At 35.3% G+C, this 57,671-nt stretch carries 61 protein-coding genes (1 of these 61 running past the window's edge); 16 read left to right on the forward strand and 45 right to left on the reverse strand.

What is annotated here, in order from left to right:
- Positions 1 to 180 precede the first annotated feature (180 nt).
- Positions 181 to 639, reverse strand: a complete 459-nt coding sequence (locus tag BAQ46_RS10675; protein ID WP_000344257.1) for a SprT family protein — start codon at positions 637 to 639, stop codon at positions 181 to 183.
- Positions 640 to 834: 195 nt separating this feature from the next.
- On the opposite strand from BAQ46_RS10675, the gene cmpA reads away from it, so the two are divergent.
- On the forward strand, positions 835 to 951 hold the full coding sequence (cmpA, locus tag BAQ46_RS10680; protein WP_001143642.1) for a cortex morphogenetic protein CmpA: 117 nt from the start codon (positions 835 to 837) through the stop codon (positions 949 to 951).
- A 57-nt stretch (positions 952 to 1,008) separates the two neighbouring features.
- On the opposite strand, the gene BAQ46_RS10685 is transcribed toward cmpA, so the two are convergent.
- The 6 genes from BAQ46_RS10685 to acpS form a co-directional block, all read right to left on the reverse strand.
- The gene (locus BAQ46_RS10685; RefSeq protein WP_071741907.1) at positions 1,009 to 3,177 is read right to left on the reverse strand and encodes a Tex family protein; all 2,169 of its coding nucleotides are present in this window, start codon (positions 3,175 to 3,177) and stop codon (positions 1,009 to 1,011) included.
- A 67-nt stretch (positions 3,178 to 3,244) separates the two neighbouring features.
- Positions 3,245 to 3,595 carry a type II toxin-antitoxin system endoribonuclease NdoA gene (gene ndoA, locus BAQ46_RS10690; RefSeq protein ID WP_000635963.1) on the reverse strand — a complete coding sequence of 117 codons (351 nt, stop codon included), beginning with the start codon at positions 3,593 to 3,595 and terminating at the stop codon, positions 3,245 to 3,247.
- 4 nt (positions 3,596 to 3,599) lie between these two features.
- Positions 3,600 to 3,887, reverse strand: a complete 288-nt coding sequence (locus BAQ46_RS10695) for an antitoxin EndoAI (RefSeq protein ID WP_000004570.1) — start codon at positions 3,885 to 3,887, stop codon at positions 3,600 to 3,602.
- Between the two features lie 299 nt (positions 3,888 to 4,186).
- A complete protein-coding gene (gene alr, locus BAQ46_RS10700) occupies positions 4,187 to 5,356 on the reverse strand; it encodes an alanine racemase (protein WP_000390599.1) in 1,170 nt (389 codons plus the stop codon).
- A 118-nt stretch (positions 5,357 to 5,474) separates the two neighbouring features.
- Positions 5,475 to 6,425 carry a LolA family protein gene (locus BAQ46_RS10705; protein ID WP_025991724.1) on the reverse strand — a complete coding sequence of 317 codons (951 nt, stop codon included), beginning with the start codon at positions 6,423 to 6,425 and terminating at the stop codon, positions 5,475 to 5,477.
- Positions 6,426 to 6,581: 156 nt separating this feature from the next.
- The gene (gene acpS / locus BAQ46_RS10710; protein ID WP_000635038.1) at positions 6,582 to 6,941 is read right to left on the reverse strand and encodes a holo-ACP synthase; all 360 of its coding nucleotides are present in this window, start codon (positions 6,939 to 6,941) and stop codon (positions 6,582 to 6,584) included.
- A 92-nt stretch (positions 6,942 to 7,033) separates the two neighbouring features.
- Here acpS and BAQ46_RS10715 point away from each other — a divergent pair, with 92 nt between their 5' ends.
- On the forward strand, positions 7,034 to 7,606 hold the full coding sequence (locus BAQ46_RS10715; RefSeq protein WP_000906924.1) for a rhomboid family intramembrane serine protease: 573 nt from the start codon (positions 7,034 to 7,036) through the stop codon (positions 7,604 to 7,606).
- On the opposite strand, the gene uvsE is transcribed toward BAQ46_RS10715, so the two are convergent.
- The 13 genes from uvsE to BAQ46_RS10780 all read right to left on the reverse strand — a co-directional run bounded on the left by uvsE (position 7,599) and on the right by BAQ46_RS10780 (position 20,621).
- The gene (gene uvsE / locus BAQ46_RS10720) at positions 7,599 to 8,561 is read right to left on the reverse strand and encodes a UV DNA damage repair endonuclease UvsE (protein WP_000961149.1); all 963 of its coding nucleotides are present in this window, start codon (positions 8,559 to 8,561) and stop codon (positions 7,599 to 7,601) included. The two genes, BAQ46_RS10715 and uvsE, sit on opposite strands and share 8 nt — an antisense overlap.
- 96 nt (positions 8,562 to 8,657) lie before the next feature.
- Positions 8,658 to 10,235 (reverse strand): degradosome RNA helicase CshA, encoded by a 1,578-nt coding sequence (gene cshA / locus BAQ46_RS10725; protein WP_000206582.1) that lies wholly within the window; start codon positions 10,233 to 10,235, stop codon positions 8,658 to 8,660.
- A gap of 305 nt (positions 10,236 to 10,540) precedes the next feature.
- The gene (gene murF, locus BAQ46_RS10730; RefSeq protein WP_071741908.1) at positions 10,541 to 11,917 is read right to left on the reverse strand and encodes a UDP-N-acetylmuramoyl-tripeptide--D-alanyl-D-alanine ligase; all 1,377 of its coding nucleotides are present in this window, start codon (positions 11,915 to 11,917) and stop codon (positions 10,541 to 10,543) included.
- A gap of 61 nt (positions 11,918 to 11,978) precedes the next feature.
- Positions 11,979 to 13,064, reverse strand: coding sequence for a D-alanine--D-alanine ligase (locus BAQ46_RS10735; RefSeq protein ID WP_000161445.1), 1,086 nt, complete (start codon positions 13,062 to 13,064; stop codon positions 11,979 to 11,981).
- 383 nt (positions 13,065 to 13,447) lie between these two features.
- Entirely contained in the window at positions 13,448 to 14,719 is a 1,272-nt protein-coding gene (locus BAQ46_RS10740; protein ID WP_000799737.1) for an MDR family MFS transporter, read from the reverse strand.
- A 108-nt stretch (positions 14,720 to 14,827) separates the two neighbouring features.
- Positions 14,828 to 16,243, reverse strand: coding sequence for a branched-chain amino acid transporter BcaP (gene bcaP / locus BAQ46_RS10745; protein WP_000809368.1), 1,416 nt, complete (start codon positions 16,241 to 16,243; stop codon positions 14,828 to 14,830).
- Between the two features lie 231 nt (positions 16,244 to 16,474).
- A complete protein-coding gene (locus BAQ46_RS10750) occupies positions 16,475 to 17,647 on the reverse strand; it encodes a homogentisate 1,2-dioxygenase (RefSeq protein WP_000499916.1) in 1,173 nt (390 codons plus the stop codon).
- A complete protein-coding gene (locus tag BAQ46_RS10755; protein ID WP_071741909.1) occupies positions 17,613 to 18,569 on the reverse strand; it encodes a fumarylacetoacetate hydrolase family protein in 957 nt (318 codons plus the stop codon). Before BAQ46_RS10755 ends, BAQ46_RS10750 begins: the two co-directional genes overlap by 35 nt.
- Positions 18,570 to 18,635: 66 nt before the next feature.
- Positions 18,636 to 19,754 carry a 4-hydroxyphenylpyruvate dioxygenase gene (gene hppD, locus BAQ46_RS10760; protein ID WP_000810913.1) on the reverse strand — a complete coding sequence of 373 codons (1,119 nt, stop codon included), beginning with the start codon at positions 19,752 to 19,754 and terminating at the stop codon, positions 18,636 to 18,638.
- A 309-nt stretch (positions 19,755 to 20,063) separates the two neighbouring features.
- Positions 20,064 to 20,183 (reverse strand): DUF3948 family protein, encoded by a 120-nt coding sequence (locus BAQ46_RS10765; RefSeq protein ID WP_116777228.1) that lies wholly within the window; start codon positions 20,181 to 20,183, stop codon positions 20,064 to 20,066.
- Between the two features lie 33 nt (positions 20,184 to 20,216).
- Positions 20,217 to 20,324: a DUF3948 family protein gene (locus BAQ46_RS10770; RefSeq protein WP_000664237.1), complete on the reverse strand. Its 108-nt coding sequence runs from the start codon at positions 20,322 to 20,324 to the stop codon at positions 20,217 to 20,219.
- 39 nt (positions 20,325 to 20,363) lie between these two features.
- A complete protein-coding gene (locus BAQ46_RS10775) occupies positions 20,364 to 20,471 on the reverse strand; it encodes a DUF3948 family protein (protein WP_000664237.1) in 108 nt (35 codons plus the stop codon).
- Positions 20,472 to 20,513: 42 nt separating this feature from the next.
- Positions 20,514 to 20,621, reverse strand: a complete 108-nt coding sequence (locus BAQ46_RS10780; RefSeq protein ID WP_000664237.1) for a DUF3948 family protein — start codon at positions 20,619 to 20,621, stop codon at positions 20,514 to 20,516.
- A 450-nt stretch (positions 20,622 to 21,071) separates the two neighbouring features.
- Here BAQ46_RS10780 and BAQ46_RS10790 point away from each other — a divergent pair, with 450 nt between their 5' ends.
- Positions 21,072 to 21,944, forward strand: coding sequence for a Cof-type HAD-IIB family hydrolase (locus BAQ46_RS10790; protein WP_071741911.1), 873 nt, complete (start codon positions 21,072 to 21,074; stop codon positions 21,942 to 21,944).
- Between the two features lie 37 nt (positions 21,945 to 21,981).
- Here the strand turns inward: BAQ46_RS10790 and BAQ46_RS10795 are convergent, their stop codons facing one another.
- The 6 genes from BAQ46_RS10795 to BAQ46_RS10820 form a co-directional block, all read right to left on the reverse strand.
- The gene (locus BAQ46_RS10795; RefSeq protein WP_001294512.1) at positions 21,982 to 22,947 is read right to left on the reverse strand and encodes an ABC transporter ATP-binding protein; all 966 of its coding nucleotides are present in this window, start codon (positions 22,945 to 22,947) and stop codon (positions 21,982 to 21,984) included.
- Entirely contained in the window at positions 22,944 to 23,924 is a 981-nt protein-coding gene (locus BAQ46_RS10800; protein ID WP_000030784.1) for an ABC transporter ATP-binding protein, read from the reverse strand. Before BAQ46_RS10800 ends, BAQ46_RS10795 begins: the two co-directional genes overlap by 4 nt.
- Before the next feature lie 10 nt (positions 23,925 to 23,934).
- Positions 23,935 to 24,858: an oligopeptide ABC transporter permease gene (gene opp4C / locus BAQ46_RS10805; protein ID WP_000447961.1), complete on the reverse strand. Its 924-nt coding sequence runs from the start codon at positions 24,856 to 24,858 to the stop codon at positions 23,935 to 23,937.
- Between the two features lie 12 nt (positions 24,859 to 24,870).
- Positions 24,871 to 25,827 (reverse strand): ABC transporter permease, encoded by a 957-nt coding sequence (locus tag BAQ46_RS10810; RefSeq protein WP_000860690.1) that lies wholly within the window; start codon positions 25,825 to 25,827, stop codon positions 24,871 to 24,873.
- A gap of 108 nt (positions 25,828 to 25,935) precedes the next feature.
- Positions 25,936 to 27,663 (reverse strand): ABC transporter substrate-binding protein, encoded by a 1,728-nt coding sequence (locus tag BAQ46_RS10815; protein ID WP_071741912.1) that lies wholly within the window; start codon positions 27,661 to 27,663, stop codon positions 25,936 to 25,938.
- A 242-nt stretch (positions 27,664 to 27,905) separates the two neighbouring features.
- Positions 27,906 to 29,606 (reverse strand): ABC transporter substrate-binding protein, encoded by a 1,701-nt coding sequence (locus tag BAQ46_RS10820; RefSeq protein ID WP_061536079.1) that lies wholly within the window; start codon positions 29,604 to 29,606, stop codon positions 27,906 to 27,908.
- A 237-nt stretch (positions 29,607 to 29,843) separates the two neighbouring features.
- Here BAQ46_RS10820 and BAQ46_RS10825 point away from each other — a divergent pair, with 237 nt between their 5' ends.
- The gene (locus tag BAQ46_RS10825; protein ID WP_000369262.1) at positions 29,844 to 30,041 is read left to right on the forward strand and encodes a hypothetical protein; all 198 of its coding nucleotides are present in this window, start codon (positions 29,844 to 29,846) and stop codon (positions 30,039 to 30,041) included.
- 11 nt (positions 30,042 to 30,052) lie between these two features.
- Here BAQ46_RS10825 and BAQ46_RS10830 read toward each other — a convergent pair whose 3' ends face one another.
- From BAQ46_RS10830 to BAQ46_RS30330, 7 genes are all read right to left on the reverse strand, one after another.
- Positions 30,053 to 31,198: an ABC transporter permease gene (locus BAQ46_RS10830; protein ID WP_061185326.1), complete on the reverse strand. Its 1,146-nt coding sequence runs from the start codon at positions 31,196 to 31,198 to the stop codon at positions 30,053 to 30,055.
- Between the two features lie 12 nt (positions 31,199 to 31,210).
- The gene (locus BAQ46_RS10835) at positions 31,211 to 32,407 is read right to left on the reverse strand and encodes an ABC transporter permease (protein WP_000834534.1); all 1,197 of its coding nucleotides are present in this window, start codon (positions 32,405 to 32,407) and stop codon (positions 31,211 to 31,213) included.
- A gap of 15 nt (positions 32,408 to 32,422) precedes the next feature.
- On the reverse strand, positions 32,423 to 33,355 hold the full coding sequence (locus tag BAQ46_RS10840) for an ABC transporter ATP-binding protein (protein WP_061185325.1): 933 nt from the start codon (positions 33,353 to 33,355) through the stop codon (positions 32,423 to 32,425).
- Between the two features lie 138 nt (positions 33,356 to 33,493).
- Positions 33,494 to 34,150 carry a response regulator gene (locus BAQ46_RS10845; protein WP_000619343.1) on the reverse strand — a complete coding sequence of 219 codons (657 nt, stop codon included), beginning with the start codon at positions 34,148 to 34,150 and terminating at the stop codon, positions 33,494 to 33,496.
- Positions 34,147 to 35,340: a sensor histidine kinase gene (locus BAQ46_RS10850; protein WP_071741913.1), complete on the reverse strand. Its 1,194-nt coding sequence runs from the start codon at positions 35,338 to 35,340 to the stop codon at positions 34,147 to 34,149. The genes BAQ46_RS10845 and BAQ46_RS10850 overlap by 4 nt, the downstream gene beginning before the upstream one ends.
- A 152-nt stretch (positions 35,341 to 35,492) precedes the next feature.
- Entirely contained in the window at positions 35,493 to 37,373 is a 1,881-nt protein-coding gene (gene abc-f / locus BAQ46_RS10855; protein WP_071741914.1) for a ribosomal protection-like ABC-F family protein, read from the reverse strand.
- Between the two features lie 124 nt (positions 37,374 to 37,497).
- On the reverse strand, positions 37,498 to 37,632 hold the full coding sequence (locus BAQ46_RS30330; RefSeq protein ID WP_000830642.1) for an RAxF-45 family protein: 135 nt from the start codon (positions 37,630 to 37,632) through the stop codon (positions 37,498 to 37,500).
- A gap of 419 nt (positions 37,633 to 38,051) precedes the next feature.
- Between BAQ46_RS30330 and BAQ46_RS10865 the strand changes: the two genes are divergently transcribed.
- Positions 38,052 to 38,180 carry a hypothetical protein gene (locus tag BAQ46_RS10865; protein WP_061130863.1) on the forward strand — a complete coding sequence of 43 codons (129 nt, stop codon included), beginning with the start codon at positions 38,052 to 38,054 and terminating at the stop codon, positions 38,178 to 38,180.
- A 134-nt stretch (positions 38,181 to 38,314) separates the two neighbouring features.
- Complete coding sequence (locus tag BAQ46_RS10870) at positions 38,315 to 39,109, forward strand: DUF4931 domain-containing protein (protein WP_061130862.1); 795 nt, start codon at positions 38,315 to 38,317, stop codon at positions 39,107 to 39,109.
- A gap of 11 nt (positions 39,110 to 39,120) precedes the next feature.
- Here BAQ46_RS10870 and BAQ46_RS10875 read toward each other — a convergent pair whose 3' ends face one another.
- Positions 39,121 to 39,654, reverse strand: coding sequence for a transglycosylase SLT domain-containing protein (locus tag BAQ46_RS10875; RefSeq protein ID WP_000713259.1), 534 nt, complete (start codon positions 39,652 to 39,654; stop codon positions 39,121 to 39,123).
- Positions 39,655 to 39,905: 251 nt separating this feature from the next.
- On the opposite strand from BAQ46_RS10875, the gene BAQ46_RS10880 reads away from it, so the two are divergent.
- Positions 39,906 to 41,555, forward strand: coding sequence for a DUF2334 domain-containing protein (locus tag BAQ46_RS10880; RefSeq protein WP_061130861.1), 1,650 nt, complete (start codon positions 39,906 to 39,908; stop codon positions 41,553 to 41,555).
- 35 nt (positions 41,556 to 41,590) lie between these two features.
- Here the strand turns inward: BAQ46_RS10880 and BAQ46_RS10885 are convergent, their stop codons facing one another.
- From BAQ46_RS10885 to BAQ46_RS10915, 6 genes are all read right to left on the reverse strand, one after another.
- Positions 41,591 to 43,096 carry a DL-endopeptidase inhibitor IseA family protein gene (locus BAQ46_RS10885; RefSeq protein ID WP_071741915.1) on the reverse strand — a complete coding sequence of 502 codons (1,506 nt, stop codon included), beginning with the start codon at positions 43,094 to 43,096 and terminating at the stop codon, positions 41,591 to 41,593.
- A gap of 127 nt (positions 43,097 to 43,223) precedes the next feature.
- A complete protein-coding gene (locus BAQ46_RS10890) occupies positions 43,224 to 44,006 on the reverse strand; it encodes a TatD family hydrolase (RefSeq protein WP_000871072.1) in 783 nt (260 codons plus the stop codon).
- Between the two features lie 744 nt (positions 44,007 to 44,750).
- The gene (locus BAQ46_RS10900; protein ID WP_000728419.1) at positions 44,751 to 45,107 is read right to left on the reverse strand and encodes a YxeA family protein; all 357 of its coding nucleotides are present in this window, start codon (positions 45,105 to 45,107) and stop codon (positions 44,751 to 44,753) included.
- A 139-nt stretch (positions 45,108 to 45,246) separates the two neighbouring features.
- The gene (locus tag BAQ46_RS10905; protein WP_071741916.1) at positions 45,247 to 46,083 is read right to left on the reverse strand and encodes a YitT family protein; all 837 of its coding nucleotides are present in this window, start codon (positions 46,081 to 46,083) and stop codon (positions 45,247 to 45,249) included.
- Positions 46,084 to 46,201: 118 nt separating this feature from the next.
- A complete protein-coding gene (locus BAQ46_RS10910) occupies positions 46,202 to 46,531 on the reverse strand; it encodes a PH domain-containing protein (protein WP_071741917.1) in 330 nt (109 codons plus the stop codon).
- A 148-nt stretch (positions 46,532 to 46,679) separates the two neighbouring features.
- Positions 46,680 to 47,657 carry a LacI family DNA-binding transcriptional regulator gene (locus BAQ46_RS10915; RefSeq protein WP_001273914.1) on the reverse strand — a complete coding sequence of 326 codons (978 nt, stop codon included), beginning with the start codon at positions 47,655 to 47,657 and terminating at the stop codon, positions 46,680 to 46,682.
- 305 nt (positions 47,658 to 47,962) lie between these two features.
- Between BAQ46_RS10915 and BAQ46_RS10925 the strand changes: the two genes are divergently transcribed.
- Positions 47,963 to 48,058 carry a DUF3948 family protein gene (locus tag BAQ46_RS10925; RefSeq protein WP_001060001.1) on the forward strand — a complete coding sequence of 32 codons (96 nt, stop codon included), beginning with the start codon at positions 47,963 to 47,965 and terminating at the stop codon, positions 48,056 to 48,058.
- A 73-nt stretch (positions 48,059 to 48,131) separates the two neighbouring features.
- Here the strand turns inward: BAQ46_RS10925 and BAQ46_RS10930 are convergent, their stop codons facing one another.
- On the reverse strand, positions 48,132 to 48,737 hold the full coding sequence (locus tag BAQ46_RS10930) for a lysophospholipid acyltransferase family protein (RefSeq protein WP_000277774.1): 606 nt from the start codon (positions 48,735 to 48,737) through the stop codon (positions 48,132 to 48,134).
- A gap of 337 nt (positions 48,738 to 49,074) precedes the next feature.
- Here BAQ46_RS10930 and BAQ46_RS10940 point away from each other — a divergent pair, with 337 nt between their 5' ends.
- Positions 49,075 to 49,170: a DUF3948 family protein gene (locus BAQ46_RS10940; protein WP_001060007.1), complete on the forward strand. Its 96-nt coding sequence runs from the start codon at positions 49,075 to 49,077 to the stop codon at positions 49,168 to 49,170.
- 60 nt (positions 49,171 to 49,230) lie between these two features.
- On the opposite strand, the gene BAQ46_RS10945 is transcribed toward BAQ46_RS10940, so the two are convergent.
- Together BAQ46_RS10945 and BAQ46_RS10950 are read right to left on the reverse strand one after the other, a co-directional pair.
- Positions 49,231 to 49,371: a YrzO family protein gene (locus BAQ46_RS10945; protein WP_000894066.1), complete on the reverse strand. Its 141-nt coding sequence runs from the start codon at positions 49,369 to 49,371 to the stop codon at positions 49,231 to 49,233.
- A gap of 21 nt (positions 49,372 to 49,392) precedes the next feature.
- The gene (locus BAQ46_RS10950) at positions 49,393 to 50,361 is read right to left on the reverse strand and encodes a DMT family transporter (RefSeq protein ID WP_001225438.1); all 969 of its coding nucleotides are present in this window, start codon (positions 50,359 to 50,361) and stop codon (positions 49,393 to 49,395) included.
- A gap of 127 nt (positions 50,362 to 50,488) precedes the next feature.
- On the opposite strand from BAQ46_RS10950, the gene BAQ46_RS10955 reads away from it, so the two are divergent.
- Complete coding sequence (locus BAQ46_RS10955) at positions 50,489 to 51,355, forward strand: LysR family transcriptional regulator (RefSeq protein ID WP_071741918.1); 867 nt, start codon at positions 50,489 to 50,491, stop codon at positions 51,353 to 51,355.
- A gap of 255 nt (positions 51,356 to 51,610) precedes the next feature.
- Complete coding sequence (locus tag BAQ46_RS10965) at positions 51,611 to 51,712, forward strand: DUF3948 family protein (protein WP_001060016.1); 102 nt, start codon at positions 51,611 to 51,613, stop codon at positions 51,710 to 51,712.
- A gap of 65 nt (positions 51,713 to 51,777) precedes the next feature.
- On the opposite strand, the gene BAQ46_RS10970 is transcribed toward BAQ46_RS10965, so the two are convergent.
- Positions 51,778 to 52,725 carry a helix-turn-helix transcriptional regulator gene (locus tag BAQ46_RS10970; protein WP_076868298.1) on the reverse strand — a complete coding sequence of 316 codons (948 nt, stop codon included), beginning with the start codon at positions 52,723 to 52,725 and terminating at the stop codon, positions 51,778 to 51,780.
- Between the two features lie 133 nt (positions 52,726 to 52,858).
- Here BAQ46_RS10970 and modA point away from each other — a divergent pair, with 133 nt between their 5' ends.
- The 3 genes from modA (at position 52,859) to BAQ46_RS10985 (ending at position 55,498) form a co-directional block, all read left to right on the forward strand.
- Positions 52,859 to 53,665 (forward strand): molybdate ABC transporter substrate-binding protein, encoded by an 807-nt coding sequence (gene modA / locus BAQ46_RS10975; RefSeq protein ID WP_001032220.1) that lies wholly within the window; start codon positions 52,859 to 52,861, stop codon positions 53,663 to 53,665.
- 5 nt (positions 53,666 to 53,670) lie between these two features.
- Positions 53,671 to 54,345, forward strand: a complete 675-nt coding sequence (gene modB / locus BAQ46_RS10980; protein ID WP_001996525.1) for a molybdate ABC transporter permease subunit — start codon at positions 53,671 to 53,673, stop codon at positions 54,343 to 54,345.
- Between the two features lie 301 nt (positions 54,346 to 54,646).
- On the forward strand, positions 54,647 to 55,498 hold the full coding sequence (locus BAQ46_RS10985) for a GRP family sugar transporter (RefSeq protein WP_000353544.1): 852 nt from the start codon (positions 54,647 to 54,649) through the stop codon (positions 55,496 to 55,498).
- A 67-nt stretch (positions 55,499 to 55,565) separates the two neighbouring features.
- Here the strand turns inward: BAQ46_RS10985 and pnuC are convergent, their stop codons facing one another.
- Positions 55,566 to 56,216: a nicotinamide riboside transporter PnuC gene (gene pnuC, locus BAQ46_RS10990; protein WP_071741920.1), complete on the reverse strand. Its 651-nt coding sequence runs from the start codon at positions 56,214 to 56,216 to the stop codon at positions 55,566 to 55,568.
- A gap of 187 nt (positions 56,217 to 56,403) precedes the next feature.
- On the opposite strand from pnuC, the gene proC reads away from it, so the two are divergent.
- Positions 56,404 to 57,207, forward strand: a complete 804-nt coding sequence (gene proC, locus BAQ46_RS11000; protein ID WP_071741921.1) for a pyrroline-5-carboxylate reductase — start codon at positions 56,404 to 56,406, stop codon at positions 57,205 to 57,207.
- A 1-nt stretch (position 57,208) separates the two neighbouring features.
- Positions 57,209 to 57,671: the 5' portion of an aldo/keto reductase gene (locus BAQ46_RS11005; RefSeq protein ID WP_000060176.1), read on the forward strand. 371 nt of this gene lie beyond the right edge of the window; only the first 463 of its 834 coding nucleotides appear in the window; the start codon lies at positions 57,209 to 57,211; its stop codon lies off the right edge, out of view.

A 57,671-nucleotide genomic window follows, 5' to 3' on the forward strand; every position in this document is an offset into this window, starting at 1 on the left:
AGGTAGGACTCGAACCTACGACCGATCGGTTAACAGCCGATAGCTCTACCACTGAGCTACTGCGGAATAATAAAGACAATTTGTATCTTATAAAAATTCTCATCACAAGTCAAGAAGTTTTTTCACAACATCTTGTACAAACGTGACATGTTTATAATATACTGGATTGCGGTTTCACTGTCAAGATGTTTTCTTTATTAGAATTAGTTTCCCTTTACACTTTCCGCAGACATATCTTTTTGTATTAATTTGACGTCTTCTTACATATTGAAGCAAACATTCCATACATTCATACATATAAGTCTTTTTTTCCTTCTCTCCATTCATCATTTGTTTACAAAAGCGCGGTGCATCAACTGCCTTTAATAATTCTCGAAAATCCTTATCCCGATGCTTATACCCTCTCCCTGTAATATGTAAATGATAATGACAAAGTTCATGTTTAACGATCCCAACTAATTCTTCTTTCCCATACATTTCGTAATATCGATAATTCAGTTCAATATTGTGTGTATTCAATAGATAACGTCCACCAGTTGTACGCAACCTACTATTAAACATTGCCTTATGTAAAAACGGCATCCCGAAATATTGTAGCGATACTTTTTCCACTAGCCGCTGTATTTCTTGCTCATCCATTTTCATTCCTCCTAAACAAAAAAATATTTTTACACTTTTCTCCTCTCTTATACATATATTAAATAGTACATATACCCATCCTCATTCAAGAAGCGTGGTTTCTAAAAACATAGCAAAAATAGAAATCCACTCACCAACCTCTCATCAATAGTACTTTACATTTATGAGAGTAGGATTAAACAAGGAGGGATTCCTATGCCTACATGGCTCAAAAAACAAATGCAACGCGCATATTTTGAAAAAAACCGGTATCAAATTAAATTACTAAATGAATGCTGGTTTTATTATAGCAAAATACATCAAAGTTCCTAATCCATTACACGTTTTATCCTATAAAAAAAGAGCAGTTTCATCTGCTCTCTTCTCTTACTATTCAATCGGCAACATAGATAATGCAACGCGACCTTTTTTCGTATCAATATCATCTACCCATACTTTGACGATTTGTCCGACAGATACAACATCTAACGGATGCTTCACGTATTGTTTGCTTAGTTTAGAAATATGTACTAAACCATCTTGTTTCACACCTACATCAACAAAAGCACCAAAATCAACAACGTTACGAACTGTTCCTTCCAGTTCCATACCACGTTTTAAATCTTCTAATTTCAAAATCCCTTTTTTCAGAAGTGGTTTAGGCAACTCATCCCTCATGTCTCGCTCTGGACTAATGAGAGCATCTATAATATCGACTAATGTCGGCTCTCCTACTCCCGTTTCTTGGGACAACTTAGAAATCTCCACTTCTTCTAAACTCTTTTGTAATTGCGGTTGCCCTACGTCATCTTTCGATAATCCTAGACTCTTCAATAACAATTCAACATTTTTATATTGTTCTGGATGAATACCTGTACGGTCTAACGGATTTGCCCCTTCTAATATACGTAAGAAACCTATACATTGTTCATATGTCTTCGCACCTAAACGTGGTATTTTCTTTAAGTCTGTTCGTTTTGTAAATTTCCCTTCTTCTTCACGCTTTGCTACAATATTTTTCGCAACAGTTTTTGATAAACCCGAAACATATTGCAACAACGCAACTGAAGCTGTATTTACATTCACACCGACTTGGTTAACTGCTGTCTCTACTACAAACGTTAATGATTCATTTAATCTTTTTTGAGACACATCATGTTGATATTGTCCAACCCCAACTGATTTCGGATCAATCTTTACAAGTTCAGCAAGTGGATCTTGCAGACGTCTACCGATAGAAACCGCACTTCTTTCTTCAACCTGTAAATCTGGGAATTCCTCACGGGCTAAATCAGAAGCCGAATACACACTCGCACCAGCTTCGTTCACAATAATATAGAAGACTTCTCGTTTCACATGTTGTAATACATCAACTATAAATTCTTCTGATTCTCTAGAAGCTGTACCATTCCCAATCGCAATCATTTCAACCTGATATTTATCTATAATAGAAAGAACTTTCGCTTTTGCATCTTCATATTTACGCACTGGTGGATGCGGATAAATAACATCAATATATAGAACTTTCCCCGTATCGTCTACGATAGCTAATTTACAACCCGTTCTATATGCAGGGTCTACAGCTAACACAACCTTTCCTTTCATTGGAGGTTGTAATAACAAATTACGTAAGTTCTCAGAAAAAATATGTATTGCTTGTTCCTCAGCTGTTTCTGTTAATTCTTTTCGAATCTCCCTTTCAATAGAGGATTGAATTAATCGTTTATAACCATCCTCAATTGCTAACTTTACATACTGTGCACTTTTTGAATCGTTATCACGAATTACTTTCTTATATAAGAAAGTAACTATCTCATCTACTGGCGGAACAACAGAAACTCTCAATATATCTTCTTTCTCACCGCGATTCATCGCTAATACACGATGCGGCACGACTTTCTGCAACGGTTCTTCATAATCGTAATACATTTCATATATATTTTTTTCATCTTTCTCTTCATCTTTTACAGCCGAAGACATAACACCTTTTCTAAAAGTAACATTCCGAATCCAACTACGATATGCTGCTTCATCTGAAACGATTTCTGCAATAATGTCTTGAGCACCTTGTAATGCCTCTTCTGCAGATTGCACTTCTTTCTCGGCATTTATAAACTCCATTGCCTTCTGATTCGGATCTTCTTTTGTATATAACAATAACCATTCAGCTAATGGCTCTAGTCCTTTTTCTTTTGCAATCGTTGCTTTCGTTCTTCTCTTCTCTTTATATGGACGATATAAATCTTCTACTTCTTGCAACTTTGTAGCTTTCACAATTTGCTGACGTAATTCTCCTGTCAGTTTCCCCTTCTCATCAATAAGACGAAGAACCTCTTCTTTTCTATCTTCAAGCTGCATTATATATTGCCATCTCTCTAAAATTGTACGAATTTGCACTTCATCTAAAGAGCCTGTCCATTCTTTTCGGTAACGAGCAATAAATGGAACTGTGTTACCTTCTTCTGTTAATTGAATAACATGACGAACTTGCTTTTCGGTAAAGCCTAATTCCTTCACTAACATTTTCATTAACGCTTGTCGATTATCTACCATTTCCATATACAACCGTAACCTCCTCTATAATAAAAAAAGTTGCCCTTCAAAGAGAGCAACTTAAACTGCCGATTTAAAAATCTATTAGTCCTAAACTAATTTGTAGCGCTTCATCTACACGAATCATCATCACTTCATCTAAGTGAGTGATTTTGTCCGTTAAGCGCTGCTTATCGATTGTTCGAATCTGCTCAAGTAAAATAACAGAATCTCTCTCAAAACCGTACTTTTTCGCATCAATTTCCACATGAGTGGGTAATTTCGCTTTTTGAATCTGTGCAGTAATAGCCGCTACAATCACCGTTGGACTAAAACGATTTCCGATGTCATTTTGAATGACAAGAACCGGACGAACGCCTCCTTGCTCAGAACCAACAACTGGGGAAAGGTCTGCAAAATACACGTCGCCGCGTTTTACAATCAAAATATTACCCCCCGCTAACTAAGCGTTCTACTGTATGAGCTGCTTCATACTCTGCTAAGAAAGCTTCAGATGCAATACCAAGATTAATTTTTCCCATTTCAATGTACCCACGTCGCATTGATTCATGTTGGTAGCGTTTCTTCGTCTTATGTTGACGCAATAACAGTTGTGTTGCCTGGCAAATTAGTTCATGGCGATTCTTATTCTCTTGTTTTCCAATTCCGTCCAATTCCGTTACCATTTGCTTTGGCAACCGAACCACGATTTCAGTAGTTACACTTGATTCGGACACAAAAATACACCTCCACCGTCAACTACACACCCAAATATATATATGACACCTATTGTAATAATACCATTGTATGGAGCCTGTTGCAAAGACTTCCTTATTCCTTGCTTATGTTTTCCAATTCACAAACAAAACATTCATATTCTTTTATTTTTTATCTCATTACAACAAGAAACGGAAGAGTTTCCACGTTAAATTATGTTAAAAGTAATGATAAGTAAAAAGCTTCTCGTCAAAAAACGAACTTATTCTTAGCCAACGAAAAGTCCTCTCACATGACAAGAAGCAAATCATACTACCTTCTATATATCATTCAAATAATTGATTACTTCCACAACTTTACCGTTCCGTATAAATATTCTCGGCACACGGAAACTAATCGTTGTAATAATTTCATAATTAATAGTACCTGAATATTCCGCAACCTCTGTAGCGCTAATATATTCATCTCCTTGCCTTCCAATGAGTGTAACTTTCGTACCAAGAGGCACTTTACAAGGAAGGTGAATCATGAATTGATCCATTGTTACTCGCCCTACAATCGGTACCCTTTTACCATTTACAAGCACTTCAAATCCTTGTAATCTTCTAAGCCAGCCATCTGCATAACCAATTGCAACGGTCGCAATCCATTCTTCCGTCTTCGTTCGATAAGTGACGTTATAACTAATTCCATCCCCTTTAATCACCTCTTTAATATGAGCAACTTTCGTATGCAATGATAGCGCTGGTTCTAATTTAAACGGTAAAAAAGGGCGTATTTCTACAGATGGAGATAACCCATACATCGCAATACCAATTCGTACTGCATTAAATGTAATCCCTTGAAAACGTAGCGTTGCAGCACTATTAGCTGTATGAACAAACTTAGGATCCACTCCGAATTCTTTCAACCAACTTAACTGCTCCAAAAATGTGTTATATTGCTTATCAAAGTAAGAAGTCTCCACCTCATCTGCCGTTGCAAAATGCGTATAAACTCCTTCCAATTCTAAGAATGGTGCACCTTCTAAGCTTTTTAAAAATCCTTTTAATTCTTTACGTTCACGTATTCCAATTCTCCCCATACCACTATCGAAATTAATATGGTATTTCATCGTAGACGAACCATCCCAAAGTTTGATTGCTTCATCTACCCATTCCTTTTGAAAAACAGTTAATGCTACATCATTTTCAGCAGCTACATTTATATCACGAGGAGGAGAAGGACCTAACACTAAAATCGGCGCAGTAATACCAGCTCTTCGAAGCACTAAAGCTTCATCTAAGAACGCAACTGCTAACCTTGTCGCCCCCGCTTCTAATGCTGTTTTAGCCACCGGTACATAATCGTGCCCATATGCATTCCCTTTAACAACGGCAAAAATTTCTACATCACTCGGGATAAATTCTTTAATATGTGTAACGTTGTTATAAATGGCATCTAAATCCACTTCCACCCAAGTGTCACGGTAAAATGGCGCTTCTTCCATAAACACACTTCCTTATACACGATATGCGAAGCTTATTCTTTTATATGCTTCTTTTATGAAATCCACCCTTCAAACTAAGAAAAGACGTGGTGCACATATATCACCACGTCTAAGAAGTTTACTTCACTTGCTTCTCTGTAACTGAACGAGCAACCATTAACAGCTCCTTCGGCTCTAAACCTTTAGACACGAGCATATATTCTACTCCGTTATGCGACCACGTTAAAGAGTCTTTCGTCAATGCTCCAATTGTAAAGCCAAGATCAACCAATTCCCCGCTCACACTTATCGCTGACGAAGCCTCTGCAACTTTTGCCTTTTCTTGTATTAAAGTAAAGGATTTCTTACTTCCAGTGTATGTGAGTATCGCACGCTTGCCACTGTCTGTCTTCAACTCTTTTTCATCTTTTAAAGTCATACCTTGCGGCGTATCACGCGGATACAAAATAGCAAATGGTTTGTCTTCTTTCGCTGTCGTTTGAACATCTACTTGCGCTCTAGACATATTTTGTTTCGTATCAAATGCACCTTTATCAAATTTCGCATCAAATTTCACTTTAGAGAAATCTACTTTCACAAGAACATTTTGATCATTATCCATTAACTTCACCGAAACTGGTGTTAAATCACTTTTCTTCAATGTAATCTCTTGTCTCGGCAACATGTTTTGATGCTGATAGTTTGTTTTTGTTTTAAAGATATAATACTTATCTGTTTTTTCAAAAGTAAGGTTTTTCTTATCCTGCAAAATATCCCTCACAAGAGATTCGTATAAATAAGCCTGGCTACTATTTTGCGGCCAATCACTTTGGAAACGGAAACTCTTATTAAGCGCTGGCGTTAATACAAATACACCTTCTTCATTCCTTAAAATAATTTGACTTTGGTCTTTTTTCGCATTCTGCAAATTCACACGATAAAAAGAAGGTTCCTTATGCCATATTTCTACCTTATACTCCTGAGGCTCATTCCCTGTTTTAATAGATAATTTCGCTTCAGCTTGATAGCTTTTCAACCCTTTTACTTTCGCTTCTAAATCTCTCACAACATCATCTTGTTTCTTTTCCATACAACCGGCCAACACAAAAACGGTTAATAAACCGACAAGAACTAAAAACAGACGCCTTTTCATCACTTCAGCCCCTTTGCCCCTATAAATGAATGGAAGATGTACCTTCCTTATCGCTACCACAAATATATGAGACAAAGATATAAAATATGCAGACTAGCGTGACGAGCTTTCTAAAACAACTTGAGCAACAGCAAATTCCTTACTATGACTAATTGATAAATGAACAATATGCTCTGTACTTGTAATAAGAATCGGCTTCCCTCTATCATCATTTCTTACTTCAACATCTAAAAAACTCACTTCTTTCCCAATACCAGTTCCTACCGCTTTTGAATACGCCTCTTTCGCTGCAAATCTTCCAGCTACAAACTCTGTAAGGCGGCTTCCCTTCAGCCCCTTAGCAACATTACGTTCACTTTCAGTTAAAATACGTTCCATAAATTTAAGCTTTCCATCTATCATTTTTTCAATTCGATTCAATTCAATAATATCGATTCCAATCCCTACAATCATTTCAAAATCCCCTTCTTCTATTTAGCTTTCTTTTTTCATATTGTAAGAATAACAGAGAATCTTTCTGATGCAAAAGGAGTGATACTCACAATATGCTAATACCATCCGCCCGCATTTCCTTACAACCAATCGTCATCGCTTTACTTCTCGTACAATTAATCATGATTATATTAGGCGATTTTTTCCTCTTTCCTATGGCAGCTTCTAATGAATATATCGCTAAAGGAGAATGGTGGCGTCTCATAACTTCCCTACTCGTACATGTAGACTTACCACATTTTCTTTCTAATAGTATTTGTTTATTCGTCCTTGGCTCTTCTATTGAAAAACAACTAGGCCACTTTTCTTTCATCATTATTTTTTTCCTTTCTGGCATTCTCGGAAATATTTTCTCTTATCTTATTATGCCCCATGAATATATTCATACCGGGGCATCTGGTGGTATCTTCGGATTGCTAGGTGCACAGTTATTTCTAATGTATAGCCGCTATCGTTCTTCCAATCCAAGAGACATCGCTATTTTTTCAATCATGATATGTATATTACTACTATTCACTTTCTTCAATCCCTCTGCCAACCCTATCAGCCATTTAACAGGATTGATCATTGGTGGTATTTGCACCCCTTTATTAATAAAAAAACTCGATGGTGCAGAGCTCATTTAATATAAAAGCTCGCACCATCAATAATTTCCACATCTGTTTGTTCACTTAAATCCCTCATGAGTTGAAATAAAGACTCATCCTTCATCTTCGCTTCAATCATACAATCAATTTGTGGAACACTTCCCTTTATCTTTTTTAAAAAAGATAAAAAAGTATCTACATCAATAAAGTCCGCATGTGCTCTCGGGTCTTTTCCCTCTCTAGGACTAGAAATGTGCATTTTCACTGGTAACAAAGACGATTCCCACGTATGTACGACACGCGCCCAATCTTCATGCCAATCTTCTCGATCATGATTCATCATATGGTGATGTAAATCAAATACAACGGGAATGTCCAATTTTTCTCCTAAATATAATGTGTCCTCGAGCGTAAAAGTTGTATCATCATTTTCTAACATAATCATTTCCTGAATACCTCTTGGGACATTAGACCAATTCTCTATAAAACGCTCTAATGCAAGCTCTTTATCTTTATATCCGCCACCAACATGCATTACACATCGTTGCTTATGTTCAATCCCCATACCTTTTAATAATTTTCTATGCATCTGTAACGTCTTTACAGATTGTTTAAAAATATTCTCCTCGGGTGAATTAAGTACAACAAAATGATCTGGATGAAAATCAATACGCATATTCATTCGAATAGCGTAATCACCTAGCACTTTTAAATTTTCTTTTAAAGGGCGAATATAATTCCAATCTAACAACTCCTCATGATTCGCTAAAGGAATCAGCTTGGAACTAAGTCGAAAGAACGATATGTCATGTCCTTTATTATGTTTTAATAATCGTAAACAGTTTTCCAAATTCGAATTAGCAATTCTTTCAAGTTTACGAATCGCCGCTTCCCGATCATCTATTTTTTGAAACTGCGCGTACGTCATCGTTTGAGATGGAGATGCATTTTTCAAATGTACACTCATCGCGACATAGCCAAGCCTTACAAGCATGCGGCACCTCATTTCTACATAAGTTATTATGTAGTATGTACAATTACAAAAATAAAAAAAGAGAATGCCGGCAAAGGGCATTCTCTTTTTTCATTATTAAGCTTGTGGCTTACGGCTATGATGTTTTCTTTCGCCGCGTCCGTTTGAAGATCCTGGGCGTCCTTGACCTTCGCCACGACGACCACGGTTGCCGCCATCACGATTGCGATCACGGTTACCGTCACGATTACGACCATCGCGATTGCGGTCACGGTTACGACCATCGCCACCGCGTCCATCACGACTACGATTACGGTTACCATCACGGTATCCGCCTCCGTTACCGCCGCGTTTTTTAGAACCGCCACCTCTTGCAACAACTGGTGGTTCTGATGTTAAAGCGATTGGAGTTGTATCTGGCTCTTTTGTCATCATTTTTAAAGCAGCAGCTACTACTGTTACAGAGTCGTTCTCTTCTAACATTTCTTCCGCAATACGCTTGTAGTATGCTAAGTTTTCATTTTCAATTGTGTTTTGAAGTTTTTCAGCGATTAAACGTTGTTGACCTTCTAGTGCCTCGTCAAGTGTTGGTGCATCCATGCGGTCCATTTTACGTTTTGTTGTACGCTCGATATTTTTTAATTGTCCAGATTCACGTGGTGTTACAAATAGCATTGCAATACCTTTTTTACCTGCACGACCAGTACGGCCAATACGGTGAACGTATGATTCTGGATCTTGTGGAATATCGAAGTTGTATACGTGTGTTACACCCGAAATATCAAGACCACGTGCAGCAACGTCTGTTGCAACAAGAACTTCAATAGAACCTTCTTTGAACTTACGTAATACAGACATACGTTTCGCCTGAGTTAAATCACCATGGATACCTTCCGCAGCATAACCACGTAAATTTAATGCTTCTGATAATTCATCAACACGACGCTTTGTACGACCGAATACAATCGCAAGCTCTGGAGATTGAATGTCTAATAAGCGTGTCAATACATCAAACTTTTTCTTTTCTTGCACTTCTAAATAGAACTGCTGAATGTTTGGCATTGTTACTTCTTTTGCTTTTACTTTAATGTGTTGAGGCTCAGTCATGAAACGCTCAGCAATACGACGGATTGGATCCGGCATTGTCGCTGAGAATAGTAATGTTTGGTGTGTTTCTGGCACATCTGTTAAAATTGCTTCAATATCTTCAATGAAGCCCATGTTTAACATTTCATCCGCTTCGTCAAGAACAACTGTCTCTACGTTTTGTAAGCGAAGTGTTTTACGGTTAATATGATCTAAAATACGACCCGGCGTACCAACAATAATGTGTGGGTGTTTTTTTAGAGCACGAATTTGGCGGTTAATATCTTGACCACCGTAAATTGGTAAGATACGAACGCGTTTATGTTTACCAATTTTGTATAACTCTTCTCCAACTTGAATTGCTAATTCACGCGTTGGCGCGATAACAATACCTTGAACCGATTCTTTATGTGTATCCACTTTATCTAATAGTGGTAATCCGAATGCTGCTGTTTTCCCTGTACCTGTTTGTGCTTGCCCAATAATATCCTTACCTTGCAATGCATGTGGAATTGTTTCAGCTTGAATTGGCGTAGCCTCTTCAAAGCCCATACTTTCAACAGATTGCAGTAAAGAATCACTTAATCCTAATTCTCGAAATGTTGTCAATGTTACTTCTCCTTTTCTATCCTATACTTATCATTTAAAAAAAGGCGTTTTCCGAATTTGCGGAAAAGCCCTTTTCCTGAATGCTCACGTATATAAACGGGCGTATATTCTTCACGAAAATACTTCTAAACGTTATTACACTTTATCAATTATAAGTTTTGTATGTGTAAAAAGCAAACCCAACTGTTACCTTATTTTCATATTAAGAGTTTTTTTCTTCACTTTTATTTTTTTATATTTACTGTAAGCGCTTATTATAAGTTTCTTCTTTTTTCGTTGCTATCATCCCTATTTATATACACCAATTATTTCAACATCGTAATTACTTCTTCCAATTTCATACCGCGAGATGCTTTGACTAATACAACATCTTTTGCATCGACTACTGCTTGCAACTCTTTTACTAACTCTTCTTTATTATCATAAGCCTTTACACGTTCGTTAGGGAAATTAATTTTCGCTCCTTCAGCAATTTGAGCTCCTAATTTACCATATGTGAACACATAGGAGATTTTTGCTGGATCGATTAATTTACCTACCTCATAATGAAACTGTACTTCTTGATCTCCAAGCTCTAACATATCGCCGAGAACAACAATTTTTTTAGAGAATCCATCTAAACCATTCATTAGGTGGAATGCTGCTTCCATAGCTGTTGGACTTGCATTATAAGCATCGTTGATAATTGTTAATCCACTATTTGTTTTTACAATTTCCATACGCATGCCTGTCATTTGAAGTGTTACTAAACCTTCTTTCATCTCTTCCCACGTTACACCAAAATGTTTCGCAATTGCCATAGAAGCAAGCGTATTATACACATTGTGTTTCCCTAATACCGGTAGATAGAATGAAATGTTTTCTTCTCTATTCATTTTAAAGTGTGTCCCAGTTGCTTGTAACGTTACAGTCGTTGGATAGTAATCATTTGCTCTAGCATCACCAAACGTAACTGTTTCAGCTATTAAATTCATTTCAGGAACACGATTCGTTAATAATGGCTCATCTCCGTTATATACGAACACTCCACCTTCTTGTAATCCTGTCACAATTTCTAATTTCGCTTCAGCAATTGCCTCGCGAGAGCCTAAGTCCATTAAATGCGCTTCACCAATGTTCGTAATGATAGCTGCATTTGGACGAGCTAACTTAGATAAGAATTCAATTTCCCCACGGCTTGACATTCCCATTTCTAATACAGCTACTTCTGTATTTTCTTCTAAGTTTAAAATAGTAAGAGGTAGCCCGATATGATTATTGAAGTTTCCTTCTGTTTTTTGAACTTTGAATTTAGTCGCAAGAAGACTTGTTACAATATCTTTTGTAGATGTTTTACCGTTACTACCTGTCACACCAATCACTTTAACATCCAATTGGTCGCGATAGTTTTTTGCTAACTTTTGTAATGCTGATAGCGTGTCTTCTACAAAAATAACCGGAAGATTCTCAGGTGGATTTGCTACATCTTTCATCCATAATGTCGCCACAGCTCCATTTTCAACAGCTTTATCTACAAAAGCATGTCCATCGAAACGTTCACCTTGAATCGGAACATATAAGTTTCCTTTTTCGATTTTTCTCGTATCAATAGACACTCCTTGTATAGTAATTCCCTCATACTGCTCTGCTAATCCCGTACCATTTGTCATTTGTTCTACTTGTTTTAACGTTCGATTTATCATAAAAACACTCCTTACATAGAGGAAGCACTATTCCTTCGAATAGTGCCTCCTCCTTTTTTTGTTAGATTGTATATTTAATTTTTTGTTTTTCTTCGTGACGCTCCATTGCTAAACGAATTAGCTCTTCAATTAATTCCGGATACGGTAATCCAGTATGTTGCCATAGTAGAGGGAACATACTAAACGGCGTAAATCCTGGCATCGTATTCACTTCGTTAATGTATACTTCTCCATCTTTCGTTAAGAAGAAATCAGCTCGCGTTAAGCCAGCACCATCTAACGATTGGAATGCAACAATCGCATCTCGCTTAATAACATTAGACTCTTCTTCTGTCATTTCAGCTGGAATAATTAACGCTGTATCACCATCGATGTATTTCGACTTATAATCATAGAAGTCTTTTTTAGGTACGATTTCACCTACAACTGAACATTTCGGTTCATCATTACCTAGTACACCAACTTCTACTTCACGTCCAACGATATTTTCTTCCACAATAATTTTACGGTCAAATTGGAATGCCTCTTCAAATGCATTCTCAAGTTCTTCACGATTTTTACACTTATTAATCCCAACACTTGAACCAAGGTTTGCTGGTTTTACGAAGCAAGGGTATCCTAATACTTCTTCTACTTTTTCATATGCTGTTTCACGATCTTTTTCCCATCCGCTACGAATGAATGATGCATATTTCGCTTGTTTTAATCCAGCTTCTGCGAAAATGTTTTTCATAACAACTTTATCCATACCAGCAGCAGATGCTAGAACACCATTTCCTACATAAGGAATATTCATTAATTCTAATAATCCTTGTACCGTTCCATCTTCACCATTTGGTCCATGTAGTAATGGGAAAATAACGTCGATAGCATTTTCCTCAGCATTTGCAGATGGAATGATTTCTGTGCTTAATGATAGCGGAGAAATTGCATTTTCTGCACCGCTCATTTTTAGAACTTCAACATCTGTTACTTCACCTTCAATACGCTCACCGCGTACCCATTGACCTTGTTCTGTAATATAAATTGGATGAATCTCGAATTTATCTTGATTTAATGCTTTAATAGCAGCAAGAGCCGTTTGTAGCGAAACTTGATGCTCAGCTGATTTTCCACCATATAATAAACCTAATTTAATTTTTGTCACTGAAATCACCCTAACCAATTGTTTTCATTTTTCTATTTTAGCACTTTTTATAAAAATAGGTAGTTCCTATTTGAAATAAAATGCAACTTCCACAAATAATTAAATGACACCACTTATTGGTTTTCTATACTTTTTCCACTTAACTTTCTTGATAAATATATAAAGTGAAACTTTAATCAGTGGGGGGCTTCATCCCCTACTGATTATTAGTTGAACCAATCGGACTTTTATGGGCAGCCCGACCCCCACCTAAATTCCTTGCTTTCGCTGAATTTTGAGGTGGGGGGTCTTACTGCCCATTAAAGTGGGATAAAATTGCAATCCAACCTAGTTATGTACCTAAAATATGTAGAAATCCCCTTTTTGTGTATGTCATCTAATTATTAAGAAGATTGTTTGGTTAGTGTGCTTTTTTGCCTTTGTTCAACGAGACGGTCTAAAGAAATATATACAATACCTGCAACTACACAACCGACAGCTAAAATTGTAAATAAAAAGTGGCCAAGTAATCGGTCTAATAAAAAACCTCCAAGAAGTGGGCCGAATGCACTTCCTGTAATCCACTGCAAACTTGCAGCTCCCATATAAGTCCCCCTCAAATGCTCAGGAGCCAAATTCGCTACAAACGTCATCTGTACAGGCGACATAATCATCTCACCTAACGTATATATGGCATATACAAACAGTAACGTTATTAAAATAATCGTAGCATTTGTATCAAGTCCTCCAAACCACTTCGGTAACCACCCTATAAAAAATAACCCAATCCCAAACAAACATGCACCATATAACATCGTCTTTCCAACAGGTTTATCTGTGACCCATTTTGAAATTTGAAATTGGAACAACACAACTAATAGTCCATTTAAAGCCATTAAATATGGATATGGATTGTTAGTTCCAAAAATACCTTTCATTTCATTGTCAAAGTGCAGTGGCAACATGCCTTCTGTTTGAGAAAATCCCATCGAAATAATGATACCTGCTAATAAATAAATCATGAGTGCCTTATCTCGCAATACAATTTTCCACACTGCTCCTGATTCTTTTTCTGTATCACCTTCTTTATTCGTACTCTTTGGCATTGTCTCTTGAATAAGGACGAATACAAGCAATGCATAAAATAACATCGTAGATGCGGCAATAATAAACACAAGGTTCTTCGATAACATAACTACTGAAGCCCCCATTATCGGACCAATTGCAGCACCTATATTGTGCCCCATTCGCAATAAACCATATGCTTCTGTTCTTTTTTCTGGCGCCGTTACATCCGCAACCATCGCTGATGCAGCTGGATGAAATAACGAATTACTTAATCCTAAAAAAACAGATAAAATCGCATATGGAATAAATCCTTCTATAAATAAAAAACCGAGCATGAATACTGCATTGCTCGCCATCGAAAATATCATAATCGGTTTTCTTCCATATATATCAGCAATTCTTCCCCCTATAATTGATCCAAAGCTTGCAGCAATTGGAGACAGTGCCATAATCACTCCGACCTGTAATAATGAATCTACCTTATCTTTTAAATATAATGCAAAAAAAGGCATCAACATCATCATTGCAATTCCATTTAACGTCTCACCAATAAACCGAATCCATACGTTACGGTCCATCTCCCTTAACTCACGCCACGTATTTTTCATTATTTCACCCCTTTTGTTCAACAATAATTATCTTATAACAAGTTCAGAAGAATGTAAATTTTCAAAATTAAAAATCCATTCTAACAGAATTAGAATGGATTTTTCTACTTACAAATTGGCTGCGTCGTCTTCTTCTTTACTATTATTTAAAGCACTATGTTTTCGGCTATATAAGAAGTAAACCGCAATACCGATAATCATCCATACACCAAAACTAATCCAAGCCGTCCCGGATAATTGAAGCATTAAGTATAAACAAAAAATTACCGTTAACGCTGGTAAAAATGGTACAAGCGGCGCCTTAAATGCTCTTGGTAAATCAGGATGCGTTCTTCTCATTACAATAACAGCAACAGCTACAAGTGCAAAGGCTGACAATGTCCCCATATTTACAAGATGCGCTAACACATTTAAATCTATTAATCCTGAAATAAGTGCTGCAATAATTCCCGTTGTCCACGTATTTAAAAACGGTGTTTTAAATTTCGGGTGAACTTTAGCAAGACGTTTCGGCAACAATCCATCTCTACTCATTGCATATGAAACTCGTACTTGCCCATACATCATAACTAACATTACTGTTGTGATTCCTGTAATTGCGCCTACTGAAATTACTCCCGCTAAACTATCTTGTCCAATAAATTGAAGTGCAAAAGCGACTGGATCTGATATATTCAACTGCCCGTATGGAACAATTCCTGTCAAAATAAGCGAAACGATAATATAAAGAGCCGTACAAATTAATAAAGATGCAATAATACCAATTGGTAAATCACGTTGTGGACGTTTCACTTCTTCTGCTGCCGTTGAAACTGCATCAAACCCTATAAATGCAAAGAACACTGTAGCAGCTCCAGCCATTACACCATCTAAGCCAAATGGCATAAAAGGCGTCCAGTTTTCAGGTTTCACATAATTAAAACCAGCAAAGATAAAAATAAGAACAACCGCTAGTTTAATAAATACCATAATATTATTTACACGTGCACTTTCACGAACACCTCTAGATAAAAGAACCGTCATCACTAAAATAATTAGAACTGCTGGCAAATCAATTATTCCACCCTTTCCTGTACCAGGGGCTGAGGAAAGAATGGTAGGAATATGAATTCCAAATCCCTTTAATAAAGATTGGAAGTACGCGGACCAACCATTTGCCACAGCAGAGGTTGCAAGTAAATACTCAAGCATTAAGTCCCATCCAATTAAAAATGCGAATACTTCTCCCATCGTCGCATATGTGTACGTATACACACTGCCTGAGACAGGAACTGAAGAAGCAAATTCAGCATAACAAAATGCAGCAAAGGCACATGCTAACGCGGCTATCGCAAATGATAATATAATAGCTGGTCCAGAATGTTTCGCTGCTACCACGCCCGTTAGAACAAAAATACCCGTTCCAACAATTGCCCCGATTCCAAGCATCGTTAAATCTAGTGCGCCCAATGTTCTTGCTAACGTCTTTTGTTTACTCTCTTGCATTAACTTTGCAATAGGCTTCTTTTGAAAAATTTGCTTCATAGCATGCTCCTCCAAGTTTTAAATTTTCTGAAAATTTTTAATTCGCTTTTTCATTTTACTCATAGTACTTTTTCTAGTCAATACTTTTGTCGAAATAAGTAGAAACTCTTATGAATATGCACGATTTTTATCATTCTTTCTATATATCTTTCTATAACTTTTTTTGGTATTATTATACATGTCGATTCCATGAAAAAGGCATGCTCTGTTATTGAGCATGCCTTTTTTTACTTATTTCACAGTATATGATCCCTCTTCAATCCAGCTATACATATATTTTTCATCTTCTGTTTCATGTGCTTGTTTTACAATACGAAGCGGACGGAATGTATCTATCATAACAGCTAATTCAAGCGTTTCTTTTTTCCCTATACTCGCCTCTGTTTTCCCAGGATGTGGCCCGTGAGGAATGCCGCTCGGATGAAGTGTAATAGACCCTTCCTCCACACCTTTTCGGCTCATAAAGTTACCTTCTACATAGTACAGTACTTCATCACTATTCACGTTACTATGATAATACGGTGCCGGAATAGATTCTGGATGATAGTCATATAAACGTGGTACGAAAGAACAAATAACGAAATTGTGACCCTCGAACGTTTGATGTACTGGAGGTGGCTGATGAATACGACCCGTAATTGGTTCAAAGTCCTCTACATTAAAGACCCACGGATATAAATAGCCATCCCAACCAACAACATCTAACGGATGATGTCCTAAAACATGTTTATGCATATATCCCCTCGACTTTGTCATTACGACAAACTCACCTTTTTCATCATACGTCTCTAATTTTTCAGGACCACGAATATCTCTCTCACAAAACGGACTATGCTCTAGCAATTGTCCATATTCATTACGATAGCGACGCGGTGTTGTAATTTGACTATTTGCCTCTACAACAAGAAACTTAGTCTCTCCTTCATCCGGAATAACACGATAAATCGTTCCAATTGGAATTGTTACATAATCGCCTTTTCGATAATGAATCGTTCCAAACATCGTTTCAATTTTTCCTGTTCCGTAATGGACAAACAACATTTCATCGCCATCACCATTACGGTAGAAATAGTCCATTTTTTCTGTTGGGCTCACTACTCCGATTAATAAATCCTCATTCCCAAGTATAAAGTTTCTTCCGCTTACTGCATCACCACTTTTTTTATTTTCTTTCGTGCGAAAGTGACGATGAGAAAGAGCAACATCTTCTTCATACTGCAACTGACAAGAATGAGATAATGCCGCATGCCCTACTTCCGTTGGCATATAATGATGATACAAAATAGATTGCGTACCAGAAAAACCTTTTGTTCCCATTACCTGTTCACGATAAAGTGATCCATCTTTTTTACGGAATTGTACATGTCGTTTATGAGGTAGCTCCCCCATGTGACGATAAAACATGCTCATCACCTGCTTCCTTTTCTTTTTTGACCGTATTACGTAATGTACCTAAACCAGTAATCGTAAGCTCTACCACATCACCATCTTGCAGCCACTCTTCTGTACCCAGTTCTAAAATACAACCTGTTCCTACTGTTCCAGAACCAATCACATCGCCTGGATATAACGTAACATCTTCCGAAGCACGTTCAATCATTTCAGCAAATGTATAGTAAATATCTCGGAAGTTCCCTTTTGATAATAGCTTTCCATTTACATGAGCAGTCATCTCTAACTCATAACGGTCACCATTACGATAAATATCTAGTTCCTCTTTCGTAACAAGGTACGCTCCTAATGAAGTTGCAAAATCTTTTCCTTTCGCTGGACCAAGTCCTACCTTCATTTCTGTTGCTTGTAAGTCCCTTGCACTCCAATCATTCATAATACAATAACCAAAAATGTATTCCTCTGCTTGCTCACGAGAAATATTTCTTCCTTCTTTCCCAATTACGCAAGCAATCTCTAACTCATAATCAAGTTTTTTAGATTTCTTCGGACTAATTACAACATCATCTGGACCAATTACAGCACGATGGTTCGTAAAATAAAAAACCGGGATATCGTACCATTCAGGTACAACATCTAACCCTCTTCGGCTACGTGCCGTTTTTACGTGCTGTTCAAATGCATAAAAATCCCTAATACTACTCGGATTAGGAATCGCTGCTGCTAATTGCACTTCCTCTAAAGAATATATGCCCTTTTCCGGATTATTAATATTACGCAACACTTCTACATACTCATCCGCTTTCTCTAAAAAGGCGAACATAGAAGAAGGTAATTTTCCACCACTAGCAAGATTCATATCGATTACTTTGTCACCTTCAACCCATCCAGCTCGCATTTCTTTTGAAGGAAGACGAAATGTAACAAATTTCATCATGATTCCTCCTTATGAAAATGAAATTTCCACCAGCAAAAGAATGATTGCTGGTGGATATAAATTTTATAAATTCCCGCGACGCTCTTGTTCTCTTTCAATTGATTCGAATAACGCTTTAAAGTTTCCTTCTCCAAATCCACGAGAACCTTTACGCTGAATGATTTCAATAAATAAAGTTGGACGATCTACAATTGGTTTCGTAAAGATTTGTAGTAAGTATCCTTCATCATCGCGATCTACTAAAATCTTTAATTCTTTCAACTTATCAATTTCCTCATCAATTTTTCCAACTCGTGCAGTTAACTCATCATAATAAGTATCTGGTGTATCTAAAAACTCCACACCATTTGCACGTAGCGCTTCTACTGTTTTAACAATGTCATTTGTTAGTAAAGCAAGATGCTGTACACCTGCTCCATTATAGAACTCTAGATATTCTTGAATTTGTGATTTTCTCTTTCCATCCGCTGGCTCGTTAATAGGGAACTTAATACGACTTCCATTTGTCATAACCTTCGACATTAATGCTGAATACTCTGTACTAATATCATCATCATCAAAATGGATCATTTGTTTAAAGCCCATAACGTTCTCGTAATAACTAACCCACTCTTCCATCTTTTCAACATTACCAACTACATGGTCTACAGCAATTAAACCTGACTCTTCAAATGGAATATCAAACTCAGCCTTTTGGAATCCTGGCATAAATGTCCCTTTATAATTTTTACGCTCTACAAGCGTATGAATTGTATCACCATACGTACCAATAACTGCTTTTTTCAATGTACCGTTCTCATCTGTTAACTCTACAGGCGGAGCAATTGCGACGGCACCACGTTTCACCGCTTCTGAGTATGCTTTATCAACATCGTCAACAAGTAATGCCACATCTTTCACGCCATCACCATGAGTCTTTACAAACTCTGCAATACGATTGTCACTACTTAAAGCCCCAGACACAACGAAACGCATATTTTTTTGCACAAGAACATAAGATACTTTTTCACGATTACCAGTTTCTAATCCAGAGTAAGCCACAATTTTGAATCCGAATGCTCTCGCAAGATAGTAACTTGATTGCTTTGCATTTCCTACGTAAAACTCCAAATGATCTACATCACGTACTGGAAAAAAGTCCTCCATTTGTGCAGCTAGCGTATCCATAGATTTTTGTTTCATAAAATCCTCATCCCCCTGTAAATAGATTAAATGGTTCATACTTAAAACCAACCGAAAACGCTTCCAACATCAATTGATAGAAATTAGTTAGCAAGCTAACAAATTCTGACCTTTAAAATTTTCTATCTTTTCTGTCAAATTCCTCTTTTTTTCTTACATATAAAATTCGACTTTTTTCTCTTTAAAATAAAGGGGGCTATTTATACTTGAAGGGATATATAGAAGAAAAATAAAAAAGACTCCAACATATTAATTACTTACTAATATGCTAGAGTCTTTATTTTTTTTGAATGATTGTATTTATATGTCTCATACTAATACTTTTGCAAGGAATAGAATAAATGATGTTAATACTACCGCTCCACTTAATGATCCTAATAAATCTGTTTTTGTTACTTGTAACACTTGCTCACCGTTCATATTCCTCATTCTCCTTTCATTTTGTATAATGTAAAACTTCTATTATACTAATACACTTGATAGAAATACGATTAATGCTGTTAATACTACCGCTCCACTTGCTGATCCTACGAAGTCACCTTTTGTTACTTGTAATACTTGCTCTTTCATTTTGCATTCTCCTCTCTTTTTCTTTTTACAAAACCTCTATTATACTAATACGCTTGATAAGAATACGATTAATGCTGTTAATACTACTGCTCCACTTGCTGATCCTACGAAGTCACCTTTTGTTACTTGTAATACTTGCTCTTTCATTTTGCATTCTCCCTTCTTTTTTCCTTTGTTACAAAACTTCTATTATACTAATACGCTTGATAGGAATACGATTAACGCTGTTAATACTACTGCTCCACTTGCTGATCCTACGAAGTCACCTTTTGTTACTTGTAATACTTGCTCTTTCATATTATGTATCCTCCTTTTTAATAAGTTATCTATATGTAATTTCTAAGAAATGTTTATTTCATAGTTTTTATGTTGACGTTACATTAAATTTAATAACGTAACGTTTGTAACATTAATGTAACATAACTATTGTTACGTTGCAATATAATTACGTAAATTTTATTACACTTTTTTTACGTTTTTTTATAAACACCTTCAAAAACCTTGATTTAATGCATTTTCTACTAAATCCATATTTGTAACATTCATGTAATATTACAGTCATATAACGAAACATCCCTATACCTACCTCTACTTTTGTTACAAAGTAAGATAAATCTTTCATTAATAAAGTGGAATCTATCAAATTCTTACTGATAGTTCATGAGAGATAAAATACAATCTTTCCAAGATAAGTTTATATGTTTCCTTTATATAACTATGTATAATAAGAACAAAGAGGTGGTCATTTTGAAATTAATCGCATTAGATATGGATGGTACACTACTATCATCTAATCTTGAAATCTCCAAAGAGAACTTACAAGCTATCCAAACTGCAAAAGAGGCTGGTCATATTGTCATGATTTGTTCTGGCCGTGCAAAAGAGGATGCTTTGAAATTATTGGAAGAGTATAAACTATCTCTTCCAGTTGGAGCAAGCAATGGGGCAATTGTTTATGTGGATGGAGAAGTAATTAACTCGCGTTGTATACAAAACGACAAAGTGTACAAACTTGCAAAATTACTAGAATCTGAAGGCTTTCCTTATAAGCTATATACAAATAAAGGAGTTTATTCTCCATATACATGGCAAGATCAAGTTATGCAAGCGTTCGAAGAAAATAAGCATGCACTAGATGTTACGCTTGAGGAACTTGAAAGAATTACAGAAAAACAAAAGAAATCAAACTTAATTACTGATTTCCAAAAAATAGAAGATGTTGTAAATAATCCAGAATTAGAAATATCTAAATTCTTTATTTTGACATTTAACGCAGGGCATCGCGCACAGCTATTAAGTATGTTACAAGAAGATACTGATATTATGGTTACAGCATCTGCTCCTACTAATTTAGAAATTATGGACAAGAATGGACATAAAGGAAATGGACTGAAACAAATGGCAGCCCATTTTAATATACCAATTGAAGATACAGTTGCTATCGGTGACAATTTTAACGATGTACCCATGTTAGAAGCAGCTGGTTTATCAGTTGCAATGGGTAACGCTGAAAAAGATGTAAAAAAACTATGTGATGTTGTAACATTAACAAACAATGAACATGGTGTTGCTCATGCAATCGAACAATTTGTATTGAAACAAACTTCATCTAGTAAATAAAAAAAGGACTCTTTCTATTTGAAAGAGTCTTTTTCTTTTATACATGATGACAAGCAACAAAATGCTCCTCACCAACATTACGAAATTCAGGTACCGTTTGTTTACAAATATCTGTTGCAAACGGGCAACGTGTATGAAAACGACACCCCGAAGGTGGATTCGCTGGACTTGGAATGTCACCCTCTAGTATGATTCTCTCTCGCTTCACTGTTGGATCTGGTATTGGAACAGCGGATAACAATGCTTTCGTATACGGATGAAGTGGATTCGTAAATAACTCATCACGCGGCGCTGTTTCCACAATCGTTCCTAAATACATAATTCCAATCTTCGTACATAAGTGCTCTACTACGCTTAAATCATGTGAAATGAACAAATAAGATAATCCCTTTTTCTCCTGTAGCTCACTAAATAAATTAATGATCTGTGCTTGAATAGATACGTCTAATGCTGCCACAGGTTCGTCAGCTACAATAAATTCTGGGTTTAATACCATAGCTCTTGCAATAACGATACGTTGGCGTTGTCCACCCGAAAATTCATGAGGGTACCGATCAATATGATATGGGGCTAAGCCACATAACTCTAATACTTCTGTCACTTTTTCACGAACATTTTCTTTCGTCGCTAATCCGTGAGCTAACATCGGTTCACCAAGCGCTTCCCCAATTCTCATTCTCGGATTTAATGAGCTAAATGGATCTTGGAAGACAAGTTGCATATTAGGACGATGTTTTCTCAATTCTTCCTTAGATAAAGAGTGAACATCTTGCCCTTTAAACTTCACTTCCCCTTCCGTTTTTTGGACGAGACGTAAAATTGTTTTTCCTATCGTTGTTTTTCCGCTTCCCGATTCACCAACGAGGCCGAATACTTCACCTTTATTAATAGTAAAACTTACTCCATCAACTGCTTTTACATGTCCAACCGTTCTACTAAATATGCCGCCTTTAATTGGAAAATATGTTTTTAAGTTTTTTACTTCTAATAATGGTTCACTCATTGTTTCGCACGCTCCTCATATAACCAGCAAGCAACTTTATGATTCTCATCATGTACATTCAAACTTGGCGCTTCTTCTTTACATATTTCCATACAATGCTCACAACGGCCGCTAAAGTAGCAAAACTCATCCAAACCAACTAAATTAGGAACTTGCCCTGGAATAGAATATAGTTTATCTATTCGTTTTCCCATCACTGGTTTTGATTTTAACAAACCTTTCGTATACGGGTGTTTCGGATTTTGGAATATTTCTAGTACCGGTGCTTCTTCAATAACTTTCCCACCATACATAACGACAACATAATCAGCCATTTCCGCTACGACACCTAAGTCATGTGTAATTAATAAAATGGATGTTTTAAATTCCTTTTTTATTTGCCTTAATAAATCTAATATTTGAGCTTGAATCGTAACATCAAGAGCCGTTGTCGGTTCATCAGCAATTAATAACTTAGGATTACAACTAAGTGCAACAGCAATCATAATACGTTGTAACATACCACCGCTCAGTTCGTGTGGATAAGAATGGACGATTTCATCCGCGCGGGCTATACCGACTTTACGAATTAACTCAATTGCCTTCTTATATGCTTCATTTTTACTAAGTAATTCATGCTCCCTTAACGTCTCTACAATTTGTTCCCCTACAGTAAAGACTGGATTTAGCGATGTCATCGGTTCTTGGAAAATCATCGCAATATCATTCCCTCGTAAACTACGAAGCTCTTTCTCTTTCATTCCTAAAAGACTTTTTCCTTCATATAAAATATCTCCACCTACTACACTACCTGATTCAGCAATAAGTCCCATAATAGATAAAGCCGTTACACTTTTCCCGCAACCAGATTCACCTACAACACAAACAGTTTCACCTTCTCGAACAGAAAAACTAACATGATTCACAGCTTTTACTGTTCCTTCTTCTGTCTGAAAGTGTGTTTGTAAATCTTTTAGCTCTACTACTGCTTTACTCATATTCCCTCACCTACCGTCTCATCTTTGGATCTAACGCATCACGAAGTGCATCACCAAGTAAATTAATGGATACAACTGTTATAAAGATTGCAAAACCAGGCGGAATCCATAACCATGGGCGCTTTTGAAAATCAATTAATGAGTTCGCTGCACTAATCATATTCCCCCATGATGGTGTAGGTGGGACAACGCCGAGACCTAAGTAGCTTAGTGCGGACTCACTTAAAATAGATCCAGCCACGCCCAAAGTTGCTACAACAATAAGCAACGGAAAGACATTAGGAATTAAATGATGAATAATTTTTCGAGAATCCTTTAATCCTAATACATCTGCTGCTTGCATAAATGCTTGCTCCCGCAATGTTAAAATTTGTCCTCTCACAAGACGAGCAAGTCCTGGCCATCCTACTAAACTTAAAATAATCATTACAACATATAAACGGTATTCTGATGGTAATTTCCATTCTGATAAAATTGCTCCCATTATAATAAGTAGCGGTAATCCCGGAATGGACATTAACACATCCGCAACACGCATAATTAAATGATCCACAACCCCTCGATAAAAACCAGCAATTGCTCCTAATAAAGCTCCTAGTATAACGGATAGTAGCATCGACGCTAAACCAATTGTTAATGAAATACGACCTGCTTGCATAAGTCTAGTTAAAATATCCCGTCCCAACTGGTCTGTTCCAAGCCAATGTGATAGGTTGGGTGGTTTATTAATTTGTGTTACTTGTACTTTTCCATCAGCATATGGTGAAAAGATTGGACCGATAAAACTAAATAAAAACATAAATATTAAAACGTATAATCCGTACAATGCCATCTTATTTTTCTTAATTTTTTTATACGCTTGGCGCCATGGTGATGATTCGTTTCTCTTTTTCCGTTCTTTCTTTTTCTCTATTATTGGTGTAATGGTCTCCATATCTTTCCCCCCTTACTTCAATCTAATTCTTGGATCAACAAACGCATATACAATATCTGCTAAGAAATTAGCCATAATTGTTAAACACGAAAGAAACATCGTAAAGGCCATTAATACTGTATAATCACGGAAGTTTAATGCTTCTAATTGAATACTCCCGATTCCTGGCCAGTTAAAAATCTGTTCAATAATAATAGCTCCTGAAAATAAACCTGGTAATTCAAAAGCGAGTAATGTAATTGCTGGCAAAATTGCATTTTTCAATGCATGTTTATAAATAACGCTTCTTTCTTTTAAGCCTTTTGCACGAGCAGTACGAATATAATCTTGTCTAATAACATCCAACATGCCGGTTCTAAAATATCGTGTTAACGATCCTACACCAAGAAGCGTTAAAATAAATACAGGTAGAATCATATGACGTAATACTTCTAATATGTATGCTATCCCTGTTGAGTTACTCCCGATATCAATCATGCCACCAATAGGTAATAACTTTAAATCAACTGCTAATAATTTTATTAAAAATAGTCCGATAAAGAATGATGGAAATGACATTGCTGCAAAGACACCGATTGTTACCAATCTATCAAACCAAGAGTGCTGCTTTGTTGCAGAAATAACCCCAATAATAAGAGCAATAATCCAAGTGAAAAATAAAGCTGCAACAGCAACAATAAATGTATTCCAAATGAATTTATTAAGTAATGAAGTTACTGGTTCTTGGTACTGTAAAGAAAATCCAAAATCACCATGCAACGCATTCACTAACCAATGAAAATACCTTTCAATAATTGGTTTGTTTAAGCCGTATAATTCCCTTAATTCTTGGGCTCTCTCTGGTGTTAACTTCGGATTTGAATCGATATAATCTCCCGGCAAAAGTGCAAATAAGAAAAAAATAATAATAGATGTACCAAACAATGTAGGGATCATTTGAAGGAACCTACGAATGATATATGTTTTCACCTTTTGTCTCCCCAATCCTATTTACTTAAAAATAGAAGAACATTTTTTCAAAACAGCTACCATTCCATTGCTGTGTGAAAAAACGTCTTCTATTATTTAGGTCAACCCTTATTGTTCAATAGATAACACTGGTAAGTTGGAACTGATGCTATCGTACTTTTCTGGATCAATTCCTTTTATACGTGCATTATGAGCATAAAGTAGTTTACGATAATTTAATAAAATAACTGGTGGATCATCACTTAACTCTTTATACAGTTCTTTATAAATTGCTTTACGTTTTTCAATATCTGTCGTCCCTATGCCTTTTACAATCAAGTCATCTACTTTCGGATTACTATAACCCGTATCACTTTTTGGATTAGTCGATAAGTAATCACTTACAACTTCACTTGGATCACTAATTCCTGGTGTTGAAACTGCCGCTAAATCGTAGTCACCTTTCCCTACTTTTGAAAGCATCGTATTAAAGTCCATCAACTCTGGATTTAATTCAACACCTATTTCTTTGTAACTTTCTTTTGCAATTGGAATAAAGATATCATTTGTTTTACCTGTATTTGATGCGTAGTATGTTAATTTTAATTTTTGACCATCTTTTTCACGAACCCCGTCAGAACCTACCTTCCAACCAGCCTCATCTAATAATTTTTTAGCCTTTTCTACGTCGTGTGGATATTTATTAATACCTTCTTCTGTATATGCCCATGAAACTGGCGCAATTGGTACGTTAGCAACAGATCCATATCCTTGTAAAGCTGTATCCACATACTTCTTACGGTCTAATCCATAAGTAAGTGCTTGACGTACCTTTTTATCTTTCAAATACGATTTCTTATTATTTACATAGATATAAGCAATATCACTTGATGATTCAAGATTAATGTTTGCAAACTCTAATCCTTTTAATTGGTCTATATTCTCAGGATTTGCTCTAAATCCACTATAGTCCAGTTCACCGGTTTGGAATAATTGGAATCCAGTATCACCTGATGTGATTTTGTAAATAAAGTTTTGGATTTTTGGTTTACCTGCATAATAATGTTCGTTAGCAACAAAGCGTACTTCTTGACCTGGAACATATTTTTCAAATTTATATGGACCCGCCGCAATTGGTTGCCCATATAATGCTTTTAAATAGTCTAAACTTGTATTTTGTTTATAATCTTTTCCATAATAAGCTTTTGATAGCACTGGACCACCTAAATTAATTAGCGCCTGTGAATTAACTTTTTCAGTTGTAATTTTAATTGTTTGTGGATCAATAACTTGAATTCCTTCAATAGAAGTTGCTTTTCCTTCTTTATATTCTTTTCCACCTTTAACAGCATACTGAGCAATGTCCATTCCACCTTCATACGCTTTATCATGAAGTAGTGTTAATGTAAATGCTACGTCCTCAGCCGTTAAAGGCGAACCATCACTAAATTTTAGATTTTTACGTAAATGGAATGTATATGTTAACTGATCAGCAGAAATATCCCATTTTTCTGCAAGGTCCGGAATGGGTTTACTTTGTTTGTCTGTTGTTACTAGTGATGCAAAAATTACAGACGTTACATTTCCATCCCAACCATTCTCTTGGAAATATGGAAGGAAAACTCCCCCTGGCTTAGAAATGGCCGTAATAAAAGTATCCTTTCGCTGATTTGCTTTCTCTGGACTTTTCTTTTTATCTGTAGCTGGAATTGATTCAATCTTAGCGTCTTTTAAGTCTTGTTTTTTTACCGGTTCCGTAGAAGCAGTATCTTCCTGTCCCCCACAAGCAGATAACACAAGCGAACTACTCAGTAATACCGAAAATACACCAACCCATTTTTTTGTCTTTTTCTTCATTGTCCCCACCCTAACTTTTTAATAGTGATACCCTTTGAACTTATTACCTTATGTATGCCTCCCACAGCAACATTTATAGCCAATCGGAAAAGTCGGTTTTAATCGTAAAAAAATAGATGTTTTTGAGGGGTAACAATCCTATTCCGACCTTTCCGGTAGACTTTATGGTTATTAGCTTATATCTTCCGTTATATTTTGTCAATTCTTTCTAAATAAATATTTTTAAAATTTTTCAAAAATTATTATTCTATCTTTAATTTAGGTAAACTTAACAAAATACCGTTATAGTTATCTTCTTGTAATCCTTGAATGCGTGCATGATGTGCAGACACAACTTTACTATTATTTAAGAAGATTACAGGCGGATCTTCACTCAACTCCTGGTACAACTTTTTATAAATTTCTTTTCGTTTTTCAATATCTAATGTTTCTAGTGCCTGCTTCGCTAATTCATCTACTTTCGGATTATGGTACCCATCATAGTTTCGTTTACTTGTTGAAACAAACTCTTCAATCGTTCCACTCGGATCATCAATCATTGGCGTAGATACCATCGCTAAATCATAATCACCTTTTATCACTTTTGAAATCATCGTATTAAAGTCCATATATTCTGGATTAAACTCTACACCAAGCTTTTTATAATCCTCTTTCATCACCGGGATCATTACATCATTTATTTTACTTGCAGAAGAAGCAAAATAACTTACCTTCAATTTTTGGCCATCTTTTTCGCGAATTCCATCTGGACCAGCTTTCCATCCAGCCTCATCCAATAATTTCTTTGCTTTCTCTAAGTTATACTCATATTTATTAATCCCTTCTTCTGTATACGCCCAAGAAACTGGCGTAATCGGTACATTAACGAGTGAAGCATAACCTTGGAAATACGTATCAATAACTTTTTGACGCTCTAATCCGTAAATAAATGCTTGGCGGACACGCTTATCTTTAAAGTATGGTTTCTTATAATTCATTTTAATGTAACCATAAGAGCTTCCCGTATATACATTAATATTGGCAAAACCTAAATCCTTTAACTGTTCAATCGTCTCCGTGTTTGTCGTAAAACCATCATAATCTACTTCCCCGGCTTGAAATTGTTGTAGCTTTGTATCACCTTTTGAAATTTTATAAATAAAGTGCTCAATCTTCGGTTTTCCTTCAAAATAATTTTCATTAGCTACAAATCGAACCTCTTGACCAGGAATATATTTATCTAACTTATAAGCTCCTGCTCCCATCGGTTTTCCATACAACTCTTTTAAATACTCTAGGTGCCCTTGTTTATACTCTTTCCCGTAATAAGCTTTAGATATAACTTCTCCACCGATTAATGATAGTGTTTGAGCATTTACCTTTTCAGTCGTAATCGTAATTGTTTTCGGATCAATGACTTGAATTCCCTCAATAAAGGTTGCCTTTCCTTCTTTATACGCTTGCCCACCCTTTATTGCTGTTTGACTTATATCAGTCGCTCCACTATAAGTTGGATCGTGTAATAGCGTTAATGTAAATGCTACGTCATCTGCAGTTAGTGGTGATCCATCACTAAACTTTAAACCATCTTTCAAATAGAACGTGTATGTAAGCTGATCCTCCGAAATATCCCACTTCTTCGCTAAAATTGGAATTGGTTTTCCTTCCTTATCGAGTCCAACAAGAGGTGCAAAGATAGCTTGCGTTATATTACCATCCCATCCATTCTCCATAAAGTGCGGAAGGAATATCCCTCCAGGACTCGGCATTCCAACTACAAAAGTATCTTTTCTTTCTTTTGCTTTTACGGGACTTTTTGCTTTGTCGCTTGCCTGAATAAATTCATCTTTTACTTTCGGGACGTTCCTGGCCTCGTTTGTACTCGCTTCCTCTTGACCACATCCGGCTAGTAATACTGATACACTCAAAAATGTAGCAATTGCTCCTTTAAAAACATTTTTCATTGCACTATCACCTTTACCTTCCTAATTTTTAACGATGTAGGAACATAGGACTCCTTCCTGCAACTATATTTATTATTCCTATAAAAATAGTATGAATTGATTTCAAGATTATTCCTTTCCTTTAAACATGTCAACCGTTCTTTTTTATTTCGTATTAAAAAATTAAAAATTCACTTCTATTCGTTCCGTATGAAACATAGAATACTAATAACCAATTACCAAAAAGGGGGCGAAAACATGGACAACCTATTCCAATACGTCCTTCACTACGTATTATTAACAATTATGATAGTCGGGGCGCTATTACTATTCCCGTTCTTCCCAAAGTTCGTCCTCTTTTTAGCTTTTTTTATGATGCTCGGGATCGCTATTATCATTTCAACAAGGGAAGATACGACACAAAAAGAAAACAGAGTTCAGCGTGTAAAGCTGTAACTCTGTTTTTTTCAGTCGTAACGTATTCTTGTTAAACTAATTATGAAAAAGACTCCTGCAAATAAAATGAGTATACCAATATATCCTCCTATATCAGCCAATGTACCTCCCCTTACAATTAACTCCGTAAAGCCACGCATCGCCCAAGTTTGCGGAACAAAATTTGCTGCTGTCTGCATCCATGCTGGTTCAATTTCAATTGGCCAATACAGGCCACCAATCATGCATGTTGAAATCACAACGATATTACCTAATGCAGACTGTTGTTCTGTTGTTTTCACGATACTTGCTAATAATAAGGCTAGACCAATGACAGCTAATAATAATACGGAAACGAGTATAATAACCCCTAACAAATTTCCCCACTGCACATTAAATAAGGAATTCGTTAATATCATTAGAACACCAAATTGAATCCATCCTATTAAGAAGAATGAAAGGATATATCCCGTTAGTATTTGAACTTTTGAAACTGGTGCTTCTAATAAACGAGACCAAACACCAAGTTGTCTAGCTTTCAAAATAGTCCCCGTCGCACTTAACATAACAATCATAACGAATAGAATTGAAAATCCCGCTGCTCGCCCTGTAACGTTATTTAACTTTTGATCATCATGTGAAATTGATTCTTTTTGAATCGAAGCAGGTTCTACTTTTGTATAGATTTCTTTATACATAGGTTCCCACGAAGCGTTACTTTTCTTCTCAAAATCTCTCGCTGCACTAACTTCTATCTCCATTTTTTTTAATGCACTTGCCAATACTTGCTCTACAGAAGTTCCACCAGTAAAATCAGCACTAGCTTGAAACTGAATATTTTCTACCCTTCCATCTAACATATTCTTTTGAAAGTCTTTCGGAATAAGAACTATGCCGGATGATTTTTTGTTTTCAATCTTCTGTTTGCCTTCCTTATACGTTACCTTCTCTATAGAAATTAAGTCACTTTTCTGTATGTCCTCGTAATACTTGCTAGATAATACAGAACCATCTTCATCTACTAAGCTAACATTTACTTTCTTATTCCCACTTCCACCTAAAAGTCCGCCGAAAATGAGTGTAAAAATAATAGGCATTCCAAACATAAGTATATAACTTTGTGGTTTTATTAAAATTTGTTTTAACTCTAGCCAACAAAGTGCCCAAACCTTCTTCATCATTTCTCCCTCCTATCTCGTACGTAAACGTAATGTCCCTATCATAACGGAGACAATTCCTGCACCACATAAACTAAAAATAACAGGGAGTAACACATCCCAAGATGTTCCCGACATAATATTTAAAAAGCTTGTAAGTGCCCATTTATTCGGAGCAACATTCGCAATGGTTTGAAGTGTATCAGGGAATACGTAAATTGGTAACATCGATCCTCCTAATATAGCGAGTATTTGAATACCGATTCCTCCCATTACATCTGCCGTTTTTTCCTCACGAATAAAAGCGGCAATTAACATAGATAAACCCGAAACACAAATTGCATAAGACATTCCCACCGCTACTATTTGAGATAAGTCTCCGCCCCATTCCACATGAAACATAAAGTGTGTAGCAACTATAAATATCCCAAATTGTATACAAGCAAATAATAATGTACCTAAAAACTTCCCGAATAAAATTGAAAATGAACTCGTCGGTGTACTGAACAAACGCGCCAACGTCTCAGTTCGTTGCTCTGTTACAACTGACTTTGCACCTACTGTTATGTTATATAGTAAAAACATGACTAACATCGCTGCGGCATAATATTGCATCGCTGCAACTGTTTTTTTACCTATCGTTCCTTTTTCAATGTTATCTGCACCCGAAGTTGCTACTGTTTGTAAATCTCCACTTACTTCTTTTGCAACTTGTTCCACATTACTATGCTGAGAATTTGCTAATTCCGTCACAACACTTTTAGTAGATACCGCAACTGTTTGAACACGCTCTGAAAAAGAGCGGACCATTGATTCAGCGATTTTCGCTTGTATATCTTTTGATGGGTCTATAAACACCTTTGGTTCTTTTAATTTTCCATCTTGTACTTGTTCGCTCCATTTATTCGGGATGACGATTCCCACATCGATTTTCTTTTCCTTTAACATATCTTCAAGCTCTTCCTGAGAATTAACTATCTTTACTTTCACATCATCTTTTAATTCTTTAGATTGCAATACGTCTTTTTGAAAGACATCTGCAAACTCATCATTTCCTACTTGATAATAGCCAATCACTGTTTTGGGTAGTCCACCATTATCAAATATATTACTTAACGCTGAACCTAAAATCGCTGTTAATAAAAGCGGCATAATTAACATCATCATAAATCCGCGCCGATCAATTAAACGTATTTTTAAATCTTTCCATGCAATAATAAAACTTTTCATCTCGCACTAACCTCCTTAATCACGAAGTGAACGTCCTGTTAATTGTAAAAAGAGTGCCTCTAAATTCGGTTCTTGCACTTCAAGCTTTAAAATTTGAGCGTTGTTCTCCACAACTACTGACACAACTGTACCAATGGACTCGCCACCATTTAGCCCAATATCAATCGTACTATTATCTTCATCAAAAATAATTCGTTCAACAACAGATAGTGCTTTCAACTTTTGTAGCAGTTCCGTACTATAACGATTTAATTGCAATCTCACTATAAACCCATCCGCCAGGCGATTACATAGCTCCCTTTTCGTTCCTAATGCAATTACCTTTCCATGATCAACAATTGCAATTCTTTCACATAAATACTCTACTTCTTCCATGTAATGACTCGTATAAATAACTGTCATCCCTTTTTCATTTAACTTTTTAACAGTCTCTAAAATATGGTTTCTCGATTGCGGATCAATCCCAACTGTCGGTTCATCCATAATTAACAACTCTGGCTCATGCATAAGTGCTGCACCAATATTAATACGCCTTTTCATTCCACCTGAAAATGTTTCAATTTTATCTTTTCCACGGTCCTGTAAACCGACGTAAGCTAATACTTCCTCCGCTCGCTCTTTTGCAACTTTTCCATTTAAACCGTACATTTTTCCCCAAAAAACCAAATTTTCCTTCGCTGAAAGTGTTGGATAGAGCGCAATGTCTTGTGGAACAATACCAATTTTCTTTTTCGCCTCTAATGGATATTCTTTTACTGATTTCCCACCAACTTTTATATCACCACTGTCGTATGAAATTAACCCGCAAATCATTGATATCGTCGTTGATTTTCCCGCTCCATTTGGACCAAGCAATCCAAATGTTTCCCCTTTCTTCACCTCAAAAGAAACATTCTTTATGATTTCCTTCTTACCAAATGATTTCGTAATATGATCTATGACTAACATACTGATTCAGCCCCTTTGCATTCATCTACACTTTTATTGTAGAAAAATTCCTTCTTCTCTCCATCATCCTTGAGATAGAAATACAAAATAAAAAAGCAGCAAATTCTGCTGCTTTTTCACACTTATATATGCCAAAAGTCATGTGTACATCGTGATGCCATACCTTACTGCGTATATGGCTGCTTGCGTTCGATCTCTCAGTTCTAACTTACTAATTAAATTAGAAACATGATTCTTAACAGTTCCCTCTGTAATAAATAACTTTTCCGCAATCTCTTTATTATTTAACCCAAGTCCAATTTCCCTTAAAACATCTACTTCTCGCTCAGTTAATTGTGCTAATTGTTCTGGTGTGGTGCACTCTACTGCTACTTTTGTCTTTTTTAATTCTTTTATAATTTGCGCTGTTATATCCTGAGGAAGCACAGCCCCTCCACTATGCACCGTTAAAATTGCTTGAGCGATTGCATCTGTCTCCATGTCCTTCAATAAATAACCACTTGCTCCTTGCTCCAATGCTTCAAAGATAAGCTCACTATCACTAAAAGTCGTCAACATAAGTACCTTTATATGAGGGAACTGTTCTCTAACTAAACGTGTTCCTTCAACACCATTCATACGGGGCATCCGAATATCCATCAAAATAATTTCAGGATGTAACTCTTTCACCTTTTGTATCACTTCGTCTCCATCTGTAGCAGTTCCCACTACTTCAAGTTCCTGACGTAAATTTAATAACATCGCTAAACCATCACGAATGAGTGATTGATCATCAACAATCATAATCCGAATCATACAGTTCCCCCTATTAACCACGTTTTCTCCTGAAGTGAAAATTCAATCTGTAACCGAAAGCCTTTTTCTATCTCACTCTCAAATTGAATAGTTCCACCATGTTCCTCTACTCGTTCTCTCATATTAAGTAAACCAAAACCTGGGCTTACCTCGTTAACTCCCACGCCATTATCCAAAATACATAGTTTAACTTTTTTCGCCGAACAAGTTAAACTCACTTCACATAAACTCGCCTTGCCGTGCCGCTTTGCATTTGTTAAAGACTCTTGCATAACCCGGAGCAGTGTAGGCTGTAGTGACAGCGGAATCACAACCGGATCTCCTTGTAATTGAAACGATACTTGTACTTTCGTCGCTTTAGAATATCCATGTAACATTTCACGCATATTCTCTATTATGTTCCCTAGTTTACCTTCTTCTTTTAAGGCATGTACAGACGCTCTCACCTCTTGAAGTGATTTCCTGGCTAGCCCATGACATGTATGTAAAACCTCTTCCGTAGCGTCCGACTTTTGTTTCCACAAAGCCTCTGCCAGTTGTAATTGGACAAGTAAAGCTGTCATATTATGACCGACAGTATCATGAATTTCTCGGGCAATATCATTTCGCTCTCGAACGGCTGTCAATTCTTCTACCTCTTTGGCATATAGACGTAATTGTTCATGCGCTTCTTTTAGAGCTGTATGAGACAATGTCAATTCCTCATATTGCTCATCTACCATTTTCCGAGCAGCTGTAAGTTTTTTTATTAAACTTCCAGCTAAAGCACTAAAAACGATGAACATAAAATTAATAGCATTACTCTCCAATTCTAAACTACCTGTATGTTGATACGCATGTAATATATTTATAAACCAACAAAGAAAGAAAAAAGTAATAAAAAAGTACATCATACTTCTACGAAATTCATGAATAAATAGCCCTACTGCATCAATTCCAAATATAATTAAATATAAACATGTCTCGGGAAATAAAAAACCTAATAAAGCTGTGACTATCCCATTTGCTAATAGTGTATAAAAAACAAGTTTTTTACCTTCATTCACTTTTACTAGCAAAATATGATTCACAATATAAATAAAAAGTGCTGTACCCACAAAAAATTGCAAATGTGCTGTTTCACGTGAAACATGGTTTGCATAAACAAAACAAATCATGACGATTGTAACAATTCGCGCGTATCCTAACATAAAATTCTCCTCACATTTTAATAACCTAAAGTGCATCTCTTCATTATAATAACAAGAAAATTATACCAATTACTTCTCTTTCCTTACACAAAAAAAAAGCAAGCCCCCCCTCAAAACATGAGAAAACAACTTGCTCTTTCATTCTAATCTCTTTACTCCATGATATTCTCTAACTCATTATATAACTTCGCTCGTAACAACTCTTTCTTCGTTTTTTCTTCATACAATTGTTCAAGCATTTCAACATCAACTACTTGTTCCATCTTACACTCAAGCGTATATATATCTTCTTCAACATGCATTAACTCGGTTTCAATCTCCTCAATATTCCTAACTTCTTTCTTTTTTACAGGGACTGTTTCAATATTTTTTCTTCCTTGGCGTTGCTGCTTTATCACTTGCGTCTCGAGCTTTTCCTCCCACTTTTGACGCGCCCATGCATAGTTCCCTGCAAACTCAAATAATTTACGCTCATCAATCCAATACGTCTTTTCAAATAACTTATTTAAAAAATAACGATCATGTGAAACAGCTAAAATCGTTCCATTATATTGTTCAAGAGCTTCCTCTAAAACTTCTCTTGATTCAATGTCGAGATGATTTGTCGGCTCATCTAAAATTAAAAAATTGATATCTTGATACATAAGTTGGGCAAGTCTTAACCTCATTTTTTCTCCACCGCTCAGTTGCGTTACTTTCTTAAACACCGCTGGACCATAAAATAAAAATTTAGCTAATATATGTCTCGCTTCCCCCTCTGTTACAGCTACACATTCCCTGAAAGCCTCCAATACGTTACTCTTCATATTTCCGTACGCATGCTGGGATAAATAACCGATTTTCACACTACTTCCAATTCGAATTTCTCCAGCGTCTGGTTCTATTTCTTCTAATAATAACTTTAATAGCGTTGTCTTTCCTGTACCATTACGACCAACAATAGCTGCACGCTCTTGAAAACGAACATGTAAGTTTGCTTCGTTAAATAAAAGATGTTCCGCAAACCCTTTACTCACTTCTTTCATTACAACAACATCTTTTCCACTTCTCTCTTGCCCTTCAAACTGAAGTCCCATTTGTTTTCGTTCTAAAATAGGTTTCTTTAGTTTTTCCATACGTTCCAGTGCACGTTCCATGTTTCTTGCTCTCTTATGCAATCCTTCATTTGGAGGATTCGCCTGATTTGCCCATTCACGTAGTCGCTTAATTGCTTCTTTCATTTTCTTTATTTTCTTTTGCTGTTCTTGATAAGCCTGAAACTCCTGAAGCAACCTTTCTTCCTTCTCTTCAACAAACCGAGAATAGTTTGTATGATACACGTGAATCTCTCCATCTTCTAAATCAAAAATCTTCGTTACAACTTCATCAAGGAAATAGCGATCATGTGAAATAACCATAACTGTTCCGTTGTATTCTTTTAAAAATTGCTCTAACCATTCGACTGCAAATAAATCTAAATGATTGGTTGGTTCATCTAATAAAAGTAAATCTGGTTTCTGCAACAGCATGTATGCAAGGCTTACTTTTGTTTGCTCTCCACCACTTATCTCCACAAATGATCGTGGGAATAGTTCTGTCACCTGTAAACCATTTGCTACCTTCATAATGTTCGCTTCGATTTCATAACCACCAAGAAACGCAAACTTTTCTTGGATGATTCCGTATCTTTCCATTAATTTTTGTAAAACAGAAGATTCCTGTTCTTCCGCCATATCTTTTTCTAAAGTACGCATCTCTCTTTCTAATTCCTTTTCTATTTTAAAAGCGGAACTCAATACTTCATATACAGTCATACTCTCATCAAATTTCGGAATTTGTGCCACATGACCAATACGTGTACCTTTCTTCATATGAATGGCCCCTGCATCCAAACTTTCCATTCCAGTTAAAAGCTGAAAGATTGTTGTCTTCCCACTACCGTTACGACCAACTAATCCAACACGTTCACCATTCTTTATTTCAAGCGATATATTTTCAAATATGATGTTTCCACCAAAAGATTTCGTTACATTATTTACACTACAAATTGTCATTTTCCGTACTCCTTTCAATATAAAAAACCATGGGAAAGAAACATTCCCCATGGTTTTCGGTATAGAAAAAGGAAGCTAAATAGCTCCCTTTTCACACGTTTATTAAAAATGGGTGAAGAGATTTCTACCGTTCTATAGCTACTATGCAATTGTTAAAAAAGGACAGACGTATCCCGTTAACAACTACATCATGAAAAATCGCACGACAAAAATAGATAAAATCTAAAAATTTGGCACGTGCAGCTAAAGAACGTTTCATCTCATTCACCTCTTTCGTACGGAATTTAATACTTACTTCTTTATTATACTTTCCCATTTCATGTTTGAATAGTCATTTTTCTGAAAATAATGAAGATAGACTAAACATTTCAATAAGTGACATCAAATCTTACAAAACTGTTATGTTCACGTAATGGAAAGCGATAGTACGAAAAGATGCCTCCCTATACAATAAAGATGTAAACAAGAGAGACAACAAAAGGAGGAAACAATCATGATGAAAGAAATCGTAAAAGCAATCTTTGAGGTATTAGTGAACGGACAAGCAGTTGTAAAAGAACTAAATGAACTATAAAAAGGAGTGAAAGAATATGATGAACATGGTAAAAATGATTTTACACGCTCTAGTTGATGCAAAAGCAGTTAGCCAAGAATTAAACCAACAATAAAAAGGGGTATGTGAATATGAAGAAAGCCATTTTTGTAATCGCAAGTACAGCAATTGCCTTATACACAATAAAAAATAGAGAAAAGAAGCATAATAAAAACGATCTATATTATCCATACACATTATTAAAGAAAAAATAAAAGACAAGGTACCCTATCTTAATGAGGATATCTTGTCTTTTATTTTTTATATTCCCTTTAAAGGATTTTCTTCTCCTTATCCCGAATGTATTAAGCGGGATTTTTACACATATTTTAAAGGGGCATATATACAAATGGATACACAACAACTATACTTTTTAAACGATATTGGCAAACAAAAACCAGAAAGCATCCGGAATAGAAGCGCTGCATGTCCTTTTTGTGACAGAGAAAATTTAACGGATATTTTAGCAATTGAGGGCTCAATTATTTGGCTAAAAAACAAATTTCCTACATTAAAAGATACATTTCAAACGGTGCTAATCGAAACAGATAATTGTGAAGACCATATTGCGACATATACAGAAGAACATATGAAATCGCTAATTCGTTTCTCCATTAAACATTGGTTAGATTTACAGAAGAATGAAGAATTCACATCTGTAATTTTATACAAAAATCATGGTCCATTCTCAGGTGGAAGTTTGCATCATGCACACATGCAGATTATTGGAATGAAATATGTAAACTACCTCGATAACGTAGAACACGACAACTTCCAAGGCGTAATTGTTCAAAAGAACGAACACATTGAACTCAATATCTCAGATCGTCCTATTATCGGTTTTACTGAATTTAATATCATTATTGAAGATATTGGATGCATAGATGAACTAGCAACTTATATTCAGCAAACTGTACGTTACATACTGACAGATTTCCATAAAGGATGTAGTAGTTATAACTTATTCTTCTATTACTTAAACGGAAAAATCATTTGTAAAGTTGTTCCTAGATTTGTCGTTTCACCGTTATATGTAGGATATAAAATACCGCAAGTTTCCACCAAACTAGAAGACGTAAAAATACAACTAGCAGCGTATTTCACAAAACAAAACGACGCGATTATCCACAAAAAAATAGAGTAGGTATCAAAAACCTACTCTTTAATTACACCTTTATTTCGATAGTACACATCTTCTAATCCGATGTTATACTTCATATTATTATCCGTCCACTCTGGCCCTAAATTCCCTGGCCATCCAGATGTATTTGCTATATATTTTAATAATGCAAAATCCGTCAAACCTTTTTGCACCCCGCGCTTATATCCTTTCATTAAATGCGGCATTGCAATTTGCGCATTTGTACGTGGATCTTTCAGCTCGTCATCCGTTAAATGATCCGGTGCAAGTCCACCACCGCGATGCAATTGAAACAATCCGAATGAAGTTCCGTTATCTCCAACACTTCTTGGATTTAATCGACTTTCATGTTCGGCAATTGTAAGAGGTATCCATTCTGGAAGATTGACTTTCTTTGCTTCCTCTATAATAATTTGTTTCATCTGTTTTGCTTCTTCTGAGTCAACATAGCTTGTCTCATTTACTAATTTGCCCATTCCTTCAGACTTTCCTTGGAAGTATAAGTACACTCCAAGAACAACTAAAAATCCTACAAAGAATTTCTTCACTACCTCTACCTCTTTCTCCGCTGAAATTTGTCCCCTTTCAGCCTTCTTCCCTTTACAATTACCCACATTCTATCATTCTCTTACTCTTTTATCATAGCAAATAACTATACATATTATCATCATGCTTTAGACCGATTTTGTGAAAAAACAGCTGGTAAATACGTGAAAAAATGTAACTTTCATAGACTGAAACATATTTTTTGTATATAATTGTAAACTGAATTCTAAATATAAACTAGGAGAATAATAATATGAAAAAATGGTTGCTACTCTTATTTAGTTTACTACTATTAATTCCTGTCCCTATTTCCGCACAAAAAAACGAAAATCCAAAAGTCCTTATTTTATACAGTTCGAGCGATGATCAAATTACAAGTGATACCCAAATACTTAATACACAAGTAGGACATTTTACTAATAACATAACAATAAAAAACATAAAACAGTTAGCTGGAATAACTGATAAATCTTCATATACACATGTTATTTACATAGGTGAAAAACAAGAAGAACTTCCCACTGAAACAAAAGAATTTCTAGAAAATTTCTCAGGACCACTACTCGTTTTAGGTCAAAATATAGAACAATTATCCAAACGTTTTTCATTTATTATACTTAAAAATGAAGATATAAACTCTGATACAATTGAATATCCAACACGTAAACTAAAGAATACATTAGAGGACGAACGATCCATTAAAAACCTTGATACAAATGGAACAATTCTTGCCAATGCTTTAAAAGGAAATACTACTTACCCATTAATTGTACAACAAAATAATTCTTATTATGTTGCAACTTCTAACCTCTTTGATTGGATATCTTATTATATTGGCGAAAGCCTATTTTCTTACTTTGAACAAAAGCCAACGAAAAATAAAGTGGAAGCTTATTTACGTCTTGAAGACGTTCATCCAGCCGCAGATATAAATCAATTAAAAGAAATTGCTGAATTATTAAAAGAGAAAAAGATGCCATACATGATCACTGTTATTCCTGTATATACGGATCCAGAAACAGGTAAAACACTACATTTAAAAGATAAACCCGAACTAGTCGATCTTTTACGCTCTATGCAAGATGATGGTGCAGCAATTATTATGCATGGTTATACTCACCAATTTTATGATAGTGAAACTGGTGAAGGTTTTGAATTTTGGGACGTAAAAACAGACCAACCAATTCGTCAACCGAAGCATGAAAAACCAAAAACAAAAGATGATTTCCCTAATATAGAGGCATATAATACATACGTAAAAAAAGGGGAAGAATTTGAAGAAAAATATACGACTGATCATATTGAAAAAGGCATTCAAGAACTTGTAGATGCCAAACTATATCCGGTCGCATTTGAAGCACCTCATTACACGATGTCTCAAAAAGGATATGAAATATTATCAAGATACTTTTCAACTTATGTAGGACAACTACAGTTAAGTGACACAACTTGGAAATCTATGCACTCTCCGGCATACAGAAGTACACCATCATTTTTACATGGCATGAAATTAATGCCTGAAACAGTTGGATTTATCGAAGAAGATAAACCACACGCTATTGCTAAAATGAAAGCAAATGCTGTATCTGTTGCCAAATTATCCGATGGAGTTATTGGTGCATTCTATCATCCTTACTTAGGTGTAAAACCATTAAAAGAAGTACTAAAGGATCTAGAAAGTATTCCAAATATAGAATGGATTGATTTACAAAAAGAAACAAATGAAGTGAAAATGAAAGATATTCATATCACTACTAATAAAGACGGCATTCACGTTGAAAAACCAACAAGCGCAAGTGACATAATAGATTATATAAAACAATATGGATTCTTCCTTATACTCGGTTTCCTCGTCATTGTCTTTCTCTTATTATTAAGACGTGCGAAAAAATTAGAATCCTAATACAAAACCACCAAGCAAAATGCTTGGTGGTTTTTTTAACTTAAACCAAAACGTGGCATATTATTAATAACCCATTGATTATGTTCATAAATAAATTCAACTTCTACTGTTTCCGTTACATTATCATAGTCATTATACATTTCAACCTGCGCTTTTATTTTCCCATCCTTTAACTCAGCAGAAATAATTTTTGTAAATTTAGTTGCTGCTTTTGACCCTGGATCTCCAATAGCATAGTGCATTTTTCCATTTAACTCTTTAATATATTTACTCTTCATATACTCTGCTATAAATGATTTTGAGAAGTACGTAGATAGCGTAGTCTCTAAATTATCTTTCTTATTATAAATAGGGTTCACTAATTCCCCGTATGAAAAATCCCCTACTCGTTTTGGGTTTCCTGTTAGTGCAGCCATTTGAACATTAGTCAGTTCCTTCTGTGCATTCCATACTTTCTGTAACATAACGTTATCTGCTAGCTTCTTATCTTTTACTTCATTTGATTTCTTTGTATCCAAATTCATGATAGTTCCATTATCCGTATAGAGATACATATCTCCTGCTACAAAATATAAATAGGATTTAGTTGGTTCAAACGCTTTATTATAAATTACTTTTTCATTTCCACCATTTATTTTCTTCTTATATACTCCATCCTTTTTTAAATAATAAAAAGTATCCCCTTTCACATTCATCTGCAAGGCATCCTTTACCAATAACTTTTCATTATTTTGTTGAACGTCTATTTCATATATGCCATGCTCAGCTTCATTTGTTTCAAAAGGTAACGAAAAGTCGACAACAGCATATAATTTTTCATTATTATACGTAGCACTAGATATTGTTGCATAATTTTCTTTTGACCAAGTTTTATTATCCTTTGTCATTTGTGTTCCACGATTTTTATTCCAATGTAGAATACTATCATCTATCGTTCGAGACCAACCAGAATTTTTAAATACCGCTTCTTCTTCCTGTCCCGTCTTCAAATTGATTTTTGCGATCCCTACAATATCAAAACCACCATGCTCAGAATATTTTTTCGGATAAAATAAAGTTTGATCTTTTATATAAACATAATTTGTATCCGCTTTTAACGTATCTAACTTTTTATTAGATATATCATACTTCATTAGAGAAGATACTCCCGCGTTCTTCTCTTCATCCGTATGAATAAAATATAAAGCTTTGTTTTTTATATTTATGTAAGAAGCATTTACACCTTCCACTACACGTTCCGAAGTCTGAAACTGATCTTTCGTACGATAAATGCCTCCTGTATTTTTATCACCATTTACAGAATAGTAAATCCAACCTTTACTCTCTGCCATCTTTCCTTGGTTAGAGATGTTTCCAACCAAATTCCCGTTTTTCTCATTTTCTTTCATCTGTTTTTCAACTACTGGATCAATTTGTACTTCTTTATTTTCTTGTGTGGCATTTGAATTTATAGTCTTTTTTTCTGTTTCACAACCAAACGCTACAAGTGAAAGTGCACCAACCATAATTGTAATAGCTATTTTTTTATATGCTTTCCCCATTTTCTCCCCTACTTTCTTCATCAAATTAAATACATCACAAATTATAGAAAATATTAGAAAAAATATCCATAAAAAAGAGATAAGAGAAACTCTCCTATCCCTTCAAATAAAGTGAAATCTTAATCATTCAGGGTCTTAATTTCTGGAAAATAGCGGGGTAAAATTGAATCGTATTTTCATATATCGTTTCTGCAACCTTATCAACAGCTACGTTTTTTATAACACTAATTTCCTTTAATACCTCTCGAATCATTCTCGGATGTGTCATAACACCCTCTTGAAATTCCCACGGTCCATCTGTTTCTACCATCATATATTCAAGAGGATAATACGAAACAATTTTTCTAATCTTCTCCTTATGTAAAACATCTGGCGTGATAGAAATGTAATAACCATTCCTCATCATCCGTTTCATTGTTGTTTCACTTCCTTTAAACCAATGAAAGTGTGCACGTGAAACTTTATATTTCTCCAGTAAATCACATACAATATCAGCGTCTTCATACACTGCATGTAATATAATTGGTAAATCATATTTACTAGCTAGTTCAACAAACCGTTGTAACACTGATATATACGAATTGATAGCAATGCGCTCATCTTCTTTTCTTAAATAATACGGTAAGCCAACTTCACCAATCGCAACTATATCATCTACATGCTCTTCAATTAATTTATAAATTTGCTCACATTCTTCTTTATGAATCGGTTGCTCCGGATGAAAACCTATTGCTGGATGTACAAAAGGATATAGTTTTGCTAAAGATAAAGTTTCTTTACATGATTGATAATTCATAGATACTGCAATAAGCCCCTTTATCTCTTTACTATGTTCCACATCTTTAAGTAATTTACTTTTCTCTTCATCCTTATATTGGTCAACATGTATATGACTATCAATCCACTTCACCTTTATTCCCCCATAAAAAAAACAAGAAAGGATCTCCCTTCTTGTTTTGTCATCTATATTATTTAACAATTAAGTTTGTTATGATATCAAATAACCCAATACATACTACGGCAACAGTAAAGTAGCTACAGAAATCTTTAATTGGAAACTTCACTACTTCTTCTTTACGCATCCCATTCTTCTCCCTTCTTACTATATCCCTAATTATTTTTATCTATTTGTATCTATTATGCAAAAAATATGACAAATTTACTATCGAATTAACTTACGTAAACCTTACAATGTTGTAAGGTTTATAAAAAGGGCCTCATCTCCATACAGATGAGGCTATTAAAAAGTAGTTGGTTTTTCATTCTTCATTCATATTACAAACAGAAAGTAATACAGTGAGACTTTCTAATTACACTATATAAAATTCACTATCTTTTAACCATCGAATTACATTACAGAAGACTTACATGTTTGTAAGCTATGTGTAATGTAATTCGATAGTTTCCCTAACCTACATCTCGTACAATAAAGTTAGCAAGTAAGCCAAATAAGAAGAACACTCACATAACCAAATTACATTGCTAGTAGCTACTCTTCTTATACCTTTCACTCATGCTACTACAATGTACCCCCTTCCCCTTTATATATTAAAAAAAGCCTTAGTCCATATGGACTAAGGCTTTTTCACATACACTAAAATACCCCTACCTAGTATTTTTATTTTCGACAAAAAATAGGTGGGGGTATAATTTGCTATCTCATCGCTAAAAGTTTACTCTTTGCATTAATAGGAATATTTACAGCTTCAATTTCTTCAATTGACTCGCCGTAGCGTCCTTTTGCGTACACTTTTAATGTTTCATCTCTCTTTAACATATGCTTAACAGTCTTCTTTATTTTTTGTTCTCTTCCACGTTCGTCAAATGCAATAAATTCATATTCATACCACTCATCGCCAATATGCTGACCAATTGTATTCACAACCGTATAGTATTCTTTCGTCTTATAAAATGGATTATATTTATCGATAACCGGTCCAAGTTTCGTAGGTAGTAACATTATTACTATGACTATCATCGCTATTATAGTAGTGATCATTTTTTTCTTCATAATAAACATTCCTCCTCTGCAGGATATATATACATCCATTTTAAAAAGAAGGAATACAATCTACTATTGAATCTCATTACATTACACTTACATTTTTGTAAGAATTAAAAAAAGGTGAACGAATTTACTCGTTCACCTTTTAGCTCGCTTTAAAGCCCCCACCAAGTACATCACGTACATCATGGATAACGACGAAAGCATCGTCATCTACTCGACTAATAACTTGCTTTAACTTAACAAGCTCTTGTTTATTAATAACAACATATAAAACTTCTTTATTTTTACCAGTATATCCGCCGCGCCCTTCTAATACAGTAACGCCGCGTGTCATGTTTTTCGTAATAGCCTCACGTATTAACTCTGGTTGATTTGAAATAATTGTAACAGCCGTTTTTGTGTCCATTCCTTCTACAATGAAATCAATTACTTTCGCTCCGATGAATACTGCAACAAGTGTGTACATCGCTTTTTCTTGCCCTATTATAAATACGGAACCAGCAATTACAACGATATCAATAATAAGTACACCTTTACCGACGCTCCAACCTAAATATTGATTTGCTAACCGTGCTAAAATTGCCGATCCCCCTGATGTACCTCCAGCTTTGAACATACAGCCTAATCCGATACCGACAAATACACCAGCAAATAGTGCCGCTAATAACGTATCACTATTTACATGATACTCAATATGTTCCGTAACATATAAAAACAAAGATGTTTCTACAATCCCTAAAATTGTATAAACCATCGTTTTCTTATCAAAAAATTTATAACCAACAGCTAGTAAAATTGCATTTAGAGCAAAATTCACAATCCCCGGCGACCAATCAAATAAATAGTACGTAACAACCGTTAAACCAATAATTCCACCCTCTGATAGACGGTTTGGAATTGCAAAGTAATTAATACCAATTGCGAATAATAATGAACCAATTGTAATTAGTGTTATTTCCTTTATACGTTGATTAACCATAGTTCATACCCTCCCCCCATTTGACATTGTATCACTATCTCCTAGAGGTTTAGAAGTTGTTTTTATTCAGCATTTTTCCTCATAAAGACCAGGATATTATGTTTAAACAGAGGGGTGATTAATTATTCACATTTGCTCTAACTATACGGACAAATTGCTCCACATTCCCCTTCTGAATATACTTAGCTCGGATGGTTTCATGATTACAAATAAATTCGAAATACAGGCGAAAAACTATGCTATCTATATGCAAATATGAGTACTCTTTAAATGTTGAAGGATAGTATGGAAATTTTCCGTAAAACAGGAGACGTCTAGTAGTCGCAACAAAAATCCCATGTTGATAACATAACGTGAAATGATCCTTCTCAAAAACCCCCACCACAAAGGCTAAAACATTTTCGTCATTCCCTAAAAACTTTTTTATACTTAATAAAAGTTCATTCATGCATTTCCCTCCAAATACTATTTTTGAAAAGAATCCATGGATTGTTACAAACCGGTTTAACCCCTTTATAAAGTATGAAACGCGTTTCCTGTCAAAGGTATTTCAAAAAAGTAATCCGTTATGCACTTATACACATAACGGATTAAAACTACACTGTAGATCGCTCCACAAGTTCATATGGAATTTCCACCTTTTCTTGTTTAGAACTTTCAGCATTTGTTTGCCGATAAAACATTTCAAAGGCTTTTTTACCTATTTCCTTTAAATTTTGATCAATAGTTGTAAGTTGTAACACTTGCGAGATAGGTTGATTATCAAAGCCAATAATCGCTAAATCCTCAGGAACTTGAATACCTAATTTTTCAGCTTCTGTCATAACCCCAATCGCAACTTCATCTCCTGCTACTATTAATGCTTCAGGAAGATGCTGCATCTCCTTTAATTTATGAGCCACTCTCACACCATCTTCTAACGTAAAACATTCTGTGAAAATCCATTCTTCATTCACTTCTTCATCTATAGATTGCAATTGACGCTTATACACATCAAAACGCTTTTGACTACTCGGTCCTAGCTTTCTCCCCGTGCAATAACCAATTTTTTTATAACCTTTTTCAATAAGGTGATTCATTCCTAGCTGGAAAGCTGCCGAATGATTTGTATATACACTTGAGATATTTGAAATATCATTGTCTTCACAAGCAATGATTGTGCCGTATGAAGCATACGGTTCTATCATTTCCCAATCATTTGCACGTGAACAAATAATAAGGCCATCTAATTGTTTCGTTTTTAACATATGTAAACTTTTCATTTCTTCTTTTTTATTATAGTTTGTTTGGCAAAGTAGCACCCTGTAGTTATGAGTTAACGCTCCCTCCATCATTCCCCCTACCATTGCATCGAAGCTCGGGTGATTAATGTAAGGGAGAATTACACCAACAATATTCGTCTTTCCTTTTGATAAATGAACAGCATTTGCGTTTTGTGAGTAATTCAACTTCTCAACTATCTCTATAACCGCTTTCCTTTTTTCTTCACTTACATACGGATGATCATTCAATACTCTCGAAACAGTCGTAACTGAAACTCCCGCCATCTTTGCAATATCTTTAATATTAGCCATACATTCACCTCTACTTTTAAATTAATAAATTCCATGAACATATGTCAAACCTTCTCATCATTACACCTTCATTCATTTTTCTTACAAAAGTGTAATTTCCCTGTAAGCTAATTCGATAGTTACTCTCTGCTATTTTTCATACAATTAAGTCAGAAACAGGGCAACCATTATTTGAAAAGGAGCGGATTTATATGATGAACAAAATGAAATCAAACAATTTTTTAAATACAATGAGCATGGTATTTTCCGCTCTTATCGATGCAAAAGCTGTTGCTTCTACATTAAACAAGTAAGGAGAATATATTATGAATAACATCACTTTTAACAAATTAGATTTTTTAGGACTGGCTAGTGGCTCGATTCTTCTTACTGCTTTTATTTACGCCACTACACTTGTATAAATTTTGTGTCCCCTTTCCCCTTTATTATAAATAGTAATAGAAAAGACGACCGTCTATGCCCGGTCGTCTTTTCTTACTTTTGATTTGATTCCAAAGCTTCCTTTAGCTCCTCAAACTTCTCATTTAATTGGTCTGTCATCATTTTCATAGCTGTTTTCCGATCTATTTGTTCTTCAGCATCAATTTGAATCGGATCTCCAAAAATCAATTGTGCCTTTTTCCCCTTTATTAATTCTTTTACACTTGATGGACCAACATAAGCTGCTGGTATTAATGGAACGTTAGAACGCATCGCAATTGTCACAGCACCAGCTTTTAACGAAACATCTTCTGTCGATCTCGTTCCACTTGGGAAAATCCCTACCACTTTTCCTTCTTTTAATAAGCGGGATGGAATTTTAAGTGTACTCGGTCCTGGATTTGCACGATCTACAGGGAATGCATTTACATTTTTAAAGAACCAATTTTTGAATTTCCCTTCAAATAATTCTTTTTTGGCCATGTAATGAATCTCTGTTGGGTACATCCCTGTAGCTAACATTAATACATCCATAAAACTTGTATGTGTACACGCAACAACATACGGGCCACCTTCTGGTAGCTTTTCTCTTCCTTGCACTTCTACTTTCCCAGCTGTTTTAAATATATATTTCAACAAAAATGTAATTGGTTTATACATTGGTTTCGTTCCTTTCTGAACATCCGAAGTATAGTCATTTTCTCACCTCAATTATAACACTAAGTTATAGGAGTTGGTAATAAAAATGAGTATTAATTGTTAAATTTCAATTCTTACAAAAGTGTAATTTTCTTGTAAGCTAATTCGATAGTTACTTCTTGCGATATTTCATACAATTAAGTCAGAAACAGGGCAACCATTATTCGAAAAGGAGCGGATCAATATGATGAACAAGCTGAAAACGAACAATCTTTTAAATACAATGGGCATGGTATTTTCCGCTCTTATCGATGCAAAAGCTGTTGCTTCTACATTAAATAAGTAAGGAGAATGCATCATGAATAACATTACTTTTAACAAATTAGATTTTTTAGGATTAGCTAGCGGCTCTCTTCTTCTTACTGCTTTTATTTACGCTGCTACGCTTGTATAACTTTGTGTCCCCTTTCCCCTTTATATAGAAAAAGACGACCGTCTATGCCCGGTCGTCTTTTTAAATGTTTCTTTCTTTTAACTCTTTTAAAAGCTCTATCATTTCAGCTTGTTGTTTTATCTTCTTACGACCATTTCGATTAATTGCTGCAAGCTCACAAGCAACTCCGACGGCAAAGAAAAACAATAAACTTTCTAACATGTAAAATCCTCCAATTGCCTATTAAACAGCTTGACGTAATTGCTCTTCTTCTAAAATTCTCTTGTTGATATTTTCTTCTTTCCTCTGACAAACATTATTACGAATAAGTGCAGCAATAACAAGTAAAGTCCCTACAATATCAAACATTGTTATTTGATATCCTTGCATCATCATAATAACTAAGGTTGTAATTGGTACAAAATTAATAAATAAAATCCCATTAATGGACGATAAAATTTTCACGCCGTAATTCCAAGCTAGTAACGCTACTATCCCTGGTAATGTCATCATAAATAATAAATCGTATTTCACAATAAAAATCGTTCCCATACTCGGAACTGAAACATATCCAAACGCCGTTATAATTATCGTTATAATTCCTGTAACAGTCGTACCGAATACACACGTCAACGTAGAATAACGTAATGTTGACCAATCGCTACACGTTTGACCACCCATCGTATAAATAACCCAGCCCACAACTCCAACAAATATACATGCTAGCGAAAACATGTTATCTTTCAATGTTAAAAAGAAACTCATATCACCTTTTGTAATAACAAATACAGCCCCTATAAAAGCGATAATCATGCTCGTTATCATATATTTTTTCGGTTTTACATGCTTATATCCCCATAAAATACAAATAGAAATCATCGGCATAAGTGCTTCCATAATGGAAGCTACCATCACACCTGATTTTCCCATTAACATTTGACCTAAAAATACAAGTACATTATATACAGTAAACGCCATCGTTCCAAAAAAGACGAGTAACTTTCCTCTTCCCTCTAAACGAAATGCCCGTTTTCCTTCTTTCATTAACAACAATACAATTAGCATTATCGCCACCGCTCCATAGCGAATAAGCGAAAAATAAAATGGATCTATGTATTCTAACGCATGATCAGCAACTGGAAACATTGCTCCCCATGACATACTTGCAATTAAACACGCTAAAGCGCCTATTATCATTTGACCTTTTCTCACCGCAATCCCCCACTTCTTTCTATTTGCACAAAGAGAATTGTAAAAGAAAAAATATATCACGTAAAATGATTCAAAATGATGTTAACTATCATTTATAATGATAGTTAACATCAAGGAGGATCGTATTATGGAATTAAGAGATTTACAAATCTTCCAGAGCGTTGCTGACCAAGGTAGTGTAAGTAGCGCAGCAAAGGAATTAAATTACGTACAATCAAATGTAACAACGCGTATTAAACAACTGGAGAACGAGCTGAAAACACCGCTCTTTTATCGTCATAAACGAGGCATGACTTTAACAGCTGAAGGAAGAAAAATGCTCGTTTATGTTAATAAAATTTTGCAAGATGTTGAGGAGCTAAAACAAGTATTTTTAGATAGCGAAACACCCTCTGGCATATTAAAAATCGGTACTGTCGAAACAGTAAGTACATTACCTACCATTTTATCTTCTTACTACAAAAGCTATCCGAACGTCGATTTATCATTACAAGCAGGTTTAACAGAAGAATTAATTAGAGAAGTACTCGATCATCAATTAGACGGTGCTTTTATATCAGGGCCAATAAAACATCCCCTTATTGAGCAATACGATGTTAGTACAGAGAAATTAATGCTTGTAACACAAAATAAAGCTTTTCATATAGAAGAATTTACAACAACGCCTTTACTCGTTTTTAACCAAGGATGTGGATACCGTTCCAAACTAGAACGATGGCTGAAAGATGAAGGTTTGCTACCAAAAAGAATTATGGAATTTAATATATTAGAGACTATATTAAACAGTGTTGCACTCGGCCTTGGAATTACGCTCGTACCACAGTCTGCTGTCCACCACCTTTCTAAAGCAGGGAAAGTACATTGTCATGCAATCCCTGAAAAATACGGCAGTATTTCAACGGTTTTCATACGCCGCAAGGATAGCTATATGACAAATTCAATGCGTAGCTTTTTAAAAACAATCGAAGAGCACCGCCACATTAATATGCTTTAAAAGACATTCTTACACGAATGTCTTTTTTTCTTACAAAAGTGTAAGTCTTCCGTAAGCTAATTCGATAGTTGCAGGCGATCATATTTCCTATAATTAAGATATAAAGCAGGGCAACAACAATTCGAAAAGGAGCGGATACGCATGATGAACAAAATGAAATCAAACAAATTTTTAAATACAATGGGCATAGTGCTATCCGCACTTGTCGATGCAAAAGCCGTTGCAACTACATTAAACAAATAAGGAGAGATTATAATGAACAACATTACATTTAACAAATCAGACTTTATCGGACTTGCAAGTGGAGCGACTCTTCTTACAGCTTTCATTTACACACTTGCTAAAGGTCTTGTTTAACACTTTGTTTCCCCAAACCCCTTTATATATAGAAAAAGCTGCTCGTCTTATAGACAAGCAGCTTTTTATTTTGTTTCATATATAGTTTGACCTGTTTTCGCCATATCGTATCCGCCAATCGCTTTTAATTCATTATGAAATTCTTCCGATTGCAGAATGTCTTTCACAACTTCGATTAGCTCTTCATTTTCTTTATTCTTCAAAATTACTAAATCATACTGTTCTTTCATAATTGGAATAAAGTCTACGTTTACAATTTGTGAAAACTTTTCTGATCCTACTCCCACATCAGCTTTGCCATTCGCGACTTGCGTGGCAACACCAAGATGATTCGACTCTTCCCATTCATATCCACTAATATTCTCTTTATTTAACTTTTGAATGCGCAATTGTTCATCCACTAGTACCCTAATACCAGAACCTTTTTCTCGATTTACAAATCGTATAGATGAATGAGATAAATCAGCCCATGTTTTTATATTTTTTGGATTTCCCTTTTGCACATAAAACCCAACGTTCCTTGCTAATAAATTAATCAGCGTACATGGTTGTCCTACTAAAATACGTTTTACGTAAGGAACATTATATGTACCCGTTTCGCCATCAAACAAATGCAAGCTAACGATACTTCCTTCTCCTTGATACATTTTTACTAGGCTCGTTAAACTACCTTGATATGCCCTTAATATATTTGAACTTGGCAGGCGATTTTCTATACGTTTTGCCAACATGTCTAACGTTAGTTCTTGTCCACTAATAATACATGTATTCGAGATACTATTACTGTCATTCTTTACAGAAGTAACTTGTACGTTACCTGTTTTCATTTGCTTAATATATTGTTCTAAATCTGCTGCATCAATGCGCATCTGTCTACCAATTCTATAAGAAGGCAGTTCTCCTTTTTTAATTAAATCGTATACAGTTAATTTTGATACTTTTAATCGCTTCGCTACTTCTTCCGTTGTGTAGGAATGATGATCCATAGACGATTCCTCACTTTCTTTCTTCATTGTAACAAAGAAAAGAATATTTCTCCTATATTTTAAAAATAACTACATCGTTCAAATTATATTCAATTATAACTAGTTATATTTAGTTATATTTAGTTATAATTAATTATGTCAAAACGAAAGGGGATTTTTTATGAATAAGTTTACATTACAATCCATCGGGGCACTTATCCTTTCTTTTCTTCTTATATTTAGTGTTGCATGTACAAGCGGAGAGAAGAAAGAGAAATCAACCGCTAAAGAAGGAAAAACGGTTGAACTTACTATATCAGCAGCTGCAAGCTTACAAGATGCGCTAAAAGAAATTGAAACAAAATATAAAGAAAAAGAACCTAATATTAAACTTTCTTTTAACTTCGGCGCTTCTGGTGCACTTCAACAACAAATCGAACAAGGTGCACCTGCTGATTTATTCTTCTCAGCAGCCGAAGATAAATTCCAAACTCTCGTTAAAAAAGGATTCATTAATGAACAAGAGGGGAAAAATCTCCTTGGAAATGAACTCGTTCTAGTCGTCCCAAAAGATAGTTCTCTTACAAAAATTCAAGATTTAAAAGATGAAAAAATAAAAAAAATCGCACTTGGTACACCTGAATCTGTACCTGCGGGAAAATACGCAAAAGCTTCTCTCACACATGAAAATCTTTGGAATGACATTCAAAATAAAGTCGTATTTACAAAAGATGTTCGCCAAGTGTTAACATATGTAGAAACAGGTAATGTTGATGCTGGTATTGTATACAAAACAGATGCTCTTATTTCAAACAAAGTAAAAATTGGTGAGACAGCAGCGGCTACTTCTCATGAGCCAATTCACTATCCTTTAGGTGTTATAAAAGAATCTAAACACAAGAAAGAGGCGACTTCATTTTATGAGTATTTGCAGTCAAAAGATGCACAATCTATCTTTAAAAAATACGGATTTACAGTCCTATCATAATTGCCATGAGCTTTGATACTATTTTATCACCAATCTTTCTATCTTTACGAGTAGCTGCATGTGCCACCATTATCGTTACCATTTTAGGAACGATAATCGGACGAGCGCTAGCACGCTCCTCATGGAGATATAAAGTAATATTAGAAACTATTTTCTTACTACCAATGGTACTTCCGCCAACTGTAATCGGCTTTTTTCTCATTATCATTTTTGGAAATAACAGTCCTATTGGAACGTGGATAGAATCAATATTTCAGCAATCTATTATGTTCACATCTACTGCTGCTATCATTGCTTCTACAGTTGTTGCATTTCCGCTTATGTACCAATCAGCAAAAACAGGATTTTCTATCGCGAATGTACAAATTGAAGAAAGTGCTCGTGACCTTGGTGCAAGTGAATATCAAGTTTTTCTACACGTCACACTTCCGCTTGCATTTCCTGCCTTACTAAGTGGAATGATTTTGAGCTTTGTTCGTGCGCTTGGTGAGTTTGGTGCTACGCTCATGTTTGCCGGAAACATTCCTGGTAAAACACAAACTATCCCAACTGCCATTTACATGGCGATTGATGCAAGTAATATGCAGCTCGCCTGGACACTAGTAGTTATCACTATTAGTATGTCCCTCCTATTTTTGCTATGTATTCAGCTTATTAATAAAAGAATTACTAACTCTTAAGGCAGCTCTTTTTGAAGCTGCTTTTTTATTTCTTAGGAAATAAAAATATACCACTGGGAAATAACTGAATTTTAAATTTTATTTAAATATACATTCTATTTGAATTTACTTTCTAAAATAGGCAATTTCCTGTTATTATATGGAGGTGTTTCAAAAATTGAAGAAATGAAAACGCATTTATATCGTGAATTCTTCATCCTGTTTTAGCGATCGGTAATCTTCTACTCTAGTAGTGGGGCATTACCGATCGTTAGAACGATATGTAATTATATTGGTATAGCAAAACGAAGGGAGTCTTGTAATGGACATTTTATTAGCGCTTCTTCCTGCAATTGCATGGGGAAACATCTTATTAGTAAGCGTAAAAATGGGCGGTGGTGCATATAGCCAAACGGTAGGTATGACAATCGGTGCTCTATTCTTCGCAACAATTATGTATGTATTTACTCAACCAGCTTTAACAATGACAATCTTGATTGTTGGTTTTATTTCAGGTTTATTCTGGGCTTTAGGACAAGTAAACCAATTAAAAACAGTTGAAAAACTAGGCGTTTCAACTACTGTAACAATTTCTACTGGTATGCAACTTGTTGCAACTTCTATCTTTGGGGTTATCGCTTTCCGTGAGTGGACTACTACTACAACGATCATTCTGGGAACGATTGCAATCCTATTAATCGTAGTTGGTGTTGTATTCACATCATTAGATGATAAAGAAAATGCTCAGCCACCAGGACAATTGAAAAAGGGACTTCTTACTTTAATTGTTTCTACTTTTGGCTATCTTGTATATGTAATTATTATTCGTTGGTATAACATCGATGGTTGGTCTGCTATTTTACCACAAGCAGTTGGTATGTTTGTTGGTGCGGTTGTACTGACATCTAAACATAAACCATTTAACAAATATGCAATCCGTAACGCTTTATCTGGTTTACTATGGGGAACTGGAAACTTATTCTTACTTCTTTCATTACCACGTGTCGGAGTAGCAACAAGCTTCCCATTATCTCAAACTGGAATCGTTATCTCAACATTTGGTGCGATTGTCTTCTTAGGCGAAAAGAAAACGAAACGTCAATTGATCTTTATTGCATTAGGTAGTGTTTTAATTATCGGCGGCGCTGTATTACTTGGTATGACAAAAGCATAAACTTATAATCTATTAAAAAACCCCTGAGGCACATATGCTTCAGGGGTTTTTTAATTCTAATTATTTTCTAGATATAATTATTTGTATGTTTTTGGCCCTTATAATTATTCTTCCACTCTAGCAAACCCGCTACACATATAAAGAGATTAATAACAGCTAATATTAGTATAACATATAACCCAGTGGAGATATAAATTGAAATACTAACTACATTATATAAAATCCATAAATGCCAGTTTTCTAGGATTTTTCGACTTAGCATAAATTGAGCTACTAAACCTAGTACAGCATTTAAAGCGTCTAAATATGGACTTGTTGATTCTAAGTAATGGACTTGATAATACCCCCAACCAATCCATGCAACTAAAATAAAGATTATATAAAAAATCCAACCTTGCAAATCTAAACGAACTGTTGCTTTTACCTCTTCCTCCCCACTACGTGCAATCCAATGATACCAACCATATACATTAAATATAAATTGAAAACCTGCCAATACTGCCATTGCATATAAACCTTGTGTAATAAAAATATACAGAAATACCGCAACGGTAATCATACCGAATAAAAAGTTGGATACTTTTTCTCTTGCTAATAGCCAAACATTAATAATTCCCATGACCGATGCAAAGATTTCAATATAGCTCGATTGAATATACAATCCAACCAATACACAAATAATACTAGTAATGAGTAAAAAGAGCGGACTTCTAATCATAATCATCTCTCCCCAGATGTGTAATAAATTCCCTATCACCAGTATAAGGAATCACTCTCCCCTTCACCATTAATTTCCTACTTTTCATTATCTATTCCATCTACAATAAGCCTTTTCTTTTTACAAAATTCTCTTAAAAATGGTATCGTTTTTTATAACATATCTCCACTAGAAAGGAATAGAGGATATGCTAACTAAACATCGAATTCTATTTATTGGTGCTGGTCGTATGGCAGAAGCTATATTTTCCGGATTACTTAAAACAAGCAAAGAGTACATCGAAGAAATTATCGTTTCTAACCGAAGCAACGTAGAAAAGCTAGATCAATTACGAGCGCGATATAACGTGTCTACTACAACAGATTGGAAGCAGCATGTTACATTTGTTGATACGATTGTTTTAGCAATGCCGCCTTCTGCACATGAAGAATTATTAGCAGAATTATCTCCTTTACTATCGAATCAACTTGTCGTAACGGTAGCTGCCGGCATCGGCCCATCTTATTTAGAAGAAAGACTTCCTAAAGGAACGCCTGTTGCTTGGATTATGCCAAATACAGCTGCTGAAATTGGTAAGTCTATCTCCTTATACACGATGGGACAATTCGTAAACGAGACTGATCAAGAAACCCTGCAATTGCTTTTAGGGGGCATTGGTACTTCGCAACTTTGTACCGAGGAAGAAGTTCATCAACTTACTGCAGTTACTGGAAGTGCACCAGCCTTCCTTTATTACTTTGCCGAAAGTTTAATTGAAGCAACAAAAAGTTATGGAGTCGATGAAGCAACCGCAAAACACCTTGTCATTCAAATGATTTCTGGCTCTGCTTCTATGCTTGAACAAACACAAGATCCAGCTAACCTCCGTGAACAAGTAACAACGCCAGGTGGTTCCACAGCTGAAGGTCTCAAAGCTTTATATGAATATAATTTTTCAGAGGCAATTCAAAAAGCAGTAGAAGCGACAAACAAAAAAGCTAGGGGGAAATAATATGAGTTTAACAAGTTTAAAAGACTATACAACATTACATAACGGTGTAAAAATGCCTTGGTTCGGCTTAGGTGTTTTTAAAGTAGAAGATGGTTCAGAAGTAATTGAGTCTGTGAAAGCAGCAATTAAAAATGGCTACCGCAGTATAGATACTGCAGCAATTTATCAAAATGAAGAAGGCGTTGGCCAAGCAATCCGTGAATCAGGTGTTTCACGTGAAGAATTATTTATTACATCAAAAGTATGGAATAGCGATCAAGGGTATGAAACAACACTTCAAGCATTTGAAACTACATTAGAAAAATTAGGACTAGAGTATTTAGATTTATATTTAGTACATTGGCCTGTAAAAGGGAAATATACTGAATCATGGAAAGCGTTAGAAAAACTTTATAAAGACGGCCGTGTTCGTGCAATTGGCGTGAGTAATTTCCATATTCACCACTTACAAGACGTATTTGAAA

Source organism: Bacillus paranthracis (assembly GCF_001883995.1).
GTDB lineage: Bacteria > Bacillota > Bacilli > Bacillales > Bacillaceae_G > Bacillus_A > Bacillus_A paranthracis.

Bases quoted from the DNA above. Each gene is read 5' to 3' on its own strand.
- BAQ46_RS10825 (WP_000369262.1), top strand. From the start codon at position 29,844: ATGGACAACCTATTCCAATACGTCCTTCACTACGTATTATTAACAATT.
- acpS (WP_000635038.1), bottom strand. From the start codon at position 6,941: ATGATTGTAGGGATTGGAATCGATATTATTGAATTGAATCGAATTGAA.
- BAQ46_RS10755 (WP_071741909.1), bottom strand. From the start codon at position 18,569: ATGAAATTTGTTACATTTCGTCTTCCTTCAAAAGAAATGCGAGCTGGA.
- BAQ46_RS10795 (WP_001294512.1), bottom strand. From the start codon at position 22,947: ATGAGTGAACCATTATTAGAAGTAAAAAACTTAAAAACATATTTTCCA.
- BAQ46_RS10870 (WP_061130862.1), top strand. From the start codon at position 38,315: ATGGATACACAACAACTATACTTTTTAAACGATATTGGCAAACAAAAA.
- BAQ46_RS10985 (WP_000353544.1), top strand. From the start codon at position 54,647: ATGGACATTTTATTAGCGCTTCTTCCTGCAATTGCATGGGGAAACATC.
- modB (WP_001996525.1), top strand. From the start codon at position 53,671: ATGAGCTTTGATACTATTTTATCACCAATCTTTCTATCTTTACGAGTA.
- BAQ46_RS10750 (WP_000499916.1), bottom strand. From the start codon at position 17,647: ATGTTTTATCGTCACATGGGGGAGCTACCTCATAAACGACATGTACAA.
- BAQ46_RS10845 (WP_000619343.1), bottom strand. From the start codon at position 34,150: ATGATTCGGATTATGATTGTTGATGATCAATCACTCATTCGTGATGGT.
- BAQ46_RS10930 (WP_000277774.1), bottom strand. From the start codon at position 48,737: ATGTATAAACCAATTACATTTTTGTTGAAATATATATTTAAAACAGCT.
- BAQ46_RS10775 (WP_000664237.1), bottom strand. From the start codon at position 20,471: ATGAAAGAGCAAGTATTACAAGTAACAAAAGGTGACTTCGTAGGATCA.
- BAQ46_RS10830 (WP_061185326.1), bottom strand. From the start codon at position 31,198: ATGAAGAAGGTTTGGGCACTTTGTTGGCTAGAGTTAAAACAAATTTTA.
- BAQ46_RS10940 (WP_001060007.1), top strand. From the start codon at position 49,075: ATGAATAACATTACTTTTAACAAATTAGATTTTTTAGGATTAGCTAGC.
- BAQ46_RS10885 (WP_071741915.1), bottom strand. From the start codon at position 43,096: ATGGGGAAAGCATATAAAAAAATAGCTATTACAATTATGGTTGGTGCA.
- BAQ46_RS30330 (WP_000830642.1), bottom strand. From the start codon at position 37,632: ATGAAACGTTCTTTAGCTGCACGTGCCAAATTTTTAGATTTTATCTAT.
- BAQ46_RS10850 (WP_071741913.1), bottom strand. From the start codon at position 35,340: ATGTTAGGATACGCGCGAATTGTTACAATCGTCATGATTTGTTTTGTT.
- alr (WP_000390599.1), bottom strand. From the start codon at position 5,356: ATGGAAGAAGCGCCATTTTACCGTGACACTTGGGTGGAAGTGGATTTA.
- BAQ46_RS10815 (WP_071741912.1), bottom strand. From the start codon at position 27,663: ATGAAGAAAAAGACAAAAAAATGGGTTGGTGTATTTTCGGTATTACTG.
- BAQ46_RS10945 (WP_000894066.1), bottom strand. From the start codon at position 49,371: ATGTTAGAAAGTTTATTGTTTTTCTTTGCCGTCGGAGTTGCTTGTGAG.
- cmpA (WP_001143642.1), top strand. From the start codon at position 835: ATGCCTACATGGCTCAAAAAACAAATGCAACGCGCATATTTTGAAAAA.
- BAQ46_RS10915 (WP_001273914.1), bottom strand. From the start codon at position 47,657: ATGGCTAATATTAAAGATATTGCAAAGATGGCGGGAGTTTCAGTTACG.
- opp4C (WP_000447961.1), bottom strand. From the start codon at position 24,858: ATGGAGACCATTACACCAATAATAGAGAAAAAGAAAGAACGGAAAAAG.
- hppD (WP_000810913.1), bottom strand. From the start codon at position 19,754: ATGAAACAAAAATCTATGGATACGCTAGCTGCACAAATGGAGGACTTT.
- BAQ46_RS10740 (WP_000799737.1), bottom strand. From the start codon at position 14,719: ATGAAAAATACGTGGCGTGAGTTAAGGGAGATGGACCGTAACGTATGG.
- murF (WP_071741908.1), bottom strand. From the start codon at position 11,917: ATGATAAATCGAACGTTAAAACAAGTAGAACAAATGACAAATGGTACG.
- BAQ46_RS10770 (WP_000664237.1), bottom strand. From the start codon at position 20,324: ATGAAAGAGCAAGTATTACAAGTAACAAAAGGTGACTTCGTAGGATCA.
- BAQ46_RS10685 (WP_071741907.1), bottom strand. From the start codon at position 3,177: ATGGAAATGGTAGATAATCGACAAGCGTTAATGAAAATGTTAGTGAAG.
- BAQ46_RS10820 (WP_061536079.1), bottom strand. From the start codon at position 29,606: ATGAAAAATGTTTTTAAAGGAGCAATTGCTACATTTTTGAGTGTATCA.
- BAQ46_RS10715 (WP_000906924.1), top strand. From the start codon at position 7,034: ATGCTAATACCATCCGCCCGCATTTCCTTACAACCAATCGTCATCGCT.
- BAQ46_RS10780 (WP_000664237.1), bottom strand. From the start codon at position 20,621: ATGAAAGAGCAAGTATTACAAGTAACAAAAGGTGACTTCGTAGGATCA.
- BAQ46_RS10765 (WP_116777228.1), bottom strand. From the start codon at position 20,183: ATGAGGAATATGAACGGTGAGCAAGTGTTACAAGTAACAAAAACAGAT.
- modA (WP_001032220.1), top strand. From the start codon at position 52,859: ATGAATAAGTTTACATTACAATCCATCGGGGCACTTATCCTTTCTTTT.
- proC (WP_071741921.1), top strand. From the start codon at position 56,404: ATGCTAACTAAACATCGAATTCTATTTATTGGTGCTGGTCGTATGGCA.
- pnuC (WP_071741920.1), bottom strand. From the start codon at position 56,216: ATGATTAGAAGTCCGCTCTTTTTACTCATTACTAGTATTATTTGTGTA.
- BAQ46_RS10880 (WP_061130861.1), top strand. From the start codon at position 39,906: ATGAAAAAATGGTTGCTACTCTTATTTAGTTTACTACTATTAATTCCT.
- BAQ46_RS10970 (WP_076868298.1), bottom strand. From the start codon at position 52,725: ATGAAGAAAGAAAGTGAGGAATCGTCTATGGATCATCATTCCTACACA.
- BAQ46_RS10925 (WP_001060001.1), top strand. From the start codon at position 47,963: ATGAATAACATCACTTTTAACAAATTAGATTTTTTAGGACTGGCTAGT.
- uvsE (WP_000961149.1), bottom strand. From the start codon at position 8,561: ATGCTTGTAAGGCTTGGCTATGTCGCGATGAGTGTACATTTGAAAAAT.
- BAQ46_RS10900 (WP_000728419.1), bottom strand. From the start codon at position 45,107: ATGAAGAAAAAAATGATCACTACTATAATAGCGATGATAGTCATAGTA.
- BAQ46_RS10965 (WP_001060016.1), top strand. From the start codon at position 51,611: ATGAACAACATTACATTTAACAAATCAGACTTTATCGGACTTGCAAGT.
- BAQ46_RS10840 (WP_061185325.1), bottom strand. From the start codon at position 33,355: ATGTTAGTCATAGATCATATTACGAAATCATTTGGTAAGAAGGAAATC.
- BAQ46_RS10910 (WP_071741917.1), bottom strand. From the start codon at position 46,531: ATGAATGAACTTTTATTAAGTATAAAAAAGTTTTTAGGGAATGACGAA.
- abc-f (WP_071741914.1), bottom strand. From the start codon at position 37,373: ATGACAATTTGTAGTGTAAATAATGTAACGAAATCTTTTGGTGGAAAC.
- BAQ46_RS10955 (WP_071741918.1), top strand. From the start codon at position 50,489: ATGGAATTAAGAGATTTACAAATCTTCCAGAGCGTTGCTGACCAAGGT.
- BAQ46_RS10835 (WP_000834534.1), bottom strand. From the start codon at position 32,407: ATGAAAAGTTTTATTATTGCATGGAAAGATTTAAAAATACGTTTAATT.
- BAQ46_RS10905 (WP_071741916.1), bottom strand. From the start codon at position 46,083: ATGGTTAATCAACGTATAAAGGAAATAACACTAATTACAATTGGTTCA.
- bcaP (WP_000809368.1), bottom strand. From the start codon at position 16,243: ATGAAGCAAATTTTTCAAAAGAAGCCTATTGCAAAGTTAATGCAAGAG.
- BAQ46_RS10705 (WP_025991724.1), bottom strand. From the start codon at position 6,425: ATGGAAAAGAAACAAGATGATGTTGTGAGAGATTTAGAAGCGAAAGTA.
- BAQ46_RS10675 (WP_000344257.1), bottom strand. From the start codon at position 639: ATGGATGAGCAAGAAATACAGCGGCTAGTGGAAAAAGTATCGCTACAA.
- BAQ46_RS10800 (WP_000030784.1), bottom strand. From the start codon at position 23,924: ATGAGTAAAGCAGTAGTAGAGCTAAAAGATTTACAAACACACTTTCAG.